At 34.1% G+C, this 57671-nt stretch carries 51 protein-coding genes, 1 tRNA gene and 3 pseudogenes (1 of these 55 running past the window's edge); 15 read left to right on the top strand and 40 right to left on the bottom strand.

Features of this window, described 5'->3' with window-relative positions; all coding sequences use genetic code 11:
• The 10 genes from MHH98_RS17640 to MHH98_RS17685 form a co-directional block, all read right to left on the bottom strand.
• Positions 1–1127 carry the 5' portion of a DUF7408 domain-containing protein gene (locus MHH98_RS17640; RefSeq protein WP_051448681.1) on the bottom strand. Its footprint begins 1258 nt before the window's first position, so 1127 of the gene's 2385 nt are visible here — the first part of the coding sequence; its start codon is at positions 1125–1127; the stop codon falls past the left edge of the window.
• A 172-nt stretch (positions 1128–1299) separates the two neighbouring features.
• The gene (locus tag MHH98_RS17645; protein ID WP_038183541.1) at positions 1300–2430 is read right to left on the bottom strand and encodes an N-acetyldiaminopimelate deacetylase; all 1131 of its coding nucleotides are present in this window, start codon (positions 2428–2430) and stop codon (positions 1300–1302) included.
• A gap of 13 nt (positions 2431–2443) precedes the next feature.
• Positions 2444–3157 (bottom strand): 2,3,4,5-tetrahydropyridine-2,6-dicarboxylate N-acetyltransferase, encoded by a 714-nt coding sequence (gene dapD / locus MHH98_RS17650; protein ID WP_038183538.1) that lies wholly within the window; start codon positions 3155–3157, stop codon positions 2444–2446.
• A gap of 63 nt (positions 3158–3220) precedes the next feature.
• The gene (locus MHH98_RS17655; protein ID WP_038183535.1) at positions 3221–4129 is read right to left on the bottom strand and encodes a LysR family transcriptional regulator; all 909 of its coding nucleotides are present in this window, start codon (positions 4127–4129) and stop codon (positions 3221–3223) included.
• A 96-nt stretch (positions 4130–4225) separates the two neighbouring features.
• Positions 4226–4669, bottom strand: a complete 444-nt coding sequence (gene cbpB, locus MHH98_RS17660) for a cyclic-di-AMP-binding protein CbpB (protein WP_038183532.1) — start codon at positions 4667–4669, stop codon at positions 4226–4228.
• A 199-nt stretch (positions 4670–4868) separates the two neighbouring features.
• Entirely contained in the window at positions 4869–5111 is a 243-nt protein-coding gene (locus tag MHH98_RS17665; protein ID WP_038183530.1) for a hypothetical protein, read from the bottom strand.
• A 60-nt stretch (positions 5112–5171) separates the two neighbouring features.
• Positions 5172–5939, bottom strand: a complete 768-nt coding sequence (fadH, locus tag MHH98_RS17670) for a 2,4-dienoyl-CoA reductase (protein ID WP_340713308.1) — start codon at positions 5937–5939, stop codon at positions 5172–5174.
• A 128-nt stretch (positions 5940–6067) separates the two neighbouring features.
• A complete protein-coding gene (locus tag MHH98_RS17675; protein ID WP_340713309.1) occupies positions 6068–8095 on the bottom strand; it encodes a sensor domain-containing protein in 2028 nt (675 codons plus the stop codon).
• 195 nt (positions 8096–8290) lie between these two features.
• On the bottom strand, positions 8291–10402 hold the full coding sequence (locus tag MHH98_RS17680) for an RNA degradosome polyphosphate kinase (RefSeq protein ID WP_340713311.1): 2112 nt from the start codon (positions 10400–10402) through the stop codon (positions 8291–8293).
• A gap of 3 nt (positions 10403–10405) precedes the next feature.
• Complete coding sequence (locus MHH98_RS17685; RefSeq protein WP_340713313.1) at positions 10406–11944, bottom strand: Ppx/GppA phosphatase family protein; 1539 nt, start codon at positions 11942–11944, stop codon at positions 10406–10408.
• Positions 11945–12093: 149 nt separating this feature from the next.
• Here MHH98_RS17685 and MHH98_RS17690 point away from each other — a divergent pair, with 149 nt between their 5' ends.
• Positions 12094–12549 carry a YkyB family protein gene (locus tag MHH98_RS17690; RefSeq protein ID WP_038183519.1) on the top strand — a complete coding sequence of 152 codons (456 nt, stop codon included), beginning with the start codon at positions 12094–12096 and terminating at the stop codon, positions 12547–12549.
• A 67-nt stretch (positions 12550–12616) separates the two neighbouring features.
• Here MHH98_RS17690 and MHH98_RS17695 read toward each other — a convergent pair whose 3' ends face one another.
• From MHH98_RS17695 to MHH98_RS17715, 5 genes are all read right to left on the bottom strand, one after another.
• Positions 12617–13519 (bottom strand): chemotaxis protein, encoded by a 903-nt coding sequence (locus tag MHH98_RS17695; protein WP_076034051.1) that lies wholly within the window; start codon positions 13517–13519, stop codon positions 12617–12619.
• A 64-nt stretch (positions 13520–13583) separates the two neighbouring features.
• Positions 13584–14903, bottom strand: coding sequence for an MFS transporter (locus MHH98_RS17700; RefSeq protein ID WP_246832429.1), 1320 nt, complete (start codon positions 14901–14903; stop codon positions 13584–13586).
• A gap of 226 nt (positions 14904–15129) precedes the next feature.
• Entirely contained in the window at positions 15130–15999 is an 870-nt protein-coding gene (locus MHH98_RS17705; RefSeq protein WP_076034053.1) for an NAD(P)-dependent oxidoreductase, read from the bottom strand.
• Between the two features lie 242 nt (positions 16000–16241).
• Positions 16242–16436 carry an aspartyl-phosphate phosphatase Spo0E family protein gene (locus tag MHH98_RS17710; RefSeq protein WP_038183512.1) on the bottom strand — a complete coding sequence of 65 codons (195 nt, stop codon included), beginning with the start codon at positions 16434–16436 and terminating at the stop codon, positions 16242–16244.
• Positions 16437–16527: 91 nt separating this feature from the next.
• Positions 16528–16716 (bottom strand): hypothetical protein, encoded by a 189-nt coding sequence (locus MHH98_RS17715; protein WP_038183509.1) that lies wholly within the window; start codon positions 16714–16716, stop codon positions 16528–16530.
• 123 nt (positions 16717–16839) lie between these two features.
• Between MHH98_RS17715 and MHH98_RS17720 the strand changes: the two genes are divergently transcribed.
• Both MHH98_RS17720 and MHH98_RS17725 read left to right on the top strand, forming a co-directional pair.
• Entirely contained in the window at positions 16840–17028 is a 189-nt protein-coding gene (locus MHH98_RS17720) for a YkvS family protein (RefSeq protein ID WP_038183507.1), read from the top strand.
• 241 nt (positions 17029–17269) lie between these two features.
• The gene (locus tag MHH98_RS17725) at positions 17270–17881 is read left to right on the top strand and encodes a CPBP family intramembrane glutamic endopeptidase (RefSeq protein WP_038183504.1); all 612 of its coding nucleotides are present in this window, start codon (positions 17270–17272) and stop codon (positions 17879–17881) included.
• Positions 17882–17940: 59 nt separating this feature from the next.
• On the opposite strand, the gene MHH98_RS17730 is transcribed toward MHH98_RS17725, so the two are convergent.
• Together MHH98_RS17730 and MHH98_RS17735 are read right to left on the bottom strand one after the other, a co-directional pair.
• On the bottom strand, positions 17941–18387 hold the full coding sequence (locus MHH98_RS17730; protein ID WP_038183501.1) for a MarR family winged helix-turn-helix transcriptional regulator: 447 nt from the start codon (positions 18385–18387) through the stop codon (positions 17941–17943).
• Positions 18388–18485: 98 nt separating this feature from the next.
• Positions 18486–19931, bottom strand: coding sequence for a PAS domain-containing sensor histidine kinase (locus MHH98_RS17735; protein ID WP_051448678.1), 1446 nt, complete (start codon positions 19929–19931; stop codon positions 18486–18488).
• Positions 19932–20209: 278 nt separating this feature from the next.
• Here MHH98_RS17735 and MHH98_RS17740 point away from each other — a divergent pair, with 278 nt between their 5' ends.
• Positions 20210–21958: a B12-binding domain-containing radical SAM protein gene (locus MHH98_RS17740; protein WP_038183498.1), complete on the top strand. Its 1749-nt coding sequence runs from the start codon at positions 20210–20212 to the stop codon at positions 21956–21958.
• 137 nt (positions 21959–22095) lie between these two features.
• Here the strand turns inward: MHH98_RS17740 and MHH98_RS17745 are convergent, their stop codons facing one another.
• The 8 genes and pseudogenes from MHH98_RS17745 to MHH98_RS17780 all read right to left on the bottom strand — a co-directional run bounded on the left by MHH98_RS17745 (position 22096) and on the right by MHH98_RS17780 (position 35602).
• A complete protein-coding gene (locus MHH98_RS17745; RefSeq protein WP_340713317.1) occupies positions 22096–23445 on the bottom strand; it encodes a TrkH family potassium uptake protein in 1350 nt (449 codons plus the stop codon).
• A gap of 179 nt (positions 23446–23624) precedes the next feature.
• On the bottom strand, positions 23625–24389 hold the full coding sequence (locus tag MHH98_RS17750) for a TerC family protein (protein ID WP_038183494.1): 765 nt from the start codon (positions 24387–24389) through the stop codon (positions 23625–23627).
• A gap of 277 nt (positions 24390–24666) precedes the next feature.
• Positions 24667–25752 (bottom strand): SDR family oxidoreductase, encoded by a 1086-nt coding sequence (locus MHH98_RS17755; RefSeq protein ID WP_076034054.1) that lies wholly within the window; start codon positions 25750–25752, stop codon positions 24667–24669.
• Positions 25753–25771: 19 nt separating this feature from the next.
• The gene (locus MHH98_RS17760; RefSeq protein ID WP_340713319.1) at positions 25772–28840 is read right to left on the bottom strand and encodes an efflux RND transporter permease subunit; all 3069 of its coding nucleotides are present in this window, start codon (positions 28838–28840) and stop codon (positions 25772–25774) included.
• A 271-nt stretch (positions 28841–29111) separates the two neighbouring features.
• Complete coding sequence (locus MHH98_RS17765; RefSeq protein ID WP_038183472.1) at positions 29112–30686, bottom strand: peptide chain release factor 3; 1575 nt, start codon at positions 30684–30686, stop codon at positions 29112–29114.
• A 1182-nt stretch (positions 30687–31868) separates the two neighbouring features.
• A pseudogene (locus MHH98_RS22160) lies at positions 31869–32810 on the bottom strand (glucosaminidase domain-containing protein); the annotation flags it as partial.
• Between the two features lie 246 nt (positions 32811–33056).
• Entirely contained in the window at positions 33057–34535 is a 1479-nt protein-coding gene (locus tag MHH98_RS17775; protein ID WP_038183469.1) for a UDP-N-acetylmuramoyl-L-alanyl-D-glutamate--2,6-diaminopimelate ligase, read from the bottom strand.
• A complete protein-coding gene (locus tag MHH98_RS17780) occupies positions 34535–35602 on the bottom strand; it encodes a M42 family metallopeptidase (protein ID WP_038183467.1) in 1068 nt (355 codons plus the stop codon). The genes MHH98_RS17775 and MHH98_RS17780 overlap by 1 nt, the downstream gene beginning before the upstream one ends.
• Before the next feature lie 102 nt (positions 35603–35704).
• Between MHH98_RS17780 and MHH98_RS17785 the strand changes: the two genes are divergently transcribed.
• Entirely contained in the window at positions 35705–37282 is a 1578-nt protein-coding gene (locus MHH98_RS17785; protein ID WP_076065458.1) for a two-component system sensor histidine kinase NtrB, read from the top strand.
• A 185-nt stretch (positions 37283–37467) separates the two neighbouring features.
• Here the strand turns inward: MHH98_RS17785 and MHH98_RS17790 are convergent, their stop codons facing one another.
• Positions 37468–38859, bottom strand: a complete 1392-nt coding sequence (locus tag MHH98_RS17790; RefSeq protein WP_340709271.1) for an aldehyde dehydrogenase — start codon at positions 38857–38859, stop codon at positions 37468–37470.
• 190 nt (positions 38860–39049) lie between these two features.
• On the opposite strand from MHH98_RS17790, the gene MHH98_RS17795 reads away from it, so the two are divergent.
• From MHH98_RS17795 to MHH98_RS17805, 3 genes are all read left to right on the top strand, one after another.
• The gene (locus MHH98_RS17795) at positions 39050–39202 is read left to right on the top strand and encodes a hypothetical protein (RefSeq protein WP_164491924.1); all 153 of its coding nucleotides are present in this window, start codon (positions 39050–39052) and stop codon (positions 39200–39202) included.
• Between the two features lie 535 nt (positions 39203–39737).
• Positions 39738–41906: a YhgE/Pip domain-containing protein gene (locus tag MHH98_RS17800; protein ID WP_210402664.1), complete on the top strand. Its 2169-nt coding sequence runs from the start codon at positions 39738–39740 to the stop codon at positions 41904–41906.
• A 136-nt stretch (positions 41907–42042) separates the two neighbouring features.
• A tRNA-Val gene (locus MHH98_RS17805) sits at positions 42043–42115 on the top strand.
• A 133-nt stretch (positions 42116–42248) separates the two neighbouring features.
• On the opposite strand, the gene MHH98_RS17810 is transcribed toward MHH98_RS17805, so the two are convergent.
• Complete coding sequence (locus MHH98_RS17810; protein WP_412104687.1) at positions 42249–42491, bottom strand: tyrosine-type recombinase/integrase; 243 nt, start codon at positions 42489–42491, stop codon at positions 42249–42251.
• A 429-nt stretch (positions 42492–42920) separates the two neighbouring features.
• Positions 42921–43111: pseudogene (locus MHH98_RS17815) on the bottom strand (RidA family protein); the annotation flags it as partial.
• Positions 43112–43191: 80 nt separating this feature from the next.
• On the opposite strand from MHH98_RS17815, the gene MHH98_RS17820 reads away from it, so the two are divergent.
• Positions 43192–43548 (top strand): hypothetical protein, encoded by a 357-nt coding sequence (locus MHH98_RS17820; RefSeq protein ID WP_038183458.1) that lies wholly within the window; start codon positions 43192–43194, stop codon positions 43546–43548.
• Between the two features lie 202 nt (positions 43549–43750).
• Here MHH98_RS17820 and MHH98_RS22165 read toward each other — a convergent pair.
• Positions 43751–43846 (bottom strand): annotated as a pseudogene (locus tag MHH98_RS22165) (hypothetical protein); the annotation flags it as partial.
• A 319-nt stretch (positions 43847–44165) separates the two neighbouring features.
• On the opposite strand from MHH98_RS22165, the gene MHH98_RS17830 reads away from it, so the two are divergent.
• The gene (locus MHH98_RS17830) at positions 44166–45482 is read left to right on the top strand and encodes a DUF2252 domain-containing protein (RefSeq protein ID WP_076034061.1); all 1317 of its coding nucleotides are present in this window, start codon (positions 44166–44168) and stop codon (positions 45480–45482) included.
• Between the two features lie 401 nt (positions 45483–45883).
• Here MHH98_RS17830 and MHH98_RS17835 read toward each other — a convergent pair whose 3' ends face one another.
• The 3 genes from MHH98_RS17835 to MHH98_RS17845 form a co-directional block, all read right to left on the bottom strand.
• Positions 45884–46432, bottom strand: coding sequence for a DinB family protein (locus MHH98_RS17835; protein ID WP_038183452.1), 549 nt, complete (start codon positions 46430–46432; stop codon positions 45884–45886).
• Between the two features lie 162 nt (positions 46433–46594).
• Entirely contained in the window at positions 46595–46765 is a 171-nt protein-coding gene (locus tag MHH98_RS17840) for a hypothetical protein (RefSeq protein ID WP_168171813.1), read from the bottom strand.
• Positions 46766–46974: 209 nt separating this feature from the next.
• A complete protein-coding gene (locus MHH98_RS17845; protein ID WP_143691276.1) occupies positions 46975–47232 on the bottom strand; it encodes a hypothetical protein in 258 nt (85 codons plus the stop codon).
• Between the two features lie 303 nt (positions 47233–47535).
• On the opposite strand from MHH98_RS17845, the gene MHH98_RS17850 reads away from it, so the two are divergent.
• The 4 genes from MHH98_RS17850 to MHH98_RS17865 are packed head-to-tail and all read left to right on the top strand — an operon-like array spanning position 47536 to position 49698.
• A complete protein-coding gene (locus tag MHH98_RS17850; protein ID WP_038183448.1) occupies positions 47536–47841 on the top strand; it encodes a YfzA family protein in 306 nt (101 codons plus the stop codon).
• Positions 47842–47856: 15 nt separating this feature from the next.
• Positions 47857–48228, top strand: a complete 372-nt coding sequence (locus MHH98_RS17855; RefSeq protein WP_038183445.1) for a GntR family transcriptional regulator — start codon at positions 47857–47859, stop codon at positions 48226–48228.
• 5 nt (positions 48229–48233) lie between these two features.
• Positions 48234–49100, top strand: coding sequence for an ABC transporter ATP-binding protein (locus MHH98_RS17860; RefSeq protein WP_076034062.1), 867 nt, complete (start codon positions 48234–48236; stop codon positions 49098–49100).
• Positions 49093–49698, top strand: coding sequence for an ABC-2 transporter permease (locus MHH98_RS17865; protein WP_076034063.1), 606 nt, complete (start codon positions 49093–49095; stop codon positions 49696–49698). The genes MHH98_RS17860 and MHH98_RS17865 overlap by 8 nt, the downstream gene beginning before the upstream one ends.
• Before the next feature lie 453 nt (positions 49699–50151).
• Here MHH98_RS17865 and MHH98_RS22170 read toward each other — a convergent pair whose 3' ends face one another.
• On the bottom strand, positions 50152–50451 hold the full coding sequence (locus tag MHH98_RS22170; RefSeq protein ID WP_076034064.1) for a TIGR04104 family putative zinc finger protein: 300 nt from the start codon (positions 50449–50451) through the stop codon (positions 50152–50154).
• 235 nt (positions 50452–50686) lie between these two features.
• Between MHH98_RS22170 and MHH98_RS17870 the strand changes: the two genes are divergently transcribed.
• A complete protein-coding gene (locus MHH98_RS17870) occupies positions 50687–51319 on the top strand; it encodes a hypothetical protein (RefSeq protein ID WP_076034065.1) in 633 nt (210 codons plus the stop codon).
• Between the two features lie 705 nt (positions 51320–52024).
• Here the strand turns inward: MHH98_RS17870 and MHH98_RS17875 are convergent.
• The 7 genes from MHH98_RS17875 to MHH98_RS17905 all read right to left on the bottom strand — a co-directional run bounded on the left by MHH98_RS17875 (position 52025) and on the right by MHH98_RS17905 (position 57645).
• A complete protein-coding gene (locus tag MHH98_RS17875; protein WP_038183432.1) occupies positions 52025–53086 on the bottom strand; it encodes a DUF4179 domain-containing protein in 1062 nt (353 codons plus the stop codon).
• Positions 53061–53609, bottom strand: coding sequence for a sigma-70 family RNA polymerase sigma factor (locus MHH98_RS17880; protein WP_038183429.1), 549 nt, complete (start codon positions 53607–53609; stop codon positions 53061–53063). Before MHH98_RS17880 ends, MHH98_RS17875 begins: the two co-directional genes overlap by 26 nt.
• A gap of 951 nt (positions 53610–54560) precedes the next feature.
• Positions 54561–54749, bottom strand: coding sequence for a hypothetical protein (locus MHH98_RS17885; protein ID WP_038183414.1), 189 nt, complete (start codon positions 54747–54749; stop codon positions 54561–54563).
• A 237-nt stretch (positions 54750–54986) separates the two neighbouring features.
• Complete coding sequence (locus MHH98_RS17890) at positions 54987–55220, bottom strand: hypothetical protein (protein ID WP_340713321.1); 234 nt, start codon at positions 55218–55220, stop codon at positions 54987–54989.
• 40 nt (positions 55221–55260) lie between these two features.
• Positions 55261–55779, bottom strand: a complete 519-nt coding sequence (locus MHH98_RS17895) for a GNAT family N-acetyltransferase (protein ID WP_038183409.1) — start codon at positions 55777–55779, stop codon at positions 55261–55263.
• Positions 55780–57302: 1523 nt separating this feature from the next.
• Positions 57303–57503 carry a hypothetical protein gene (locus MHH98_RS17900; RefSeq protein WP_143691501.1) on the bottom strand — a complete coding sequence of 67 codons (201 nt, stop codon included), beginning with the start codon at positions 57501–57503 and terminating at the stop codon, positions 57303–57305.
• 13 nt (positions 57504–57516) lie between these two features.
• Complete coding sequence (locus tag MHH98_RS17905; protein ID WP_340713323.1) at positions 57517–57645, bottom strand: hypothetical protein; 129 nt, start codon at positions 57643–57645, stop codon at positions 57517–57519.
• Positions 57646–57671: the final 26 nt, after the last annotated feature.

Genomic DNA, 57671 nt, shown 5'->3' on the forward strand with positions numbered 1-57671 from the left:
ATAACAACAATCACTAGTAATAAAATAGCAGAGACTTGGAATGATGGAAAAATCTCATTTTGACTGACTAATTCCCAATTCATTTGACTTATTGTTGATTGTAGCGACTGGTTATTAACTTTCAAAGGAACTATTTTTTCAAGAAGTTTTGTGTAATCATCTTCTTTTGCCAAAGGAGCATTTCCTAGAGAAAAGGCCGTTTGAATAACCTCCCCCTTACCAACAGCAAGTGTAGCAACAAGCGGAGATTGATTTGCTTCTAATACCATTTCTGCATTTTCATTTAATTTGGCTTCGTAAGCTGTTACGTTTTCTTTAAAATTACCGCCTTTTGTTAACTTTCTGAGTGTCTCTTTAGATACTGTTCGCTCTTCGCCTAAAGTCAACGGCAAATATTCTTTCAATAAACCAACTTCGGCATCTACGTTAATAGAAGCTCCGATAATTGCTTTACCACCATTTTTCACCCATTCAATAATGGCTTGTTGTTGTTCTTCTGATAAGTCAGCTAATTTATATTCGTCAATGACAAGTACATCCCCCGCTGACCAAGACGCTGCTTTTGATGGTATTGTGAAGTTAGTTAACTGTGCAACATCTATTACTTCCATTCTAGTTGCATTATTTTTGCCGAGTTTAGTGAAGCCTAATAACCGATCCGCATTACTTGTTAATGTGAAAACAATTGGAATATCGGCTTCAAGTAGTTGTGGATTGATATTTGCTTTACCAGTGTACTCAATAGATTTTCCCTTTTTCCAACCACCTTCATAAAAATGAATCATTTGTTGATTTGATCCATTCCCAATGTAAGCATCAGAAAACTGTTCGAATGCTACTTCTATCGACTTCGTTTCATTTTCTCCAATTTCTACAGGGATAGCGATACCACTACCAGTATTATAGTCCTGCATTGAGTCAATAACGATATCGCCAGAAAATGCTGTTCCTGTATTCTTGACTGTTATTGTAAGAGGTAATCCTCTGTTATATTTTCCTTTATTTGCAAATCCAACTGATGTCTTCACATCAAGCTTTGGTGCCGCAAATGCTTCCATTTGAATACCTGGTAAAAAACTAAATATTAATAAAAAACATGAGACCAATAGTAATAACCTACTTCGCAATGGAAATTCCCCCCTCTTTCTTCTTTTAAATTAATACGTTTTTTTAGTAATTTGGTTGCATAGATAACAAAAATATATATTTTTACAAAACAAGGAAAATATTTCTTATTATTTAAAATGATCTTTTAATACGCAAAAAACCTATAGTGCAAAATTACACTATAGGTTTTTATTATTTATAAACAGTAAATGAACGTAAAAATTGTTCTACAAATTGTATATTAACATTAACTAATTCTTCATCTGGTTGTATAGCAGAATGATGAAGACCATATGGCGTATTTGCTCCTGTCCAGAACATAGCACCTGGTAAGTCTTTTAAAAAGAATCCAAAATCTTCGCCAGTCATTGCTGGTGGGCATTCATAAGCTACAACCCCAGGAAACTGCTCGGCAAAGCGTAGTAAATCATACGCACAGTGCTCATCATTTTCCACTTGATAATAAGATGAACCATAATCAATACTTACTTTACATTCATATGCTATTTCAGTCGCTCTACAAAGTGCTTCTATACGCTTTTTAATCAACTTCATCGATTCTGCCGACATCGTTCGAATTGTACCCTCTAGCCGTGCATCTTCAGCAATTATATTCTGAACAGTACCCGAAGTCATCTTACCTATCGTTACTACAGCGCTATCTAAAGGATTTATATTCCGACTGACGATTGTTTGAAGTTGAATCATTAGATTAGCAGCTGCTACTGTCATATCTCTCGTATTATGAGGATATGCCGCATGTCCACCTACTCCCTTTAAATCGATAAAAAGCTCAGAGGTATTTGCAAATAGCATACCTGGTCTAGTTGCGATAGTCCCCACAGGATATTCAGGAGCGATATGTAAGGCGAAAATAGTATCAGGTACTAAATCAAGTCTTTCTCTTTGTAGCCATTCAAGCATAGGCTTTGCACCACCTGGACCTTCTTCAGCTGGTTGGAAGTATATAATTACAGTGTTTTCTGGTTGATTTTCTGAAAAGGCCTGTACTAACCCTAATGCGATAGTCATATGGAAGTCATGGCCACAAGCATGCATAAAACCTTGATGCTCTGAAGAATAAGCCAATCCTGTATTTTCTGAAACCGGTAGACCGTCAATATCCGTTCGCCAACCAATTTTCAACTGTGGATTTGAGCCATTAATCGTCACAATAATACCCGTTCGCCAAACGTCAATTTGAATATATGGTTTCCACAATTTTTCAATGATCGTGAGTAAATACTTTTGAGTTTTTTCTTCCTTAAAACCAACTTCCGGAATTTTATGTAGCTCTCGTCTAATTTCCAGTAAACTTTTCATCTTATACACCTGCTTATAATTTACGAAGATCTTGCATAATTTCAGTTTTTGATTTTGTTTTCTCATCAATTTCTTTAATGACTTTTGCTGGCATCCCTGCAACTACTGTATACGGTGGCACATCTTTAGTAACGACTGCTCCTGCTGCAACTACAGCACCTTCTCCTACCCTACAGCCTTCTAAAACAACTGCATTAGCACCAATCATTACTCTATCTTCAATAATAACTGGAGATGCGGAAGGTGGCTCGATTACACCCGCTAACACAGCTCCTGCTCCAATGTGACAATCTTTTCCTACCATTGCACGCCCGCCTAATACAACATTCATATCAATCATTGTACGATCGCCAATTTCAGCTCCAATATTAATGACACTCCCCATCATAATGACACAATTATCTCCTATAGTAACTAGATCACGGATAATAGCGCCAGGCTCAATACGAGAGTTGATACCTTTTAAGTCAAGAGTTGGTACCGCAGAATTTCTTCGATCATGTTCAACAACAAAATCGGCAATTTGTGCTTCGTTAGCTACTAAAGCTTTTTCAATTTCTGCCCATTCGCCAAATACAACAGCTGAATTACCTTCACCAAAAACTTTACTTCCCTCACCAAATGAAAGCTCTGCTACTTTTTCACCTTTTACATAAACTTTCACTGGTGTTGCTTTTTTTGCATTAGCTAAATAAGCAATAATTTCTTGCGCGTCTAATTTCTGCATTGGTTACGTCCTCCTACTATTCTGAAAATATGGACTAATTGTACACGAAAAATAATAGTGTTGTCATTTCTTTTCTTCTGCACTATTCGAATAATCATAAAGACATTCTGCGTGTTTTTTCACAAGGTCTACAAATGCTGCTACTTGGCGCAATTCAAAAGAAGATTCATAACCAATAAGCCATGTATCGCGTGTTAACTCAAACTCCTCTTCATTATTCGTCAGGGGGATCGTATTAACATCCTCATGCCCACTTAATGTAATAGAAGGTAAAATAGCGTATCCAATTCCGTTCAATGCCATTTGTTTGCAAGTCTCAATTTGATCTACCGTAATTTGCCGACGAGGATTAGACTTAAAATGACGTTGCCACCATTGTTGTATTTCCTGATAGTAATTAGAATCACTTTTAAATTGAATAAATGGACGATCTGTTTCGAAAACTTCATCAATCTCTTTAATTTCTTTATCAACTAAGTACAACGTATCACGGAACAAGTGAATCTTCGAGCCTTTCCAATCTGTATGTCCACGCACTATACCTACATGCGCCTCTCCTTCATAGAGAGATTTAACAATTTCTGAGCTCCAACCTGTGATCAGTGAAATTTTAGCCTCGGGATATTGTGTCATGAAATCTTTCAATACTTTCGGTAACCAAGTATGCCCTACAATCGATGCACATGCTATTTTCAATGTTCCGTGTACTTTCGAATTCAACGACTGAATCATTTCATAAATTTCTTCTTTTTTTGAAATTGTATCAATCGCATATTGTATGACTAACTCCCCTGCTGGTGTAGGTGTTAATCCTTTTTGAGAGCGTAAAAACAACTGTGCTCCCCAATCTTTTTCAATGGATTGTAAACGTTGAGAAAGTGCAGGTTGGGATAAAAATAAACGTTCAGCTGCTTTTCTCATATTGCCTTCCTCAGACAATACTTTTACAATTTGAGCTTCTGTTGTTGTCATCGAAAAGTAACCTCCTGTTCGTCCATATATGGCTTAAATCATTTATTATAAATAAAGAAGGCCCCATTAATGGCGACCTTCTTTCATTTTGTCATATTAAGAATTGAATTGATAGATGTGTTTTTTTAGCTGTTTTAAAATTACACGACGTGTCATAATCCCCATAAAGGTACCTTCATCATCAATTACGCATAAAAATGCATGATTAATTACAAGGTCTAACGCTCTTTGGAAATTATCCCCAATGTTTAATGTAGCCACTTTCTTATCCATTATTTCATCTACTTTAATATCTGTTAATCTCTCATACTCTATATGTTCCATTCCCAAAATTGGTTCTGTGATCATACGCATGCTTAGCATGCCATGCAGACGGTATTTTGCATCAAGCACAGGTATAGACGAATAGCCAGTTTTCGTTAGGACAAGCAAGGCGTGCTCTGCATTATTCCCCATTTGAACATGTGCAACTTTCTCAGAAGAAATGATAAAATCAGTAATTGGCATTTCAAGGAACTCTCTGCTATTTAAGGACATCATAGTATTCTACTCCTTTTTCTGTTCCTCGTTTTAGAACAGCAAAATACTTATTAATCATATCACAGTCCCTCATAAAATTTCCATTTCTACAAATAAATTTTTAATACATCATAATATAAATCCGCAAAATTGTATATTAATGCAACTACACTAATAAAAAGATGTGAAGAGGGAATACTAAATATCCCTCTTCACATCTTTATATCCATTGGTATTTCACGATATTGTAAAAAATTACAATGAAAACAAAAACAAAAGCTAGGCCATATACCCAAATAATTGGATTAAGCATCGTTGGATTATCTTTAACAGCTTGACTAATCGGTTGATCATTATTATGAACAGCTTGTTGCTCCATTTTCGCAATGCGTCTCGTATAAGCATACCCGATACCGCAAATAATTAATATTACTCCCATTAATGGCCAAGTCCACGTATCCATAGCGTCACTTCCTTCTTACTTGTTTCGCTAAGTATGTGCATTAATTTGCTATTTTAGTCCCTAGAATGGATACTGATTTAAGTGTTGTCCACCATCAAGGGTGACAACTTCCCCATTCATGTAAGATGCCTTATCTGACATCATAAACGTTGCTAAATCAGCAATTTCTTCCGGTTTTCCTAATCGACCAAGTGGCACTGACTGTAATGTACGCTTCGCTGCTTCTTCAGATTGCCATAACTTATCAGCTCCGCCAGTTCTTTCAATCGGCCCAGGAGCAATTGCATTAACTCTGATACCATACTGTCTTCCCCATTCAACCGCAAGTGTTCTAGTTAAAGATAATACGCCAGCTTTTGCTGCTGCTGAATGAGCAACTCCTGGACCAGCATCCCACGCATATGTTGCGACCATATTAAGAATGGAACCTTTTATTTTGTTATCCATCCAATACTTTCCTACTTCTTTTGAACAATAAAATGTGCCATTTAATACGATATCAATAACAGATTTCCATCCATTAGGTGATAAATCCTCAGCACGAACGATAAAGTTTCCTGCAGCATTATTTACCAGGCCGTCTACTTGCCCAAAGGTATCTACTGCAAACTTTAACATTCCTGTAACATGCTCAGGTTGCCTTACATCCATTTGGAAGATGGCAATATTGTTCCCGTCTCTTGAAATTTCATCCTTTGCGTTTTTTAGACGCTCTAAATCACGACCTGTAATGACAACGTTTGCACCTTCTTCTACAAACGTCTTTGCCATGTATTTCCCCATTCCATTTGAACCGCCTGTGATAATAATTGTTTTCCCCTTTAACAATTACGATTCCCCCTTTGAATGAATATTCATTCATAATTTTACCATACTTCGGAATTGCTGTCTTTATTTAGGAATAAAAATAAAAACCTTAATGGTTGTTAGCTCATTAAGGTTTGCATTTATTATGTCTAACAAAAATACATTTCGGTAATACTTTCAATCGGCACTGGTCTGCTAAAATAGTAACCTTGTGCCTTTTCACAATTTACTTCTTTTAAGATTTCTACATGATCTTTTTTCTCGACACCTTCAGCAATTACTTTCATACCTAAACTATGTGCAAGATGAATAATTGTTTTTGCTATTGCTTCATCTTTTTCATCTTGTTCAATTTCCTTAATGAAAGACTGATCGATTTTTATAATATCAATTGGGTATCTTTTCAAATAGCTAAGAGAAGAATATCCTGTCCCAAAATCATCAATAGAAATAATTACACCCATTTTCTTTAGTTCTTCTAAAATTGTAAGAGTTTCATGGATATTTGTCATTGAACTTTCGGTAATTTCAAGTTCTAAAGATTGCGGGTTTAATTCATATTTGTAAATATATTTTCTAATAGCATTAGCGAAAGCTTCTTGTTTAAATTGCTTGGATGAAATATTAACCGCAATTCGAACATCTATAAATCCTTTAATTTGCCATTCTTTTAACTGAATACATACTTGATTTAGAACCCAATCGCCTATCTCTAAAATGAGACCAGAGTCTTCTGCAATGGGAATGAATACACTTGGAGGCACTAAACCAAACTTTGGATTATTCCATCTTAGTAATGCTTCAAAACTATTTATTTTCCCAGTATCTAGATCCACTTGGGGTTGATAATGTATTGATAATTCGTTTTTTTCAATCGCACGTCTAAGATGAGATTCCATTACTGCCCCATTATTAGAAGTGTCAAGCATTTTGCTATGATAAAAACGAAATGTTGAGGGTCCTCTCTCTTTTACGTACCTTAGTGCTTGATCTGCCTTCTTTAGTAACACATCAAATTCCACTCCATCTGATGGGTACATAACACCACCGATAGAACCTGAAATATTCAATTCTAGCTCATCTATACAAAAAGGCTTTTTGAATAGTGCTAATACCTTTTCAGCAAAGTTTTCCGTATTATTGACATCTGATTGTTGTAAAAGAAAGATAAAATCATCACCATTTTGTCTATAGATTTGGCTATTAGCATCTGACAGAGTAGAGAGTCTTTGCACAACTTTCTTTAACAACTCATCTCCTTTATTGAAGCCGATAGAGTCGTTGATCTTTTTAAACCGATCCAAATCTAAAAGAATTATCGCCATCTGATTACCCCGACACTTTGCAATTCTTTCTTCTTCTTTAAAATGCTCCTGTAATGCGTGTTTATTCCAAATGCCTGTTAATTGATCGTGATATGACAAGTAAAAAACAGTCTTACCTGATTCACTATGCCTTGATATATCGCGCAATATAAGTTGTATTTCTTTTACTTCATTATTATCAATAATTGGGATACTTTTTACGTATACCACTATTGTTCTACCCTCGACATTTTTAATACTACATTCGTTTAATTCTATAGATTGCTTTTGCTCGAGTGTTTGCTCTATCAATTTCAACAGTTTTAACTTATCTCGCTTGGATACAAGTTCTAAATAAGGCAGTTTTATTAAAGCATCTTGTTTATATCCAAATATAGAAGTTGCAGCTCTATTACTATTTATAATTTGCCCACTTTGATTAATCGTAATGACAGGATCTAAATTGTGATCCATTAGCGAACAATACATTTCATTACTAATCACTTTAGTAAATGACAAATAAATTACTTTGTGTTGTGTCGTTGTATCTGCAATCACACCAACATTAAAGGTATGTAGTATCGTTTTCTTCCTTATTGTGATCTGCTTATTATATGGTTCTATCACTTCACCTTTTTGTAATAGGAAATCTTCTAGATTAGTTCCCATTTGAAGTGTAAAAAATGATGATGCAAGCACTTTATGTTCAAATGTATGTTCAAAAAAAGTTTTGAACGATTCATTTACGTATGTAATCCAATATTGATTGTTTGAATCTTGCTCTATTAACATTGTCATGGATTCAGGATACAACCTTGAAAACTTTTGTATAAAATCTAGAAATTGTTGAGGACTCAATGATGAATTATACATATAATGCCTCCATTAACAGAAGTAGTCTACTATGTATTATCATAATTGATTTTTATTCGATTGAATACAATTTTATTTATTCTTTTATATCTATTGGCATATTATCTATATTGGATTTTAAAAAAGGATATTTCAACTAAGGGAAGAAGACTATCGTCATATTAACAAAAGTCTTCGTTTATAGAATATAATGCATTATTCTTCATCTATTAGGACACGGTATGCTTCTTTTAAGAAGATTTCCTGACTGTTTATACATTTATCTCCATCTTTTTTCTCATTATAATAGTAAACACCCTTCTCATCTTGAATGCGTGCCTTAACATTATCACGGAACTGAGTCTTAATAGATTTCATAATACGTTTTTTTATTTCAGTATCAAAAATTGGGAATAGTATTTCTACACGTTTAATCATATTTCTTGTCATCATATCTGCTGAAGATAAGTATAATTTATTTTCTCCATTATGATGGAACCAATATATACGTGCGTGTTCAAGAAAACGCCCAACAATACTTATCACTGTAATATTTTCACTAATCCCTTTGATACCCGGGCGTAAACAACATATCCCACGGATAATTAAATCTACTTTTACTCCCGCAATTGAAGCTTCATACATTTTCATAATCAGTTCTTTATCGGTTAATGAATTCATTTTCGCTCGGATATGTCCTTTACCATACTTCAAATGATAATTGATTTCGTCATCAATTAATTTGATAAATTCAACTCTAATATCATTAGGTGACACCACAATGTGATGGAAGTTTGGCTTCTCCGTATATCCACTTAGAAAATTAAAGAAGTTCGTCGCATCAATTCCAAATTTCTTTTTCGTCGTTATAATACCCATATCCGTATAAATTTTCGCTGTTGCATCGTTGTAATTTCCTGTTCCTAAATGGACAAAACGCTCAATCTTGCTTTGTTTTCTTCTCACAACTAGCGTGATTTTTGAATGTGTTTTTAAATTATGCATACCATAAATAACTAGACAACCTGATTGTTCTAATTCCTTTGCCCAGTGTACATTGTTTTCTTCATCAAATCGTGCTTTTAACTCCACTAGAACTGTTACTTGCTTTCCATTTTCAGCAGCGAGCTTTAATGCTTGAATTACTGGTGAATTGCCACTGACACGGTATAATGTTTGCTTAATGGCTAAAACACTGGGATCATTCGCAGCTTCTGTAACAAATTCCACGATAGGAGTAAAAGATTCATATGGATGATTAAAGAAGATATCCTGAGTTAACGCTTTCTCAAAGATATTTTCATCCGACCTTAAATCTTGAGGTGGCTGAGGAATGAAACTTTCATATTCTAAATGCTCTCTGCCTTCACCTACAAGTTTTACAAATGAAAACAGAAATGTTAAATCTAAAGGGCAATCTACACTATACACTTCCGCTTCCCAATCTTCTAATTCGTTCAGCAGAAATTGAAGTACTCCTTTATCCATTTCTCCTGTACGAACTTCTAGTCGAGTAAGGGCACCCCATTTACGCTTTTTCAATTCTTTTTCAATTTCTAAAAGTAAATCACGTGCACCTTCTTCATGAATAGTTAAATCTGCATTACGTGTTAGTCGGAAAGATTGTACAGATTTAACATGATAACCATAAAACAATTTATTAATATTAGCACTAATTATATCTTCAAGAAGTACCACTGAGATTTCATTCCCTTTAGATGGTACTTGAATGAAACGTTCTAAAACAGATGGTACTTGGACAACTGCTACTTTTTCACAAAACTCTGGCTCTACATTGTCTTGTTCTAAAAGTATTATCATATTTAAAGTTTTACTGATTAATGTTGGAAAAGGGCGATACGCATCAACTGCTACAGGTGTTAACACTGGAAATATTGTCTCTTCGAAATATTCATTGATAAAATTAGTCTGTTCTTCATTTAGCTCTACTATTTTACGCGTATGAACATTCTCTTTTGGTAATAGTTTTTTCATTAATTCTTTATAAATTGCTGTTTGTCTTGAAACAAGTGCTTGAGTTTTCTCAGAAATCCGAGCTAATTGTTCCTTTGGTGTTAAACCTGATTTATTCTCCGGTTTATGAAATCCAGCTTTCACCTGATCTTGTAACCCTGCTACACGTACCATGAAAAACTCATCCAAATTTGAACTGAATATCGCCAAAAATTTCAATCTCTCAAGTAATGGATTTTGTGCATCCTCTGCTTCCTGTAACACGCGTTCATTGAATGCTAGCCAACTTAACTCACGATTGTTGTAGTATTCTGGTTTTGTAATTTCTGTATGCTTAACTTGGACTAATTCCATTGTTTACCCTTCCTTTTCTATAAAGTGTAGTGTTACTTCCCCTTTAAAAATTCGATTTAAATGCTTCTTTTGGCGGTTGGCTTGATACATTTCTGCCATAGCATTACCTTTTGTGAAAATCTTTAGTTTTACATTATCGCCCGATTGTTCCATAGCAATCGATTCGACAATATTTCGTTTCGAGGCATCTAATGCATAGACAAATTTAAGTAACGCTCCGATATCACGCATTTTTTTAAACTCATCCTTCGAAAACCACTCCATAAATGGTTCCGAATAACGGCTGAAATCATCCTTGTTCTTGTAAGAAGCAATTAACGCTAAACGAACACGCTGACCATGGTTTATCCCATCAATTGAGCGATTGGACAGCAAGTAGAATGTATGTTGACTAGCTGCATCAACTTCAATGTACTCGCCTATATGAAACAATCTAGCGGCTTGCTTCAACATATGTAAATCTTCTGCATTATACAAAAATGCCCCTATTTTACAAACTTCAAAATAAGCAATTCCCGTCAGTTGTACAAAATGAGCCGTCTTTTCTAAAGGTTTATCAAATTCTGCAGCTAAAAATTTTGTACTCCTCTCAAAAACATTGTATTTGTTAAAAGCTGTAGGATTGTCCTTTAGTATGCGATCAATTACCAGACCTTCACGTAATCCTTTTCTACTAAATTGAAATGTTTCACTACCCACAATATCCATCAACGCTTGAAATACTATAATCACAGGTGTAATAATATCTGCACGATCACTTGAAAGTCCATCAAGTTGTTTTAATTCTTCGTATGTCAAAGATGTTACTTCGCGGCTAATATTTGTGAAGTCCTCTTTCGTCATCTCATATTGGTGGATACCTGAAATAGGATAATCCTTTTTACGTTGATCTAGCTTTGCCATGTTACGAGCACTTCCTCCAATACCGATAACAGGCAACTGAGCATCTTTTAGCCATAGCAATGTCTCAAAGTTACTTTTTGCAAATTCATAAATCTTTTCGCCATCCTCATTTGTCATTGTGTCACCTTGGATAAATTGTTGCTTTAAGGACACGGATCCAAACGGAAAACTATGAGAACATTGCAGTTCTTTATCTTTAAAATAGGTTAACTCAGTACTACCACCCCCAATATCGATTGTTATAGCTGATGGTGTTTCTAATGTATGGGTAACAGCAAAATAGCCAAAATACGCCTCCTGCTCACCTGATAATAACTCTATCTTTATCCCTGTATTGTTCCACATACGCTCAATAATTTCGGAACTATTTTGTGCTTGACGAATTGCAGCAGTTGCAATGGCTCTTAGATCTACTATGTGATAATCCTTTAAAATGTCTTTAAAGAAAAGCAATACTTGTTCAAGTTCCTGTACACCTTCTTCAGACATTACATTATCTACTTGTAAATAATTTCTCAGACGGGCTACCGATTTAATATTTTCTACTTCCTTTAAGCCTCTTAGCGGATCATACGTATAAAGTACAAGTCGGATTGTATTTGAGCCGATATCTATAATAGCTGTTTTAAAATAAGTCATTTGGGGCACATCCTTAGAATTTTTCTTGTCTCTCTATACAACGGAGAGTAATATTGGTATTATAATGTATATTATAAATTGAATGCTCTGAATTTTCTTCTAAACACAATCAATTACAGACATTAACTTAAGTAGAAAGGCGGTATTTTATGCAAAGAGAATATTGTGATGAACAACTAGCTACTGCTATTTATACTGTAAATAGACACGCAAAAACTGCACCAGACAACAAACCTCTTTACGAGCTGAAACGCCTTGCACTTGAGAAAATGATTCTTGACAGTAGAGCGAAAAAAATTGGTTTACATTTTGTAAAAAATCCTCGTTTTAGTAAGCAACAATCATCAGTACTCATTCAATGCGCAGATTACTATTTCCATACTCTACCGAAAAAAGATGACTTTGCTTCATTACCCCATCTAGGACATCTTGATGACAGCTATCGTAACCCCCAACGTAAAATGAGCTTAAACACAGCTAGAAATGTATTAAAAGACTATTTAGGAATAAAAACCCAACAAATAGTAAAAAAAGGAACGGGTAGTAGTTCAAATCCCAAAAAGAAGCCTATAATTAATAATACAAGTTATTTCTACGGACATTAGATGCTCTAATAATGATAAAACCGGATTCCTCATTTATTAAGGTATCCGGTTTTTTGCATTCATATACTTATAAGATATACTGATCTATTTTTAAGATGAGCTCGGCAATCTCTGGTTTACTGATTTGATCTTCAGCCCCGACTTGATCTCCTTTATGTCTTAAATCATCTGTTATTAAACTAGAGAAGATAATAACAGGTAATTTTGACAATACGGGATGGGTTTTAATTTGTTTTGTTAAATGATGACCATCCATTTGTGGCATCTCAATGTCTGTTACGACTAATTGCACAACCTTCGAAACATCATTTTCTTTGTCTGCTAAAGTCAATAAATAATCTAAGGCGTCTTTCCCATTCTCGAAGAATTCTATATTCATATAACCTGCTTCATGCATAGTATCGTGCAATAATTTGCGTAGTAAAGGTGAATCCTCCGCTATAACAATTTTCTTCTCTGAACGATTACGATCACCTAGTTTTTTTACAGACTCTACACTAATACCCGAATCAGGGTTAATATCTACCATAATTTTCTCAAAGTCCAATAGTAGCAGCATTAAATCATCTTGTTTAATCACTCCGATGACTTGCGAACCACCACCCTGGTACATATCAGTAGGCTTTTCTATTTGATTCCATGAAATACGATGAATCATAGTTACATTATCAACATGGAAGACAACGCGTTGTCGATTAAATTCTGCAACAATATATTTTTGTTGCTCATTAAAAACACCAGATAATCCTAAAACTTTTTTCATATCTACAACTGGTAATACTTCTCCACGTAATTGAATTATTCCTTCAACATGTGGATGAGCATGAGGTATAAATGTAACTGGAATTGGTTGTATAATTTCTTTTACTTTAATAACATTAATACCAAATTTATTGGAACCTACTTCAAACTCAACAATTTCAAGTTCATTTGTTCCACTTTCTAGTAAAATACCCTGACTTTCTGCCATTAGGTAAGCCTCCTTGAGTCACACTTTTCTTTATTTCAATTGTAACATACAAGGGCCATTACTCCTATACGGATTTAGTGACATTCGGGCGAACTCTTATATGAATGATCAGGCCAATTATAGTTAACACAATCAAAGTTGACAAAGCTATACGGCTAGCAAGAGTTCCATAGTCCTTTAGTAACAACGTCACCGTTCCATAAATAGCAGGACCTATAATTGATGATACCTTCCCAGAAAAAGCGAATAATCCAAAGAACTGCCCTTGTTTTTCTTTTGGGCTAAGTTCGATAATATATGATCGAGATGTTACCCACATGGACCCTAGAGAAACGCCAAACATACTTCCCGCAATCCAGAACATCCATTGCTTTAATGCAAATACCGCGATCACAAGGGATACAATCATTAACAATGCTACATAAGTTATCGCTCTCTTAGCACCAACATTTTTAGTAATGTATCCAAATACTAGTGAACCAACAATAGTGGATACAGTAGATACTAAGTAGAGAATGATAAATTGCCCGGAGGAAAAACCTACAATTGCAGTTGCATAGACAGCCATCATCGCAATGGTGGTTGCAATTGCATCATTTAAAAAGAAATAAGCAATCATAAAAGTGAAAATAGCTTTATAAGCACGCATCTCTTTAAATGTTTTTATTATTTCTTTATAGCCAGATAAGAAAGAATTAACTTTCCGTTGTTCCTTAGGAATTGGTTTATCTTTGTTAATAAAAAATAATGGTAATGAAAAAATCAAATATAATACCGCTGTAGGAATGAATGCACGATGGAAATCTCCATCACTTACAAATGGATAAACTAGCAAGCCAACAATCGTACCAAAATAACCAACCGCTACTCCATACCCAGATATAAGAGGCATCTCTTCTTTCGTTCCTAAATCTGGCATCATTGCATCATAAAATACTAAGCTAGAATTAAAGAAGAACTTTGCTATAACAAAACTTACAACAACTAAAAATAGACTCATAGGTACTCCACCAAATGTAATTTCTGTCTGCCAGTAACTAAATATCCCCATCATAAAAGTGAAGATTATGGAAATCGATGAAAACCATACGATAAACCTTTTTTTGAGCCCAGTATTATCAATCCATACTCCAAAAAGCGGTGAGAATATTACTAAGAAAAGGCTCGCTATAGCATTTGCATAGGAGATAAAAGTACTGGCAACTTGTTGCTTTACTTCATTTGTTCCAAGTATTTCATCCATATAAAACGGGAAAAATACCGTATTAATATTGGATGAAAAAATAGTATTCGCAAAATCATAAAATGCCCAAGACAATATAGGTAACGATAAATATATTCCCCATGGACCTCTTAATATGGATTTCTGAGACCCTACATTCATCATATCAACCCCCATCTTTATAACTATTCCATATTGAAAGAAGAATGTCCTGTATTTCAAAATAAATTTACAAAAACCTTACATTCAATTGTCGAGTTTCCTACCCAAATAATCGAACAATGTCATATTTTAATCATTTCTTCATATATATGTTGATAGAATTATTGATATTAATAATTAAAAACCGCTACTGTGAAAAATTCACAGAGCGGTTTTTGGACCAGTGTTATTTATAATAGTGAATCAATGCTTGTGTACCATTATCCTCATAACCTTTACTAGCTATTTCATCATACATTTTCTTTGCAAGTGAGAGACCAGGTAAATCTAATTGCATTAGCTCTGCCTCTTGTAAAGCAATCTTCATATCTTTTATAAAATGCTTTACATAAAATCCAGGAGCTAAATCCTCCTTCACTATACGAGGTGCTAAATTACTTAATGACCACGAACCAGCTGCTCCTGAAGAAATAGAAACCAAGACATCTTCAATATCAAGACCTGCCTTTTTACCATAAGTAATTGCTTCACATACACCAATCATATTTGTTGCAATCGCTATTTGATTGCACATTTTTGTATGTTGACCTGCACCGGCCTTTCCTTGATAAATAATATTCGTTCCAATCAGATTAAATAGCGGTGTAATTTTATTAAATACTTCGCGTTCTCCACCCACCATAATCGAAAGCGTTCCATTTTGTGCACCGATATCACCGCCTGAAACAGGAGCGTCTAAAGCCTCCATATGTAGTGATTTCGCATGATCAGCAATTTTTTTCGCTAAAGTTGGCTGGGAAGTCGTCATATCAACGACGATTAAACCTGCTTGTCCATTTCTAAATATTCCACTTTCATCGAAATATACTTCTTCAACATCTTGCGGGTAACCAACCATCGTGAAAACAATATTTGATTGACTAGCTACTTCCCCAGCCGTCTGAAACCAATTTGCTCCTAATTCAACAAGTGGTAAAGCTTTTTCCTTTGTTCTTGTATAAACATTTACAATATGTCCTGCATGCAAAAAGCGCTTAATAATGCTAGAACCCATTACCCCTGTACCTACAAATCCAATATTCCATTGTTCAGCCATCAAAATTTCCTCCATTATTTATATATATACTTTTTATTGTATCAGATAATTTTCCGAATTGTATGTCTTCTATTATATACTCACAAAAAAAAGACAGATGCATTAGCACCTGCCAAAGAAAGGGGGAAATGAGATTGTTGCTGTGTTCATAATTATTATTTCCTTTTAACATAATTTTAAACCTATTCTTTTAAATAATTAGAAAATTCACTAAAAACAAAAAAGAGCACTAGGAATTTTCCCTAATGCTTAACATTTTCCATTGTAAAATTATAATCATTCATCTTGTCGACATTCTGAAGTTGATAAATATTTAATAAATGATCTAGCTTTTTACTCAAGCGGATGGTTTCGATATTTGAAAAACCATGTTCAATTCCAGAACGGATCATCATTTCTCTTGTAGATTCTAATTTTTTTAAGATGGAATCAGACATTTACCATCCTCCTCTCAAGCTAAATTCTGTTCATTATTATACTATTATTCCCACTTTTTCGGAGAAGAAACTTTCGACATTTTTCGACAAGCTAGCTCCTCGCGACTTCCATGTATTGATAAATAACTTGACCGCCTTGTTTTGCCACACCACGGAAATGTTTGAAGTCTTCTCTCTTCACTAGAACTTCTCTAAAGGCATAAAATTCATTTTTATCAACCGTGATATCTTTTCTAGTACCATTTTTTAATTCGTCCAACATATCATTATATGAATTCACTACATAATCTTCCTTTTTCTTTGAAATTTTCTTTTTTTTAAAAATAATAATAGAAAATACTTTACCTCAGACGTATTTTCGTGCAAACTGTAAAGTATTAGTAGGTGAAGGAGCTGAATTTCTATGAAAATCGCTGAAATCGGAAATATCATTGAATTTAACGACGGTCTACAAGGCATTGTTGAGAAAGTAAATGAAAACTCTGTTATCGTCAACCTTACTTATATGGAAAATTTCAACAGCCTAGAAGTTGAAGAAAAAACAGTGGTCAATCACAAACGTTATAAAATATTATACAGTAACGAAGTTTAAAAAATTGTTCAATGCCCCCTATGAATACATATGTAACATATACGACATACTTATAGCAATTACTATTCGTTAACAGTATACTTTACTAGACATTGGGCATCTAAAACAATACAATGGTTGTATTTGAGTCTGCGCCGTCCCTCAGAATCTGAAGGACGGCGTCTCTTTTGTACAAATGCTAAAAATATGTTAAAAAAGAGTAAAGACCTTCTTATATATCAAGTTGGAGGTGATTATTAATATGAAGAAGCACACGAATATTTTAGTGCTTATTCTTTCATTGGTATTCATATACGTTCTGCTATACTTTAGTTTCGATCAAAAAGCTGTATTTTGGTATCTATATACTTTTACAATGCTAATTGGTATGGCTTTTGCATTTGCATTTGGAAAAATTGAAGACAAAATCAAAACGTGGGAATACTTACTATTTGGAATAGGTTTTGGAACGATTATATATGGCCTATTTGCATTAGGTTACCGTTTACTACCTTTCCTATCAGAAGAACTTCTGACAACTGTACATCAATTTATCAAAACATTCGGTCCTAGTACTTTATGGCACTATATACTACTCATTTTGATTATTGCTACCGCGGAAGAATTATTCTGGCGTGGTTATGTACAACAACAACTAAAACAGTATATGAAGATGCCTTATGCTGTTATTCTAGCAGCAAGTTTATTTGCGATGTCGCTTGCAGTAAGTGGCTTCTGGTTAGGTGTATTAGCTGCTTTCATAACTGGCATTATTTTTGGTTTCTTATATGAATGGAAAAAAAGCATGCCGATTATCATTGTCGCTCACCTTGTCATGATAACACTATTATTCCTATTATTTCCACTATATTGATTTTTAAACTATCAAAAAACCAATCGATCCAAAATCGATTGGTTTTTTTCTAATTTCTTTTAATAAGATAAATCTTTTATAGATAGACCCATTTTTTTTAATAATGCAATTGCTTGATCTTTTTCTTCAGGCGAAAGGGCATTTGTAAGCTCGTATAATTGTTCCTCATGTCTTGGGAACAATTCATCCATAAAAGCTTCTCCTTCAGGCGTAATTTCAGCATAGGTGATACGACGATCTGATGGACAAGATATACGATTTAAGAAACCTCTTTTTTCCAATTTATCAATTACATACGTAATTGAACCACTTGCTAAAAGAATTTTATTTCCTATTTTCTGTAATGGTTGTCGTCCCTTGTGGAAAAGTAGCTCCAAAACCGCAAATTCTGTTGGGTTAAGTCCATTATCTTGAAAAAATTGATTTGTGCATTCATTTATTGCTTTATTTGCTCTCGATAAAACAATAAATAGTTTTAACGATTGTTTTATTTCCTCTGATGTCATTTCAATTCATCCTTCATATCCATTATCTTGATTTAAAGCTATTATATCGATAATGTTGAAGCTTTGTCAAAATAGACTAATGAAAAACCCATACACCTTTAGCTTGTGTATAGGCTTTCTACTTTTGGTTCATACTGAGGAATTGAAGGGTCTACTCCTAAAGGTAATGTAATTTCAAAGCTTGTCCCTTTTCGTAATTCACTAAACACTTCAATATTACCACCGTGCTCTTCAATTGTTTTCAACACAAATGGCAGGCCTAGACCTGTCCCACTTCTTTTCGTAGAATAAAATGGCATGAAAATCTTTTGCATTTCCAAGTCGCTCATACCTGAACCACAGTCTTTAATCGTCAGCTTCATTTGTCCCATAAAGTCAAAAGTTTGAGTAATCGTTATATCGCCACCATCTGGCATTACTTCTATAGCATTTTTAATAAGATTTATAAGTACTTGTTTGATTTTAAAATCATCCGCATATATATATCCCGGCTCAAAATCTGGTTTATTATATACAATATTAACGTTTTTCATTAAAGCATTTGGTAACATTAACTCAAGAACTTTAGTTACAATTCCACTTAAAGATAGCATACTCTTTGTCCATTCTTTCGGTTTAGACAATACTAAAAACTCATTGAGAATCGCTTCCATTCTCTCAAGTTCACTATCAATAACTGATAAATAGCGTCGATTTTCTTCAGTCGCGCTTATTTTCAATAATTCAGTAAAACCTTTTAAAGATGTCATCGGATTCCGTATTTCATGTGCGATACTTGCAGCAAGCTCCCCTAGAATGTTTAGGGAATCTTGATGTTCTACTTGTTGTTTTAAATGCATCATTTCTGTATCATCACGAATAATGGTCATGTGAAGTTCTGATGTAGTATCGTAGGTGCTTACAATATTAAGATACCTAGTATATTCATTTGCAAACTGAATATTAAAAGTATGTTCTGCTTTACCTGTCGTCAATAACTTCTTAAAGAAATGTTGAATTTCATTTGTTTTCCCATGGAATATCTCCATTAAAGCAGTTGTTTTATTGCCTAGAAGTGCCTTCCTTGACACTTGTAATAATTCTTCAGCCTGATTGTTAACTTCAACAATAGTACCATTTTTATCAGTTAATATAATGCCATTTGTAGAATAATTAAACACATGATTAAATTTCTTCTCACTATCATTTAATAGACTAAAAGTCGGCAATTCTACAGTAGATCGCTCAAATCGCACCATCATGACATTAAATTTAATATAATGGAAGCCTGTAATTTTAACTCCTTCAATTATATTTTGATTTATATTTAAATTAAGTACGCATGCTGCATGCTTTTCATTGATTAAATCATGAATAAAATGTTGCCAATCTGCTTTAAAAGACTCTTCTACAATAGTTTCTAAATCTACGCTCAGGTCAATTGCTAACATTTCCTTTGCAGGATTATTAATTCTAATCAATTTGCAATTAGTATCTAAAATTGTAAGCGGGTCTTTTATTTCCTTAAATAAATAGTCAAACGTTGGATTAGTACTACTCGTCATACGCTGTTTCACCGTACCTTTCGTTTACTTCTATAACCCTATGCATCCTATTAGAATAGTATGCAGATATAATCGAAAATAAAAAGGTCACAATAGAGACACAAACGTTTTTATATAATATTCAGATTATTCCACAAAAAATAATATATAGGAATAGGTATTTATACTTATATTGCGGAAATTTCACAATATTGTTACAATCAATAACAGTTACACATATGTTACTTTCTCATTAATAACAGCCTACAATAAGCCGTTTTCCAAAGGAGTTCACTAATATGAACATAGTACTAGCAACATTAAATGCAAAATATATCCATACAAATATTGCATTGCGCTATTTAAAATCATTTGCTACACCCGAATTCGACCCAATTATCTCTGAATACACTATTAAAGACCCTTCTTTTAATATTGTTTCTGATATTTATCAAAAAAAACCTGATATCGTGGGTTTTAGTTGCTACATATGGAATATCGAAGAAACTATTCGCGTCATTAGAATGTTAAAAAAAGTAAGTCCTAATACAAAAATCATTCTTGGTGGTCCTGAAGTATCTTATGATGTGCATGATTGGCTACGTCGACTTAATGACGTGGATTATATCATTATGGGTGAGGGCGAATATTCTTTTAAACAGCTCCTTTTCCACTTAAATGGAGAGCTACCGCTTGAAGAAGTCCCAGGAATTTGTTATTTAAAAGATAGTAAAGTTATCATTCACCCTCAGCCTAAAAAAGTCGATTTACGCGAAATGCCAAGTCCTTATCGCTTAGAAGAGGACATTCCTGATATCCCAAAACGAATTTCATATATTGAAACAAGCCGTGGATGTCCATTTAGCTGTCAATTCTGCCTATCATCCATTGAAGTTGGAGTCCGATACTTTAACCGTGAAAAGATAAAAGAAGATATTCGTTATTTAATGGAACATGGTGCTAAAACGGTTAAATTCGTCGACCGAACATTCAATATTAGCCGTAGCTATGCAATGGAAATGTTCCAATTTTTAATCGATGAGCATAAACCAGGTGTAGTTTTTCAATTTGAAATTACAGCTGACATTATGCGACCTGAAGTCATTCAATTTTTGAATGATAACGCACCTAAGGGGTTATTCCGCTTTGAGATAGGTGTCCAATCAACAAATGACTTAACGAATGAACTTGTTAAACGAAGACAAAATTTCGAAAAACTATCTCGTACAGTTACTATGGTTAAAGATGGTGGAAAGATTGATCAGCATTTGGACTTAATAGCTGGGTTACCTGAAGAAGATTATGCTAGTTTCCGTCAAACTTTTAATGATGTATTTGCAATGCGTCCCGAAGAGTTACAACTAGGTTTCTTAAAACTACTACGAGGTACAGGTTTACGATTGCAAGCGAAGGAATATGGTTATGAATATGTCGATATGGCACCTTATGAAATTTTCGCTAACAACTTATTAACATTTGATGATATTTTGCGTATTAAACAAGCAGAAGATGTATTAGAAAAATATTGGAATGATCATCGCATGGATCGTACCGTAGAATATCTAGTAACAGAAGTATTTGAATCGCCATTTGACTTCTTCCAAGAATTCGGTACATATTGGGAAGAACGTGCATGGTCTAGAATAGGTCATCAGCTTGAGGATTTATTTAACCGTTTACTTCAATTTTTACATGACCGTGGTGGCGTAAATTTAGAATTAGTAACAAACTTAATGCAACTTGATTACTTAACAGTCCAACAGTTCCAACCTCGTAAAATTTGGTGGGATAAACGCGTTTCAAGTGAAGAATCCAAAAAGCTTCTCCAACAGTTGCGTGAAAACCCTACAATCGCTGGCGAAGAATTTGCTTCATTCCAATTAAATGAAAAGGAATTATATAAACATACTTTACTCGTTCCTTTCTCGCTTGATTATGAAGCATTAGAAAAAGGGCAGCTTGCAGCACAAAGTGGATATTTATTAACCTATTTCAGAAAAGATAATAAACCTTACTTCACAACTATTTCAGATACTTTCATTTCTTAATAACAAAGCAGAGCAAATACCATTTAAATTGGCTTTGCTCTGCTTTGTTTGTCTTTCGATAAAAATGTTAACTTTATCAATCAGAAAAATCGTCTGCGTTTTAACTTAATGTTAGAGCGTAGACGACTTTCAGCTAATTATCCAATAATTACTCGTTCTTTTGGATAATGGTATTTAGTTTTCTTCGCCTTTCCTCCAAGAGAATATAAGAAGGATATAAGGCCAACTCGACCAATGAACATGAGTAACATCATGATTACTTTTCCAATTGATGATAAATGTTCTGTCAATCCAAGTGACATGCCACAAGTTCCGAATGCGGACGTAATTTCGAATACAATTTGAGTTAAGGTAGCTTCTGGCTCCGTGATTAATAAGATCATCGTTGCAACAAGTACCATTGCTACAGCTAAAATGATAACAACATATGAGCGGTACACATCAACAATATGGATTTCACGATTAAAAATCTGGATATCTTCCTTACCTCTTGCAAAATTAATTAAAAATAAAATTGCTATCGCAAATGTAGTTGTCCGTATCCCACCACCAACTGAACTTGGTGAAGCTCCAATGAACATTAAGAAGCTTAAAAAAACATCTGTCGCTTCACTGAATTTCGTGACGTCTATTGTCGTTAATCCACCTGAACGGGCTGAAATAGAATGGAACATCGCTGAGAAAAATGCTTCATGCCAGCTCATCCCTTTAAACGCATGAAACGACTCAATAACAAGTATTACGAAAGTACCGAATATAAATAAGATTGCATAAGTAACTGTCGTTATTTTAGTAAATAATGAGAAACGGAAATTTCTATTTTTATTTTCTAAAAACGCTTTAAGTTCAATCAATACAGGGAAACCAATTGCCCCTAAAGTAATTAATAACATATTAATTACTTGTACAAAATAATCACCGTGGAAAGGTACTAATGACATACCAGTTAAATCAAAACCACCATTTGTCGTTGCAGAAATAGCCCCGAAAACACCATGTAATAATGCTTCTTTGAAATTGTCGAAATATTGCACGAAATAAAGCGTTAATATGATAGCACCTATCAGTTCAATCGTTATTAATATTTTCACGATTTCTTTTATTAAATACACGACACCTGATATTTTCGTTTGGTTATGATCGACCATTATTAGTTGACGTTCACGCATCCCAATCTTCTTCCCGACAAGTAACCAAATAAAGGTACCTAAAGACATAATCCCAATTGCACCTAATTGTAAAATAAGCAGTAACATAACAATACCAAAAACTGAATACGTTTCAGATATATTCGTTACTGTCAAACCGGTTACACTAACTGCACTAACTGCAGTAAATAACGAATCAAGTAACGAAACTTCTACACCTGGTTTATGTACACCCGGTAACCTTAAAAGTACAAAAGAAATAGCAATGGCTATAAAATAATATGAAACAATCGCTTGGAATGGTGTTGCACGCCGATTGATATCTTTAGTAAACCCCATATAAATCGAATCCTTTCAATCTTGAAAACAAGATACTCCCTATTGTATGAAAAAGTAAGAGAAAAGGAAAGTACCTAAAAATATTCTCTCTATAACTTTTCTATCTTCTCTATTCTGCCCTTTTTATCCAAAGAAAAAACCCTATTACCATAATATTGGCGAATAGGGTTACGGCTAAATTATTCTGTTGCATCTGCCTTTTTCTTATTGCGGACACCTACAAGGTAGCCACCTAATGCTAGTACAAGAAGTACAATCCAGAATGTCATTTTCCAAGGAGTTGAATGAGGGAAATGCTCATCTAAAATCGCTACTTTTGGATGTGCTAATGTTAATACTAATAATTTCACTCCGACCCATCCAACGATTAAAAACGCCGCTGTTTCTAAAGATGGATAAGATTGGAGTATCTTAACAAACCATTGTGCTGCAAAACGCATAATAACTAAGCCAATAATACCACCTAAGAACATTACAGCGAACTGACCACCATTAATACCACCAACGTGTAATTCACCTAGTTCAGGTAGTGTTACAGCTAAAGCTACTGCGGCAAGCATTGAATCAATAGCAAAAGCTAAATCTGCTAACTCTACTTTAAATACTGTCATCCAGAAGCCAGAACCTGGTTTTTCTTCGACCTCTTCATCCTGACTCTTTTTCTTCCAATGATCATATAAATGTTTGAAACAGATAAATAGTAAATACGCTGCTCCCAACGCCTGAATTTGCCAAAAGTTCACTAGGAATGTAATCATAAATAGCGCAGCAAATCGTAATACAAACGCACCAAGTAAGCCGTAAAATAACGCTTTTTTCTGTTGAACAGGTGGTAAGTGTTTGACCATAACAGCCATAACAACCGCATTATCTGCCGCTAATAAACCTTCTAATACTATTAGGACTAATAGTACCCATGCATATTCCAATAATATAGCATCCATCCAATTTCCTCCTTTTTCAAACAAAAATAAAAGACCCATGCCTAATAAAAGGCAAAGGTCTCGCTTAGCAATTTTAAAAATTCATTTGCTCTCATAACCGATGGCGGTTAAACCATGTAATGACGACTATGAGGTAGGTTTCCCTATAGCTACTCCCCTTTGACAAAATGTCAAAAGTAATTAAGTTTGTTTGTGACTCTATTATAACTGATTGAATTAAAGAAGTAAACTTTTTTTCGGCAAAAACTACTTTTTTACATTGAGATAGTTATTAGCTTTACTTAATTTGAATCTGAAAGACTTTGTTATTTTTATGTTCATTATAGAACTCTACCATCACAGGCATCGATTGAATGAAATCCTTACATTGAACAGCAGTACCCGCTAAAAGTTGCTCAGCTATCCTCGTATCAAATGATGCATTCCACGTTAAATAGTCTAGAGTCTCATACTCAACCCCCAGCGCCTTACGCACGGCTAGTATACTCATTGATTTTCTAGCGAGACTTAATGGAATACGACCTTTTGGCTTCTGACCAGTCATAGTAAGTACCATAGCACGATATATTTCTTGGACAGGATGCGGGTTTGGATCAGTCATATGCACCGTCTGTCCGATAGCTTCGTAAAGAGTACTCAAATAAACAACACCATTCGTTATATAATCTATAGGAACCACATTTAATCTGGCATTCGATTGACCAATATATGGAATAATCGGGAAACACTTTAATCGATCAATCATATTCAGAAAGAAATATGGACCGTCAAATTTAACTGTTTCTCCAGTTTGTGAATGTCCTCTCACGATACCAGGTCGAATAATTGTTACTGGTACAGTTGCCTTTAATTCTTCTACTAAAGTTTCTGCTTCGAATTTCGTTTCTTCATAGTAATTTTTAAAGCTAGTTGGGCGAATTAATTCTGTTTCTCTTAAAATTCCTTCACGGGTCCCCGCAACATATGCCGTACTAAAATACATATAACGTTGTATATTTTTAATTCGACTAACAAATTCATTTACCATTGAAGTGCCTTGAACATTTACTTTCCAAGCAACTTCTTTTGGTACCGCTAAATCATAAATAGCAGCTAAATGCCAAACGACATCCACCTTATTCGTTAATTCTTCCAGTTGATCATTGTTAATATCTAAATTTGGTAATGTAATGTCACCTATTATAATAGTTATTTGTTTATCCGGATACTCTTTTAATATGCACTCCGCTTCAGCTTCAGCACGGTGCTTCTCCGTTATTAATACCACCGCATACACTTTATCGTACAATTCTTGTTTAAAGGCTGTACGAACAATTTGACTAGCAATAAAACCAGGGAATCCTGTAAAAAAAACTGTAGCCATCCCATCCACCCCTTAATTACTATGCTTTTCTCTTTTTATGCAAAAAACGTGTTTCACGATCAAATAAACTGTAAACAATCGGGACAATATAAAGAGTTAAAAATGTAGAACTTACTAATCCACCGATTACGGCAATCCCCATTGGTTGATTCATTTCAGTTCCTTCACCTAAACCGATGGCTAAAGGTATTAATCCTAGAACAGTCGTTGAAGCAGTCATTAATATTGGTCTTAAACGATCTCTAGTAGAAGTAATAATGGCTTCATAAGATGGTACTCCAGCAGCTTTTCGCTGATTAATATAATCCACAAGTACAATACCATTATTCACTACAATTCCTACTAAAATAAGAATACCAATAATGGCAGTTACCCCGATCGGTGTATTCGTTAACACTAATGCAAGTGCCACACCAATAATCATTAATGGTACGGTGAACATAATGACAAAAGGATACTTAAACGATTCAAACTGAGCCGCCATTACGATGTAGACAAGTATCACTGCTAATACAATTGCTAACAGCATATCGTTAATTGATTCATCAAACAATTCACGATCTCCACTAAATTTAATCGATGTACTACCTGGAAGATTGAGCTCTTCAATTACTTTATCAATTTTTTCTCCTGCTCCAGTTAATGTTTGTGTTGACTTATACTTTAAAATAAATGCAACGGATGGCAGTTGGTCCGTACGTCTGATGGATACTGGCCCTTTTTTTACTTTCACTTCTGCTACATCCTGTAATTCAACAAAGTCGCCTGTAGCACTTCGCAATTGCAACTTTTTTAATTGCTCTATACTTTTTTTATATGCATCACCGTAGTTCACAACAACCGATTGTACATTATCTTCTTTTGTCAAAATCTGAGTTGCTGTGACGCCTTTTGTCATTTGTTGTACGGTTTGTGCAATTTGGGCGGGCACAAAACCTAATTGTGCGGCCTTCTGTTGTTTCACATTTACTTGTATTTCTTCAACTGTATTATTAAGATCATTTTCAACTTCGGTAATATCTGATATTCCCTCTATTTTCTTCTGAATATCCACCACTGCCTGATTAAGGCGCTTATGATTTGTGTCAGATACTCTAAATGTTAATGTATTAGGAGCAGAGCCAGCTGCCGATTGCATATTAAAACTAACATCTGCCCTATTTCCTACTTCCTGTTGCACATCTTTTTGTAGATCATCTACAAATTCAAATACAGAGCGCTTCCGTTTATCAAGTGTTACTAATTTAACAGAAAGTTCCGCTTCATTCGATTTAGAATTCCCCCTCGATTGTGTTTGTTGATTCCCTCCGATGAGGCTAACGTAAACTGCAACGTCTTTTTCTTTTTTCAATCGCTCCTCTATTAATTGAACTACTTCTTCAGTTTTCGAAAGCGCGGAGCCATTTTGAAGTTTCACAGAAATTGAAAAGAACCCTTCATCAGTCGATGGCAAAAACTCCATGCCAGTACGGGTTAATCCAAAAATCGAAAGTACAAGTAAAAATAGAGTTACAGCAAGCACTAAGAATCTATGTCTTATCGCCCACTCAACAGAATTTTTAAATGCAGTATATCGTTTGGAATTGCTGCGCTTTTCTTCCGTATCTCCTGGCTTTATCTTCAACATATGGCCAGCGATCATCGGCACAACTGTGAGTGCAACGACTAAAGACGCAAATAAACTGAAAGAAATAGTCAAAGCAAATTCAGTGAAAATCTGACCAATTAATCCTGTTATAAAAATAACTGGTACAAACACGGCTACTGTCGTTAGGGTAGATGCAATAATTGCTATAGCTACTTCTTTCGTTCCTTCAGAAGCTGCTTGCTTTGATGATTTCCCCATCCCTAGATGGCGCTCAATATTCTCAATTACGACAATCGCGTTATCAACAAGCATGCCTATCCCTAAAGCAAGTGCTCCAAGTGTTAATATATTTAACGAAAAGTTGGCGAAATACATAAGAACGAATGTCACAATGACAGAATACGGAATTGCAACAGCTATGATAATAGGGCTACGAATGCCTCTTAAAAAGACAAATAGAACTAACATAGCAAAAATCCCACCATAAATGAGCGATGAACCAATATTATCAATTGCTAACTTTACATAATCCCCCTGATCAAATAAAATATCAGCCTTAACTCCTTCATACTGCTTTTGGGTTAATAAAGTATTTAATGAAGTTTGGAAATTCTGTGAAACTTCCGCTGTATTAGCTCCCGATTCTTGTAAGACAGACATTAAGACAGCTGGATGCTCATTTGCCCTAGTAATCGTTGCAGTTGGTTGCTCAGCCACTTTTACACTTGCAATGTCTTGTAATTTTATTTCATCACCATTTAAAGGGTCCGTTTTTACAATAAGTGTTTTTATATCGTTTACTGAACTTAAAGTACTTAATACCCTCACTGTCAGTTGCTGTCCTTGACCCGTTTCAATCGGATCTCCAGGTAGTGAAACATTGTTACCTTGAATTATTTGTACAATATCTGCCTGGGTTAAACCATTGTTTGCAAGCCTGTCCTTATCTAATGTTATACGCATTTCTTCAATAAGAGTCCCTGAAATATTCACACTTGCAACGCCTTCAGTTCGTAGTATTTCTTTCTCTAGTTTTTCTGCTAAAATGCGGATATCTTGATTGTCACCAGTTGCTTGCAATGTCAGTTGAATAACTGGAAATTGAGCTGGATCAAACTTTAAAAATTGCGGACGATTAGCTTCAGACGGGATAGGCGTTTGATCTATACGCTGTAACACATCCGTTTGTATTTTATTAATATCTGTCGACCAATTGAATTCAAGCATCATAAAACTTGCACCCTCTTGAGAAGTCGATTGGATCGATTTAATTCCAGGCAGGGTTGATAATGTACTTTCTAAAGGTTTTGTTACCTTTTCATTTACTTCAGCTGGACTAGCTCCTGAATAATTTGTAACGACAACACCAATTGGCGGATTTAACTCAGGAATTAGAGTAACTGGGATTTTGAAAAAAGACACTGCGCCTAGAATAATCACGAGCAACATCGTAACTATCGTAAAAACTGGCCTCTTGATGGAAAAATCACTAATCTTCATTACGCTCCCTCCTTTTTACTCATTCTTTTAATCATATTGAATTATTACTTTAACTACAATTCTTTTCTGAAAATAATGATTTTTCTAAACTTTCATTAGCCTTGTATCATACATACTATTGACATGTTTAGTGTGAGTTAAATCTAATTGTGAAACTTTTAAAATTTATAGCGAAATAGACTATGAAGAAAAATCTATTTCATCTTTACTATTTCTCAAACAAAACATAAAAAAAGCCGTCCTATCTAAGTAGGACGACTGCATGTAAAAATTATAATAAGCTATAAAGATCAATATTTTCGTTTTTATCTTGGAACCAGCGCATTGCGAATTCATTTTCGAATAGGAAGACAAGATTTTCATAACGATCGTGTACGAGCATGCTACGAGGTCCTGTCATAGATTCTTTAACGTCAGCTTCATTTTGAATCCAGCGTGCTATTTTCGAGCCCATTGGTTCCATTCGAACATCTACGTTATATTCTGCTTTCATACGGTGTTCGAATACTTCAAATTGGAGTTGACCAACTGCTCCAAGTATTACTTCTTCTGTATGCAAAGTTTTGTAGTATTGGATAGCACCTTCTTGTACTAGTTGCAAGATACCCTTATGGAAGTGTTTTGATTTCATAACATTTTTCGCCGTTACTTTCATAAACAATTCAGGTGTAAATTGTGGTAGTCTTTCGAATTGGAATGTTTTTTTACCGCCAACAACGGTATCACCAATTTGATAGTTACCTGTATCATAAAGACCAATAATATCTCCAGCCACAGCTTTATCAACTGTTTCACGATCATCAGCTAAGAACTGAGTCGATTGTGTTACTTTAAATGATTTATTTGTACGTGATAAAGTCATGTTCATCCCACGTTCAAATTCTCCCGATACAATACGTACAAAGGCGATACGGTCACGGTGAGCAGGGTTCATATTTGCTTGAATTTTAAATACAAAACCTGAGAAATCTTTGTCTAAAGGATCGATGATTTGCTCATCTTCTGTTAGACGAGGTTGTGGTGTTGGAGCAAAATTCAAATATGTTTCTAAGAATGTTTGTACACCGAAGTTTGTTAAAGCTGAACCAAAGAATACAGGTGTTAACTCTCCTCTTGTTACACGTTCTGCTGAGAAGTCATTACCAGCTTCATTTAGAAGCATTATGTCTTCCATTGCCTGTGTGTAGTAAGATGTTTTCTTCATTTCATGTTCAACAGCTAACTCACCATCTTCATCAATTGGTAAGAATCGCTCATCTTCTTCTGTGCGGAATTGCTCAATTCGTTTGTTGTAGCGATCATAAATTCCTAAAAACTCTTTACCCATACCAATTGGCCAGTTCATAGCATAAGACTCAATACCAAGAACTTCTTCAAGTTCTTCCATCAATTCAAGTGGTTCTTTACCTTGGCGATCTAATTTATTGATAAATGTGAAGATAGGAATACCGCGCATACGACAAACTTTGAATAGTTTTAACGTTTGTGCCTCAATACCTTTTGCTGCATCCACAACCATTACAGCGCTATCTACTGCCATTAACGTACGGTACGTATCTTCCGAGAAATCCGAGTGCCCTGGTGTATCCAATATGTTGACACGGCGACCATCATAATCAAATTGCATAACTGAAGATGTTACTGAAATTCCACGTTGCTTTTCAATTTCCATCCAGTCAGAAGTTGCAAATTTACCTGTTTTTTTCGCTTTAACTGTACCTGCATCGCGAATTGCACCACCGAAGTACAAAAGCTTTTCTGTTATCGTTGTTTTACCAGCATCCGGGTGAGAGATGATGGCAAACGTACGACGAGATAATATATCTTGTTCAAGATTAGAACTCATTTTCCAGTCTCCTTCTATCCATTATGTTTCATCTTAAAACTAAAAATGTTAAGCCATACTGAACCGAATACAGTTGTCAATATAAGTTTTTCATTGACAAACTCTATTCGGTGAGCGTGACGTACAATTTATTTTTTTCTATTATTGTAGTCCATTCTCCATGCGCTTATCCTGTTATACATTCTTAACCCTACTATTATAACAAAAAAGAGCATACATAGTTAGCATGCTCTTATCTAGATTGTGTTATTTTTTGACGATTAGTGATTGTCCTACATAAATCAAATCCGATTTTAAATAGTTCCAGTTTTTTAAACTTGCTACTGATACACCGTATACTTTTCCAATTACAGATAATGAATCACCATATTGAACTATATATTTAGAGACTTTATTAGTAGACTGTGTATTTTCTTTTTCCTTTGTTACTTTTTGTTTAATAATTAGTTTTTGCCCGATTAATATTGTGTCAGATTTTAAATTATTCCAATTTTTTATATCCGAGATAGATACATTGTATACTTTGCTAATGGCAGATAAAGTATTACCCTTTTGCACTGTATAATACATGTTGGTGGAGGGCGCTTTGTTATTTGTTGACGTATTGTCACTATTAGTTGATTTGTCATTAGTAGCATTCGCCTTTTTGCTAACGATTATTTTCTGTCCTATATAAATCGTGTCGGATTTTAAATTATTCCAACTTTTCAACTTTGCTACTGTTGTATTGCATTTGATCGCGATGGCAGATAAAGTATTGCCTTTTTGTATTGTATAATATTTTGTTGTAGCTAGTTGATTACTTGAGTTTGTATTTCCCCCTTGAATTACATTTTCAACTTTTCCACTTTTGTTTACTATTAACTTTTGTCCTATATAAATTGTATCGGATTTTAAATTATTCCAACTTTTCAATTTCGCTACTGTTGTATTGTATTTGATCGCGATGGCAGATAAGGTATTACCTTTTTGTACTGTGTAATATTTATTTGTTGTTGTAGATTGATTATTTGAGTTTGTATTCTCTCCTAAACCTGCATTTTCTAATGTTTCACCTTTGCCAATTTTTAATTTTTGTCCTACATAAATCATATCGGATTTTAAATTATTCCACTTTTTTAGGTTTGCTACTGTTGTACTATATTTTTTTGCTATAGCAGATAGCGTGTTGCCTTTTTGTACTGTATAAAAGACCTCGTTTCCTAGTGAGCTATTAGAATCATTGTTATCTATTGGTTCATCTTTTGAAGAATCTTCTACAGATGTCGTAGTATCATAAGCTGTTAAATTATATGTTGAAATTAAGTTATTTAGTTTACTAGCATAAAGCGTGTCAGTAGCATATGTACCTGTTAAAGCACGAGTCGCATCTTGATAAGAATTCGTATTACTTTTCCATACTTTCATGTAACGAAAAGCATCCCAGGATACGCCGTTTCTAATTAAATTAACATAATCTTGCAACGACTGGGTGTGAGATGGATATTTTTTAAAGTTAGCCGAAATTTGATAGTAATTTCCTTTTCCATCATCTTCTAACGTTAGCATCTCTACAAAAGCTCCCTGATAATTACCTTTCATGCCAAATAAATTATAATTTGGCGCTGCACCTAAAGCACTTGTCCCATATGAGCTCTCAAGAACAGCTTGTGCAAGCATAACTGAAGCATATAAGTCATTTGTCTTTGCTAAAGTCCGAGCTATCGGTGCAATCGTTTGTATAAATGTTGATATATTACCACTACTATATGGTACATCTGTTTTTACAACAGTTTGTGGTGGTAAGATTCCTTCTACTTCATTTGTAACAGCATTTTGTTTTGTATTATTTGGTTCAGCATGTACTTTGTCAATTGTTTTATCTAAGGTATTTGATGTATCCACATCTTGTTCAGTTATGCCTATATCTTCTGAACTTTCAATTACAGGCGCTTCAGGTTCTTCAATAACAGGAGCTAATGGCTGATCATTTTTTGTAATTTTTTCGACTTTGGTATTTGTTTGCACTATTAGTCCTTTATCAGCATTTAAATCTGCCTTTGCAACTCCAGGCAAGGCTGATGTTCCAATCACTGCAGTCATTCCGACTACTAATAAACTTTTTGTTTTAATTTTTGTATCCATAATCAACGGTGCTATAAGATATTATCTTTTATACACCTTTCTCTCCCCCATCCCATCAATAATCATTTATACCCAAAATAAAATAAAAACATAAACCTTTTATATCCAACACCTACTATATTAATCATTATAAAAAACTAGTTAACAACATATCATTATACCTACTTTTTGTTACGAGAAGATTAAAAAAACACTACAAATGTAATAAATAAATACATTTGTAGTGTTTTTATATTATAGTAAGCATTATTTAGTTGATGACTGGAATTTTTCACGCGCTGCTTCAAGCGCAATCTCTGCGTCACTATGGGGATATTTTGTATTCTCAATAATCTGATAATCTTCGTGACCTTTACCAGCGAAAATAATTATATCCCCTGCTTCAGCCACTTCTACAGCTTTTCTCACCGCTTCTGCACGATCACCGATACAAGCGTAGTGATTGTGTGCCATACCTTTTTCAAGGTCCGCTAAAATACTGTCATATTCTTCATATCGTGGATCATCTGTCGTTAAAATCACATAATCCGAAAGTGAAGCCATTTTCGCCATATCAGGTCGTTTAGATTTATCACGATTACCACCTGTACCAATGACAAAAATCATTTTATTTTTTTTATAAGGCATTGCTGCACTAATTGCTTTTTCAATAGCATCTGGAGTATGTGCGTAATCGACGAAAATTGAGATAGGTAAATCACCTGTTGGGATTCCTTGCATACGACCTTTTACAGATTCGATTGCTTCAACTTGTTCAATTATATCTTCAAGGACATAACCTCTAGCATATAAAGCGGCAGTAGCTGCTAGCACATTATAAATATTGAATTCTCCAAGTAAATGCATTTTAATAGGGAAAGTTCCTTCTGGGGTTTCCATATCAAAATAAGTCATGTGATTATGATATTGACAGTTAGCAGCTTTAAAAATGGCGTCATTTTTTATACCGTAAGTCCATATTGGATATGGTGTTAATTCTTGATATCTTTCTGACCATGGATCATCAGCATTTAAGACAGCATCCTTATCTTTTTCAAGGTCTTGTCCAAGTTGGGAGAAAAGCATACCTTTCGCATTTCCGTAGTTCTCCATCGTACCGTGGAAATCTAGGTGATCATGCGTTAGATTTGTGAAAATAGCGACATCAAAATCGACACCTGCTAAACGTCCCTCTACTAGTCCGTGTGAAGAAACTTCCATAATCATGCCTCGACAACCTTCAGCTGCTGCACGGAAAATCATTTGCTGTGTACTAAGGGCGTCACTTGTAGTGTTTGCAGATTCATACATGACACCATTCAGATTAAATCCGATTGTACCAGATAAAGCTGTTTTAATACCTAACCCATGAAGAATATCTCGAATTATAGATGTAACACTCGTTTTGCCATTTGTTCCCGTTACCCCAAACATTGTCATGTCTTTAGATGGGTAATCGAAGAACTTCGCTGCAAGTAAACCCAGTGCACGACTAGTATTATTTACGATTACTTGTGCTACATCACCTTCAAGCTCTAACTTGTGGTCTGCCACAATAATAATAGCACCATTTTCAACAGCTTTTTGTGCATAGTCATGACCATCTACTGTGTAACCTTTAATGCAGACGAACACACTTTTCGGTTGTACACCACGAGAATCAATCGCAATATCTTTAATATTCTCTGGTAGTTGACCTATTACTTTTTTTATTGGTAAACATTGTAGTAATTCGGTGGCTTGCATTATTCTGCCTCCTGTTCATCAATCATTGGAGATTTGATGTATGCTAATAATAAATTTGTTGTATGTCTAAGTGAATCGATATGTGTACGTTCATAAGCATGAGACGCTTCAATTCCAGGTCCAAATAATGCATGTCGCACATCAGCACCTGCTCTAATCGCAGCTGAAGCATCTGAACCGTAGTATGGATAAATATCTAATTTATAATCTATGTGATTGTCTTTAGCAAGTGCTACAAGCTGTCTAGTTAATGCGTAATGATATGGACCACTTGAATCTTTTGCACAGATAGAAACAGTATATTCATCAGATGCTTGTCCATCACCGATAGCTCCCATATCTACAGCAATATATTCAACCGTTTGAAGAGGAATGTTAGAGTTTCCTCCATAACCTATTTCTTCATTATTAGAAATATAGAAATGCGTTGTATATGGTAATTCAATTTTTTCTGTAGTTATTTTTTCTAGTAATTTTAATAATAAAGTTGTGCTCGCTTTGTCATCTAAATGACGTGATTTTATAAACCCACTCTCAGTAAATTCAAAACGTGGATCAAAAGATACGAAATCCCCTACTTCAATGCCTTTAGTGCGAATCTCGCTAGAACTAAATACTTTTTCATCGAGGCGAACTTCGATGTGCTCTTCATTACGAGGTAGTTTCCCTGCTTCACGATAAACATGTACTGTCGTTTCATGCATTAGAATCGTACCTCTTATTTTATCACCTTTAGCTGTATGAATTGTACAATATTCACCTTCTACAGCATTCCAGTTGAATCCTCCTACCATAGACAATTTCAAACGTCCATTTTCTTTCACTTCTTTTACCATAGCACCTAAAGTATCTGTGTGAGCTGTTAAGAGGCGATGTCTAGAATCATCTTTACCTAATATAGTTGCAATTATTGCACCTTTATTTGTTTTTTTATAAGATATACCCAGCTTTTCTAGTAGGCTAGACATATATTTCATAATGTCCTCTGTAAAGCCAGATGGACTAGCAATATTCACTAATTCCTTCAGTAATTCAACCGTTTCTCGTTCTTTAAAATCGCTTGTCAAATTGAAAGCCTCCCTTATTCTTTTCATCATATCAAAATATGACATTTTACGACAACGTTAAATCATGTATGATGGTATTATAACCAAATTCGAGGTGTCTTTATGAAGCACTCTACTATTTTACGTAAAAGAAATCAATTTGTACTGTTTTTATTTACAACTGGGATCATTATTCATGCCATTATTAGTAGCATCCATTTGATAAATTATGATGTACCTTTCCCCCTTACGGCAAGCATTTATTGTGCCATTTTACTTATTTGTTCGGCACTGCAGATAAATGAATATGTAATGAAGATATTATTAATTATCGGATTGAATGGTTCCATCATATTATTAATAATGCAAACTAATTATATTTATTTCTTAGTATTTCTTATTCTACTACTTTTTCTACTAGCTATATATCAATCACTTTGGATTAATTTATCGATGTTTATCGTTACTATCATTCAGCTTGTTTTTCTAATAGAATATCGCTACACAATTTTCCGTAATTCTATAACTGATACAGATATTGCTCTTTTTACTATAATCTTATTTACTGTCGCTATTATCGGTTTTATGCAAACAGTTTATATCAATAATTCTTGGAAAAATATGGAGAATCATTCAGACTCCTTAGAGAAGGCATTCTTATCAAAGGAAGCTTATTTAAATTTATTTTTTGAAAATGCAAAAGACAGTATAGCTGTTTTTGATTTAGAGAATAAAATCATTACGGTTAATCCCGCATTCGAGAAACTCTATGGATGGAAAAAGAGAGAATGTATTGGAAAAGCTGTTCCTTTAGTAGCTCCAGAGTATATAAACTTAGCAAAAGAACGATGCAATCACTTATTGAGTGGTGGGAGCTTCGATATGCTTGAATCAAAAGATATGAGAAAAGACGGCACTTATTTCGATGCACAAATGACGTTATCTCCTATTTATGATTATAATGGCAAAATTATAGCTACATCAGTTATTACGCGTGATATTTCATATAAAAAAGAAGCTGAAAAACTAATCATTCAATCGGAAAAGTTAAAGGCGATAGGAGAAATAGCTGCAGGTGTCGCACACGAAGTACGAAATCCACTAACTGTTATTTCTGGTTTTGTCCAAATGATGAAAAACGATAAAAATTCACCATATGCATTTTATATAAATTTAATTGATGAAGAAATTGATCGCATTAACTTAATTATAAGTGAGTTTTTAGTTCTTTCAAAACCTCATGCTATGCAACCAAAAGTATTCCAAATCGATAAAATCATCTCAGATATTCTGACTTTATATTTGCCTGAATTACAATTAAAAAACATTGAACTCATTCAGAATTGGAACACCAATAATATGATGATCAAAGGTGACGCCAACCAAATTAAACAAGTTTTTATTAATATTATAAAAAATGCAGTAGAAGCGATTGAAAAAGAAGGTAACATTAGCGTTACTATTGAAAAAACAGCCAAACAATTTTGTAGTATCTGTTTTACTGACGATGGGGGTGGCATGGAAAAAGAAGTTGTTGAACATATTTTCAAACCCTTTTATACGACAAAAGCAGAGGGTACTGGTCTTGGAATGATGATTACAGAGAAAATTATTCAAGAACACGAAGGTCAAATTACAATTGATAGTGAATACGGTAAAGGTACTAGTATTACGATTAAGCTACCTTGCGTTGACGTTTAATTTACATAAAACAGCATTTCTATTGGTTATAAGCCTTTAGAAATGCTTTTTCTTTTATCAATTAATTCCACTAATAGAACAAACAGAATACAGTCACGCTGAGTTTTAATAATCTCAATCTTTACAGAAAAGATAAGAACACCTATCAGTCAGTAAAATCGACTAATAGACGCTCTTTGCCACTCTTATCTTAAAATGGTTTTTACTAATTTCACCTTCTGTTTATACGGTGGGAATAATAAATTATTTGCCAGCTTCGTTGACTTTTTCAAAATAGATTTTGGATGTGTAAAGCATTCAAAGCTTGCCTTACCATGATAAGCATTAACGCCTGAATTGCCTACTCCACCAAATGGTAAATAAACACTTGCTACATGAGTTACTGTATCATTCACACAACCACCACCAAACGGTAATTCATCGAGGAAATATTGAATCGCTTTCTCTGTTTCCGAGAAAAAGTATGCCGCTAATGGTTTTGGATATTGTCTAATTTGATGAATAGCTACTCGCAAATCATCGTAAACGATAATCGGTAAAATCGGCCCAAATAATTCATCTTCCATAGAAGAGCTATTCCACGTAATATTTTGTAGAACAGTCGGCTCAATATATAAATCATCACGATCATAGTTACCACCAAATAATACTTGGCTCTGCTCACGCTCTATTATACTCTGCAAGCGATCAAATTGACGCTCATTAATAATACGGCCATAATCTGGACTGTCTTGCGCATCTTTGCCGTAAAATTTTTGAAGAGTCTTTTTCAGTATACGAATAAAAGGTACTTTTACTGACTCATGCACTAATACATAGTCCGGTGCGACACATGTTTGACCAGCATTTGTAAATTTCCCCCATGCAATACGCTTCACAGCCACTTCTAAATTCGCTGTTTGATCAACAATTGCAGGACTTTTCCCACCTAGTTCAAGCGTATGTGGCGTTAAGCGTTCTGCTGCTGCTTTCGCAATGATTTTCCCAACAGCTACACTTCCAGTAAAGAAAATATAATCAAACGAAGCATGTATCAAAGCAGTTGTTTCTTCCTTTTCTCCTTCCACAATACGCACATAATTTTCTTGGAACGTTTCTTGTATTATTTTTTTTATAATTTCAGCAGTATGTACAGATGCTTCAGAAGGTTTTACAATTGCTGTATTACCACCAATAATTGCCCCGATTAAAGGTTCCATTACTAACTGGAATGGATAATTAAATGGTCCAATAATAAGTACAGTCCCATATGGTTCTCGAACGATAAAACTTTTCCCTGGTTGGAAATGCAGTGGCGTTGGCACAGATACTGGCTGTAACCATTCTTCTAAATACTTTTGCATATAGCTTATACTATCTAGTACAATCCCTACTTCAGTGGAGTAAGCTTCGAATTCACTTTTTCTTAAATCTTTGTGCAGTGCTTGTAAAATTTCTTTTTCATGACTGACAATTGCAACTTTTAACTTTTTTAATTGTTCTTTACGGAATGCCAAGCTTTTTGTAGCACCTGAAAAGAAAAATTTCCGTTGTGCTGAAATCATCGTTTCTACATCTTGGGTATTAAAATTAGCCATTAATAAACCTCCAATTTATCGAAATATTTATCTAATTTTGTTCATAAGCTTGCATAAATACATTGTGATTTATCCATAATAAAAGTGTTACATAATTTCATAAGAAAAAGAGCCTTATCTGACTCAAATTGTACCATTTTCAAGAAGGTTGCTGTCAAATGTTGAAGACTTCTAAAAGGGGGAATGTTACATGTTGAAAACAGAAACATGGTGGGAATCAATTTTCACAGGGCCATTAGCACATGGCATACATCCGCAAAAACAAGAGGAATTAGAGGACGAATCTTTTTTATTTTTCCAGTATAATGATACAGCCTCGGAAGAAAATGATCAGCCATCTTGAATGAAGTGTAGCAAAGTGAGCTGTCTGAATTAAAAGGACAGCTCCTACTTTATAGATATATTTCTTAAACAACTATTTAAATAAAGGTCTTAATAACAATCTAGCTACTACAACAACGTATGTATAATAATAGCCTACCCAAACTGTAATTGGTATAGACATCTATTTGTCAAATTTTAATTCTTTTCATTAGATTCAATTAATATCCGTTTACTACCTCGCCATGTCCTTCACATAGTAGAAAATTATTTGCCACTACTTCACTAATTTCATCTCATATTCAACTATCCACCACCTACAATTACCATGAATCTCGCCTTAAAATATCGTTCTTTTACACTTCTCCTACTCTACTTATAAAATCACATGTCATTTTAATCTTATTACACTAAACTCCCAGCTCCTTATTTCCCTATTTTAAACCAAAAACCTATAGACATTTTCAAATTTATCGCTAGAACCTTTTCAAAAGGGGTATGCAATTATAAAGAGATATTATTCTCACTCTTTTTCTTTTTAACATAGGAGGACGGACATGAAAAATATATGGGAAATTTATAAGCGGGATATTAAAAGTATTTTCTCTAACTGGGTAGCCGCAGTAATATTAGGCGGGCTTATTATTTTGCCTTCATTATATGCATGGTTGAACATTGCAGCTTCATGGGATCCTTATGCGAAAACTTCTCAAATTCCCGTCGGCATTGTAAATGAAGATGGTGGTGCAAAGATACAAAGTCAACATATTGATGCTGGAGAAGAGCTCGTTGCTACGTTACATAAAAATAATGATATGGACTGGCAATTTACAAATCGTAAAACAGCAATGGAAAAAGTTCGAAACGGTGATTTTTTTGCGGTAATCATCATTCCAGAGAATTTCTCTAAAGAGCTCGCTACAGTTGTATCAGATAAGCCACGAAAAGCGGAAATAGAATATTATGTAAATGAAAAAATCAACTCAATTGCTCCAAAGATTACAAGTAAAGGTGCAAGTGTACTTGCTGAAGAAATGAGTAGTAAATTTATTGGCACAGTAAACGGTACAATCTTTGAGATGTTCAATCGAATTGGAATAGAAATGCAAAACAATTTGCCAGATATCGAAAAATTTAAAAATTATGTTTTTACATTAGAAAAAGATTTGCCGGGCATTCATACAGAATTGAAGAAAGCACAAAAAGATGCTAATTCTGCAAGTACTATGATTGGCGATGCTCAAAATGAATTTCCACAAGTAAAAAAACTAACAGAAGATGGACTAAATACAATTGAGAACACATTAACCTTCTTGACACAAGCTGAAGGTCGCCTTAATGATATGAGTCCAAAAATTAAAGAAGATTTACAAACTGTCCAAAAAATTTCTACTGATGCAAATACATTGTTAAAACAACTACAAAATACTAAGATTGATTTTACTGAGGTAAATAATGCAAAAGAAACGTTAGACAATCAGGTTACGTCTGCCATTGATAAAGTATCTAAAGTTGAACAAGCATTGGCAGATCTAAAGCAATTCAACGATGAAAATAACATTCAAGACCAATCACAACTACTCACGTCGGCAATTGAACGTACAAAAAATTTAAAGGCTTTATTAGTAGAAGCACAAACAAATGCCCGCAATATTAACGACGTACTTGCTGGTAAAGAACAAGATGTTGCTGATGCAGTCAACTCAATACAAACTATTGCACAAAACACTTCTGTCGAGCTCGACAGCTTCATCAAAGAATATACTCAATCTATTGAACCAACTGTTTTTAAAGCTATTAATGATGCCCAAAACACGTTATCTACTGCAAAGAATAAGCTAACTATAATCCAAACTCAATTACCCGAAGTTGTGCGTATCATTAATAATACCGATGGCTATATCTCAGAGGCGAAATCTGGCCTCAATACAGCTCTCGGACAATATCCTTATGTGAATACCAAGGTTAAAGAACTTGCTAATAAAATCCGGGACTTCGAAAAAGAAACGGATTTAAATAGCGTCATTCAATTACTTATCAACGATCCAAATGCGGAGAAATCATTTTTTGAGCAGCCTATTAAGCTAAACGAAAATGCCCTCTTCCCAATCAAAAATTACGGAACAGGTATGACACCTTTCTACACTGTTTTATCCATTTGGGTTGGTTGCCTACTTTTAATTTCACTACTTTCAGTAGGAGCGAAAAATGAAGAAGATTTTACCACCCGCCAAATATACTTCGGAAAACTACTCACATTTTGGACCATTGGCATACTCCAAACACTTATCATTACTATGGGTGACCTTTTCATTCTTAAAGTGTCTGCACATAACCCTGTATGGTTCGTCCTATTTTGCCTATTCATCAGTCTCGTATTTATGAGCATTGTCTACACTTTAGTATCGGTTTTCGGAGATGTTGGAAAAGCACTCGCAATCGTTCTTCTTGTACTTCAGCTAGCAGGCTCAGGCGGTACTTATCCCGTTGTTTTACTACCGAAGTTCTTCCAGGTGATTAACCCATACTTACCTTTCACATACGCTATAGGAATGGCTCGAGAAGCTATAGGCGGAATCATTTGGAATAAAATATTAGTGGATGTCATAGTACTTGGCATAGTTCTCATAATAGTTCTGTTATTCGGCGCCATTCTCAAAAAACGTTTAAATGTCATTACATCGCGTATGCTACTTAAATCCAGAAAATCTGGGTTATTTCACTAAAAAGAGGCTAGTTAGGTTATGTTGACCAAACTAGCCTCTTCTATTTTATTGATGAAAACAATGATTGACTTTTACTGTTTGGCATCTTATGATATTAAGTAATTATTACATAAATTTACGAATTAGAATTTCTCCCGATTCCTTAGCTCAGCTGGGAGAGCGCCACCTTGACAGGGTGGAGGTCGCTGGTTCGAACCCAGTAGGAATCATCTTCTGAATAAGCCCTCAAACGTTGATATATCAATGTTTGAGGGCTTATTCTTTTCACAATAATTCCACAACACACCTCAACATTTCTAATTTGTCCGCAATTTGTCCGCAGTTTGTCCACAGGATTATTCCTCACCATTTATCGTTACTATCAATGGCATTGTGTAAAATATCTGCAATACCGTCATCGGAATTTGGTAATAAATGTGCATAAAAATCTAATGTAATTTTAGGATTTCCATGACCCAATCGACTAGAGATTATTACAATATCTACACCTTCAGAAATAAGAATAGATGCTTGTGTGTGCCTAATATCATGGAATCGAATATCTGATACGCCTGCTCTTTTTATAATTTGCTTCATTACACGAATAACATTTCGCGAATCTTAAAGGTTTCAGTATTTGTACAAATCATCAAGTCATAATCTTTGTACATTTCCCCCACTAGTTCTTTCCAGTCATCTTAAATTTTCTCTTGAATACTTAATTCATTTAGAACAAAGTCTGGAATAGGAATTTGCCGTATGGCATTCTTCGTTTTAGGAGCTGTATACATATAACCTTCTTCAGGAATAGAAACTAACGACCGATTAACGTGGATAGTTTTTTTATTGAAATCAATGTCGCTCCATGTTAAACCTAAAATTTCTCCTCGCCTCAAATCACTACAACATAAATGCTAAAAATACCATCTTGTTCAACTAACCTACCCCTTTAGTTGAATAAGAAAAAAGAGCGGTCTGAACAGCTCAACAATCTTCTACTAAAGCACCTGTTAGTTCATTAAGGGGTATATAGTATTATTCAACCTCTTTACACGCCCAAGCATCAATTTCAACTTTAAAAGCAGGTTCAGCTAAAGGAAATACATAAACCATTGTTGTACACGGAAGGTGTTCACCAAGAAAATCACTTATAATTTTCTTCTTTGAATAGCTTCTAAGTCACCAACTAAATAAAATACTAACTTCGTTAAATCATTAACTTTCATTTCATTACCTCACTGTCCATACAACTTTTTTAAAGCGACATATCATAAGTAATAGGTAAAATGAAAGGAGGTTGATAGATATGACATGTAAAAACTTCAATCACAGCTGCCCTGATAGACCACAAGAGGAAACATTAACTTTCTCAAATTGTACTCCAGTTTCAGGTTCAAATCCCCCTACTAGTCTGAACACAATTTTACACGTAGATGATGAGATTACAGCTGTAGTTGCTTTTTCCCTTGAAAATACTGGGGATAATGACATCCATTTAACAGTAACATTCAGTGATGGCGACCCTGCTTTCACTAATACAGTTGAAGTTGGTTCTTCGTTAGCAGGCGTTTTTGCTAATGTTAGAGAAATCACAATTCATAGTGATGGATCACCGATAACTGGCATTTTCAAATACCAAATCACTTATACTTTCGACGTATAAGTAAAGAAAAATGCCCGACTGTGGACTACCGTCCTTCAGCCGGGTTTTCTTAATTAAAAGTCAACTTTTTTGCCGCTACTATATCTTTATATCTTTTTCATCGAAAAAAATGAACGTATCTTTTCAATATTAATTATTCTATACTTTCTTCGCCTAACTAGCCCCGTTAGTTGAAGAAGAAAAAAAGAGCGGTCTGAACAGCTCAACAATCTTCCACTGATAATTTAAAATCAGCTAGAATGCTGTCTAATTCTATTTTACAAATTTCACACTCGACAAGGTGTTCTTCTACCATTCTTTTGCTATCATCACTGCATACGTTGTCATAATACTATGGAAGCAAATCTTTAACTATTTCACATGATACTTTACTCCATTCTATTCCTCCTTCAGCAAGTCTTGAATTTTACGTTTTGCTCGGTGAAATGTGACTCTCGCCCAACTTTCTATTCTCTCGAAAAGTTCACTAATTTGTTTAAAGGAAAGTTCTCCAAATACTCTAAACGTGCTTCCATATAAAAAAACACATCTACTCAATGGATAGATCAATAGCGTGGAAGTTATAAATAAAGTAAACTATTTATAAAGTAAAATTTATACAATTAGGGAGAGAGAAAATGATGGTGAACCTTGGAGAACGTGTCGAGCAAACGAAACGTGATTTACGAATGGAGACTCTAAAGAAAATATTAGTAGAATTTGATCAAAAAATTATGGGGCATACAGAAGAAAATCGCCAGTCAAAGTATGAGAAAATGAAACAAAGTCCGTTTGTTTTTTTCCGTGGAAGTGCATATTTATTTTATTATGATGTAACAAATCATTGGTTTCCATATCATACGTTAGAGAGCAGGCCTACATGGATTCAAGGGGATTTGCATTTTGAGAATTTTGGTGCATTTCACAATGAAGAAGGGAAGCTAGTATTTGATATTAATGATTTTGATGAAGGTTACTTAGGTTCTTATTTATATGATTTATTGCGCATGTCTGTTAGTGTCGTGCTTGTTTGTCGTCAATTAGGTTATGAAGTAAACAAGCAGATTGACGTGGTAGAAGCATACCTGCAAACGTATCATAAACAAATGTCGCGATTTCAGACTCGCAAAGATTTACCAAATACTTTTTTTGTGACAAAGAAGAAAGCAAACGGAGCGATTCACAAGTTATTAAAAAAGCTAGAAAAAAGAAGTGAGGCACATTTATTAGGTAAGGTTACTTCCAATTTTCAATCAGAGCGACAGTTTGTGGAATCAGATGAGATTCAACGATTAAGCGATGAGGCGAGAGCAGAGATTGAAAAAGTTTGGCCTCAATATTTAGAAACCGTTGAAAAGATGAATGATGAAACGAAGTACCGTATTAAAGATATTGCGATTAAGCATGGATCAGGAACAGCCTCCATCGGATTAGATCGTTTTTATATTTTAATAGAAGGTGGACAACAAAAAGAGGATTTAGATGATGTAATCTTAGAGATGAAAGAGGTTAGGGTACCAATTCCTGCTTATTTTATGCCGTATAATAAAGAGTTTTGGGAAACTTTTTCATATCAAGGGCAACGCGTGATTATGACACAACGAGCAATGCATCATCAAGCGGATCCTCATTTAGGAAATGTGACGATAGATAACCGTGATTTTTACATACGCGAACGTTCTCCGTACAAAAAGAAATTAAAACTAGAAATGATGAAAAGTCATGAGGACATGATAGAGACCGTTGAACAAATGGGACGAATAACAGCAAAAGTCCATGCTCGGGCAGATGCGGATATTAATGAAGGTATCCTACCTTATCATAGTGAAGACGAGATATTAAAAGCAATTGGTGATGATGTTGACGGATTTGTTCATTACCTTTCACACTGGGCCATTTCATACGCGAACCAAGTAGAGCAGGATTATAAATTCTTTATGGAGTATAAGAAATAATTGGGTTAATCACCAAAAGTAGTGGTGACAAAATTAAAAAGCTAATGGTTAAAAAATACCATAGCAATTAAAGATTTAATTTCTTCTTCAACTAACCTGCCCCTTTAGTTGAAGAAGAAAAAAGAGCTGTCTGAACAGCTCAACGATCTTCTACCAAAGCACCCGTTAGTTCAATAAGACTCTTATTATAGTTTCGGAACTAATACCCTATGGAAGAAAAAATATGCTAACTCGCTCCTGTTGAAGTCTAATGCTATAGGTAACTGTAGGATACAGTAGAACAAAAGGAATTGCAGATATGAAAATCAATCATAAACACAAGCCCTATTCTTATTAAACTAAAGCACCCCGTTCGCATTTTAAGGAATTTTCAAATGAAATATCTGTTTTATAGGTCAATATCAATGTAAGTTATAATATTTTTTGCATAATAAAAAATGATGTTTTTCATGTATTCCTAGTATATCAATACATTGTATTAAATTTGGATAATGAGCTATTGGATCGGGGTAACGTATATGTCCAGCAATGTTATCACTAATATTAGAAAGTATTTTTTCTAAATGCCTAGTTTCGCTATCTAACTCGTTTACTATCCAATCAAATGGAATTTTCTCTTTAATACCTTTTGGTGGCACTAAAACAAAAGGTGCTTTCATAGGTTTATTGTGTTTTTCTTTATATTCAGTGAATATATCTTCACTATGAAATTTGTATGACTTTCCTCTACTTATTGTAGCAATGGGCTTTGAAATCGGTAAATACGGTTTGTTTAACTGTCTAAATAGTCTAACCATTAAGTATAAATGATAATATGTTTCTCCAAAAGACCACTTGTCTTCTTGAGGACGTTCCCATTCTTTATTTTTAAAATTTTTTAGCTCATTAGCAAATTCTTCTCGTTGCTCATAAATGACGGTGAAATAATTTTTCATGTACCTACTTTCCATAACGTCTCCTCTAAATATAATCTAAAGTTTATTTATCATACCTCATTTAGAGTATAGCACAATGAAATCCCATTATTTAACTATCTATCATACACATTATTAGCTAGTTAGTTGAATAAGTAAATTCCTCTTTTGGTTACAGAGTAGGTTCGTACTTTTAAGTTAGTCCTCGTCTATCATGTAGGCGTTATTCCAAAGCCAATCTCGGAAAAATTCCTCTACTGCTTTTTTCATTGCTTTATCGTTCATATTCTTATCAATACTTAATTCTTGTAAAGTGACCTCCTCTTTATCATATTTTATAGTAACTGAAGAAGTAACTGTTTTACTCATTTATTAATCATCATGTTCCCAACAAATTTTAGTTCTAATATTACTAAAAACCTCCTGGATTGCACCTCGTATTGAACTATACTGCTGTGTTAGATCAATAAAGAAAAAAGAGCTGCATATGCAACTCAATAATCTTTAATTAACGCACCCCGTAAGTTGAAGATGAAACTATTTTTCATTTATTAATCCCCCTTTTGACTGATAAATTTTCATGACTTTCCTTGTTCAGTTCCTGGATAATACTCCACTTCACAGTAGTAGTTACCTTCTGCTACTCCTTGATAATCCTTAAGAAACATAATGCTATTTTTTCCAAAGTTAGCTTCCGTATGTCCTCCTCTTGTAATATCGAATATGACGATTTTACAATCCCCTTTATATTGTTTTGCCTTTTCAGCTAAAACGTAAGGCAGATCGAACAAAAAATAAACAAGGACCCTGATAGGAACTCTGATTTTCTTTTTCAATTTATAAAAATACCAAAAATCACACACTTAAACAAAAGAAGCACATCATTTTTGATTACTCTTTTTCAAAATAGAGGTTTCTTTTGTTGAATTCAAGTGGACTTTGTTTTTAAAATCGTTTTAATTTTCTTTCTTTTCAAATGATAATAGTTGCGTGACGTTTCACGTATGTATATAATGTGAATATAGTATATATACATTATACAGGGATGAGGGTAATTATGTGCAAATCGTTCTTAAATGACCTTTAAAGAAGGAGTAACAACCGACACACTAACACTCTAAGAGAGGAGACGTGTTCAAATGATAGGCATAGAAAAAACTCATAATATTAATCTGGCAAAACGCTGGATGATCACCATTGGTATATTTTTAATTGTTCAATTGATCTTTATCGCCGTTGATGGTACTTTCCTGGAGCCAAACATAAACGATAGTGGTACCTTATTTGCCAGGTTAGCAAGATGGATTTTGGACTTGAAGCTCTTTACTAAATGGATTGCCCCTTATTCCTTTCCATTTTTTAATATGTTCATGACAATTCACGTTATTGCTATACTGATTCAAGCAGTATATGACATTATTTCAAGTATGTTTTCAAAAAAATAAAAAAGAGGGATTAACATGCAAATTATTATTTCCAACAGTTCAAAGGAGCCGATTTATGAACAAATTACGAATCAAATTAAGTCGTCTATTTTAGCAGGTGAACTACAGGAGGGTTCAGCAATACCTTCCATGCGTAACCTCGCAAAGGATTTACAAATTAGTGTTATAACGACGAAACGTGCCTATGAGGAATTGGAGAAGGCGGGCTTTATCTATTCCATTGTCGGGAAAGGTTCTTTTGTCGCAGAGCAAAATTTAGAGGTTATAAGAGAGAAGAAGCTAAAGGTCATTGAGGAGCAGCTGAGTGCGGTCATAACAAATAGTAGAGAAATTGGCCTGTCACTTGATGAGTTAAAGCAATTATTGAAGATTTTATACGAGGAGTGAAGTGAATGGAAAATGTGGTTGAATTAAAAAATGTAACGAAGCAATTTAAAGAATTTTCCGTTAATAATATTAATTTACAAGTGAAGCAAGGCTTTGTAACTGGATTCATTGGAGCAAATGGAGCTGGTAAGTCGACAACGATAAAGATGATGATGAATCTATTAAAGCCGGATACCGGAGAAATTAAGCTTTTCGGGTTGGACTACAAGACGCATGAGAAGGCTATCAAAGAAAGAATTGGATTTGTCTACGATGGCAATATTTTTTTTGAAGGGCTGAACATAAAAGATATAAAACGTATAGTTGCACCAGCTTACAAACAATGGGATGATACTTTATTTTATCAATATGTTGAACAATTCAAATTACCGCTTAATAAAGCGATCAAAACTTTCTCAAAAGGGATGCAAATGAAAGCTTCATTGGCAATAGCACTATCACATCATGCAGAGCTGATTATCATGGACGAACCAACAGCAGGCTTAGACCCCATTTTTAGACGAGAGCTATTGGATCTTTTACAGGAATTAATGATTGAAGGTAATCGTACCATTTTCTTCTCTACGCATATTACAACAGATTTAGATCGTATCGCAGATTATATAGCTTTTATGCATAATGGGGAATTAGTATTTAATCAGTCCATTCACGACGTAGCTGAAAACTATGCACTCGTTAAAGGGGGAACGGATCTTCTGGATAGAGACACGGAAAAGGACTTTGTTCATATTCATCGTTCATCAACAGGATTTGAAGCATTAACGAATAATATTAAAGAAGTGAAAAATACTTTCGGAGACACAGTTGTCATTGAACGCCCCTCTCTGGAAGATATCATGTATTACTTGAAAGGCGGTATACACCATGTTTAATTTAATCAGACGTGATGTCATACTACAGAAAAGGCAACTATTATTATTTATTCCTTTTATCTTATTCTTTATCATTATGGACGCACATCCAGCTTTGACTTTTCTGATTGCCAGTATTTTTATTCCCTTTAATACTTATGCTTACGATGAAAAAGTAGAGACAAACATATTATTAAACTCCTTACCTTATACACGTACGGAAATAATCGCATCACGTTATCTTGGTGCTATTGTTTATATGGTTTTAGCAATTGGGGTGACAAGTCTAGCATTATTTACTTTCAATAAACCGTTTACGATGATTGATATTGCGATTGGTAGTAGCTTATTTTTATTATTTGCCGCGATTACCTTTCCATTATTTTATATATTAAAACCAGGCTATATTTCAACGGTTGTAATGATTAGCTTTCTCCTTTTAGCAGCTATAGGACCGGCTATTGTATTGTTTTTAGCTGAACATTTAACAGCAATAACTGATTTTATTGTTAATTTATCCGTCCCGGTTTTATATACAGGAGCGACACTTGTTATTATATTAGTCTATTTTATTTCTTGGGGGACTACCACTGTTATATATCAACGAAAGGCGTTCTAAGTAGGTTCATTTGATTTAACTTTAAAATATAGCCTTGTAAGATATATTTTTTATCAATTTTTATAATTAAGCTACAAATTGTTGAATGACAAAATAAGTCGGGAACTGACGATATTCTGTCATTTGATAAAACAATTATTTCCCTTAAGGCTTGGTCCGTTTGATTGGATCGAGCTTTTTTGTTCTAGAATCAATGGCAACAAGGTCATGTAGTAGCCAATTGTAATCTTAACTAAATTTCCCTTCCCTTTCTTTTATCATTATCTTATTGAACTAACCTGCCCCTTTAGTTGAACAAGAAAAAAAGAGCTATATGAACAGCTCAATAATCTTTTGCTAATGCCCCCGCTAGTTCAAGAAAGGAAAAAAGAGCTGCCTATGCAACTTAATAATCTTTAACCACAGCACCCCTTGGCTTAATAAGAGAAAAATCTTATTTCACCATAAATATATTCAGTATTCCGAATTGTACTTCGCAAAATAAGGAAGTAACAAAAACAAAAAAACACCATATATAATCATTATCGAAAAAGTATAAGAAATGGATAACGATAATTGAGTTGATATTATAAAGCCAAATATCCACAATGGTATAACTGACAAGAAAGACAATATAACCCTTGAAAAGAATATTATCCTATGCTCCGTGCCACATTGATTGCATTGAATAGGTCTGTGTGCTAAAAAAAGAGATTTAAAGATTATACTCCATTTAAATTGAGTATTACATTTATCACATTTCTGTAATCTCATATATTCATCGCCTCCTATGTAAGAATCATTACAACAATCTTACCAGTTTTACCGTTTAAATTGGGTTTAATATACAATTCATTTTTTAACTAATCTGCCCCGCTAGTTTTATAAAGAAAAAAAGAGCTGCATTTGCAACTCAATGATCTTCAACTAAAGTTCCCCGTTAGTTGAACAATTATGTCCAATCCTCCTTATTCCTTTTTCATATATTAAGAAAAAAGTAGGTGAGAAAATGAGTCATGATGGACATAACACTTCACGCAGAGAAAGAGATAAAGAAAAAATAGATTCAGCACATCAAGCGTGCATTGACCGCGCTTATCGTATTCCCATATTTTTAAGTACGACAACGCATTTAAATGACAACCAACAACGGTTTCTAAACCGTCTAATTTTGGAGATTGAGAACGCTTTGCTTTTTCCGCGTACATTGCCTCTAAGCGAAAGTTATCCCGAATCGATTTTAACGGATATTCGTCGGTTAGTTTCATCAAGTTATGGAATGTTGGCAGTCAACCTTCGTCGGTTTAAAGTTGAAACAGTCGAGGTCAATACCGGACCCCTCCCACCACCCACTCCGGTCTGGGAAGGTTCCGTTTATTCGCAAGTAGAACCCTCAATGGCATTTCAATTTGGACTTCCCTTATTATTAGTCAGGGAAGAGGATACAGACGCAAATAACGGAATTTGGGCAGGAGGAATTGCCCCGCTCAACCTATTTATCGTGTGGCATTCTGAAACACAAACTGTTGAACAATTCTTTAAAACGCCCGAATGGAGATCCGCCTTTGCAAATTGGTGTGCGCAAGTAAGAAATGCCTTTTACATTCAGACAGAACCTAAATTTAAATATAGATGTGATTGATCCTTTAGCTTGGCCAGCACTGTTAGTTTTCGCCTTCTGAAGAAACGTTAACTTTATACATCTTTTGAATCGGTATAGCCTCATGTTTCATGAGGCTACTTTTTATTTAAACTTGTTCACTTTCCAGATTCCTCTCTAGATAGAGGGTAAATGAGGAATATACAGATGACTACTTACTTAACTGACTACGCCTATTTCACAAACAAAGACTACATGGAAGACGCGGTGAAGCTTCACATTTCAGCACACTGTAACAACATGAACAACTTAATGGAAAAAAAACCTCATTTACTTATGATTCGGTTCACTGAAATTAATGTTAATTTGTATTGATTATTTTCCCTCGTACGTCTATCTCTATAGGTAAATGATTAAACAAGGCTGTTTTCATATAGATTGTTGCTCTAAAAAAATAAAGTTAAAGTTGATCCTACACATTTTGTAGATTAACTTGGTCTTTATTTTTTGATCTTTAGTAAATCCTTATTAAACTAAAGCACCCGTTAGTTGAAGAAGAAAAGTGAAGCTTATTCAACAATCGCGCCCAATTGTTGAAGATATCTATTAGCTCACCAAACATATAGCTATTCACTTCAGTAAACCCTTAAACTTCAAGGGCTTCTCCTATAACTAAAATGGAAATAAGCGCTGACCCTTGCTAGGATCAACGCATCTCGTTAGTAATAATCGAAAAATATTTACCTTCTAAGGTAGAGTTACTGTAAAGCTTTTAAATTCAATGTCCGTTTCATTAAAAGGTTGAATATTTGTTTTTGTTTCATTGCCTTTAAGGTCAACTTCCACACTAGTTCCTCCTTGGTGGAAATTAATATATGGTATAACTGTCAATGTTTTTGCATTATCTGTGATTGGGTCTATTAGTAGGCTACCTGTTAATTCTTCCTTTCCATCGACATTTTGAATTTGACTACCACCCGAATGTGATATAAGTTCGTTTCCTTTATCATCAATCACTTTGAAATCTAGGTACCCATTAGTTAAATAATTTATTTTTTCTGTGTCTGCATTAAAGTTAAAACGTAAGCCGGCTGCGCTTATTTCTAAATCAGAAACTGTTAAATTAATGTCTTCTACAGTTTGACTATGGTTAATAGTTAGATATTCTACTTCTGTTTTCATGCTAACAGGAGTAGAAAAATCCCACTGCTTACCGTCAACACTTGTAAAGTTTACACCTAGAGTAAACGCTTCAGGCAAATCATCTAAAGAATCTATGTTAATTATTCCTGTTCTGTGTGTAGGTGATATTTTGGTTTCACTATAAGTACTGGCATTTGAAAAAGCTTGTCCATTTATTTTAATTTCAGGCCCGGATGATAAATAGGATTTTTCAATAATGTTCTCTGATATGATTGAAAATCCAATTGTAAAACGTGTCCCATCATAGAAAACTTCATCAAGTGTAATTGATGTTCCTCCAGTATTTTTCGTATCCCCTATTAAATTTGTTAATCCTTGCTCATGAACTTTCTCTAGACCAGGATCTCCAGACTCACTAAACACAGCACCTATTATTGGTATTTTCGAAACGATATTAGCCATAGCAGGAGAGACAGTTGCGGAACTAACAAACAGAATAGATGCTACTGCAACTGAACTTAAGCCATATACCATCTTCATTCTCAAAGACTTTTTTCCCCTTTGATGGTTCTCATGAATCGTTTTTGAAATAATTGCGTCCAATTTATCAAATGGAACGTGAATGTTATCAATTTCTTCTTTAAACGATGGAATTTTGTCTGTCATCGCAATAAACCCCCTTTAATTTTGTTCTTAATAGATCTAATCCACGACGAATATTTGTCTTCACAGTACCTTCGGGGCAATCAAGAAACGCTGCAATTTGCTTAACTGTATAATCTTGATAAAAACGCAGTAGCAAGACCGTTTTATACTTTTCCTCAATTTCTTCCATTGCTTGAAGAAGGTCAAGATGTTCCTCAGTTCGAAGATGCTCTGTATTCTCAATCTGATCAAAGATTTCATTATTAATTGAAACAAGCTTTTGTTTCTTCTTTAAAGTTGCAATAGCTGTGTTAATTAAAATTCTCATTAACCACGTTGAAAAATAATCGTTATTTTTCAATGTATTAATTGAATTTAAAGCTTTATATAGGCTTTCTTGAAACACTTCAAGCGCATCATCTTCATTTCGCATATACATATAAGCCATTCTGTACATTTTTTCTTTTTCTTCGTGTATTAGCATTTGAAATGCCTCGGAATCGCCTTTTTTAGCACGCTTTACTAACTTTGATTTTATCTCCAATTAACAAACCTCCTTTCCTCTTATACTTATTAGAGAAATTGGAGCACCAAAACGATTCAAATTTATTTGAAATATATACAAAAAAATCGGCCTCCATCTATTCTGGAAGCCGTAATCCGATTAAAAACTAATTATATATAAAATAAGTACATAATCATACAATACCTTTAAATTAAGGTAAAGACTGAATTTACTCAAAGGTATCTATTCCACAATCTGGCCCGATTGTTGAACACAAGTTAAACAACGCTATTGAACTAACCTGCCCCGTTAGTTCAAGTACATTTTTTCACAATCTTTATCGTGATTTACTTACATATCTAATTTTGCCAAGAGCAACACCCGAAAGTGTGATTGTAGTTTTGTTAATAACACGTTCAGTGTCATTACAAAAAAACAAAAAGCGTCTAAACCCTTGATATACATGAGTTTAGGCGCATTATCTTCAATTAAAAATATCAAGTTAATATCCTGCTTCGTGACCAACTTGGTCATAATGATATTAAAACGACTTCTCTTTACACAAATATGGCGAATACAGATAGTCAAAAAATATTGACTAATATGGAACAACGTCATAAAAACATTAATCATTAGTTATATTGCTAAAAAAAAGAACCATTTTGATGGCCTATCAAAATGGTTTAGTTTAAATCTCCTTATTACAAAGCACCCGTTAGTTTAAGAAGAACTGCGACGCTTATTAAACAATCGCACCCGATTGTTTAATATCGTTATTTAACTAATGGCCTTTGAAGTATTCTTATTGAAGCTATGTTTATATACCTTTGCATATAAAGCTGTATAAACAATATTAAAACGATGGTTTCACAGCAGTTCTTGACTTTTTGTGTATTTCCAAACTTTCATTTGGGAACGTTATTTAGGTTTGTTTTGTATGCTCTATAAATGCTTATTGAACATTCGTAGATTCATTTATTGCAATCTTAACTAACATTTTTCACAAAGAACACTGTTAGCTGTTCTTGCAATTGCATTATCTAATCTTGATACCAGCATATTTCTTTCAGAAGGCATCGTTATATTAGCTGTAAAACGTTCACCTTCTTCAATTTTTCTTCCGCAATTAGAACAAGCTAATTGCTTAGATGTAAATGAATCCTTTATCTTATCTAGCATATTCACCAACTCCTAACTCATATTTAAATAACCTCTTTAAATTCCATTATATACCTTGAATGTGTTTTTAACACTAGATTGAAAAAACACTCCCAAAGCGTCGTTTGGTCATATTTCTTAACTTAGCGTTGTAAATCCCCATAATTTTGAAGGTACTCCTTGTTGCACTAAACTGCCCCGTTAGTTGAAGAGTGAAACTTTGACAAATAATACAGATGGTATTATTCTTGTACCTTTTTAACCAATCCGATTGTATGTACTATTTTTTAAATCAAAAATTGCAAAAGAACCACATATGAAGACCCCTAAAATCATTATTGCTGTAAAAAACCAACCTTCTCCCCAAGTAACTATCAAAGAATATAAACATCCCAAAGCAACAGCTAATGAACCATATTTCGTTCTCCATTTTTCTAGTTTCGATTGTTTTTTTCTTCCAAAGTTTTCTTCCCCAATCCTGGTTGTTAGCACAATAGCGGTTGCTCTTACTGAACAAACGCACCCCATTAGTTCAATAAGACGAAATATTCAAAGCATAATAAACGAAACTTAACCTCTGACCATTCATTTCGAATTCTTCACTACTAGTACCTATTCTCTCAAATCCATTTTTCTCTAAAATTCTTTGGGATGCTATGTTATTAGTTGTTGTTTTGGCTTTGATCTGTTTTACGTCTTCGTTAGTTACTGTTTCTACTAATATTTTCAATGCTTTATTAGCAATTCCTTTACCAGTATGTGCTTTCCCCACCCTATAACCGAGGTAACCGATTTTATCAGATTCATCAATATCCACTAAATTTATTCTTCCTAGAATTGAGCTATCTTTATCTTTAATTAAATAGAAATATGAACCTCCTTTAACTTGTTCTTCAAGTAAAGTTTCATGTCTTTTTTTAAAAGTCTCAGGGTTATAGTATTCATCTCCACGCGTCGGAACCATTTCCTCGAAATAAATTCTGTTTTCAAGTTCAAAATTAAACAAATCTTCTGCGTCTGTCATATGTAATTTTTCAATAAATATATTCATTTATACAAACCACCATTCAATTTTAATAGATTTCTTCTTCAACTAAACTGCCCCGTTAGTTGAAGAAACTGACTTGTTATTTTCCTCTACTTAGCTGTTTAGAGACTTTTTAGTAAACAAACCAATAATGATAATAATAATACCGTTAACAGCAAATAAGAAACTATATGATACCATTAAAATTCCAGTTCCAAATCCACCAGGGTCAAAGGGACTCACACTTATACCTGTAATAAAAAAGACTAAGGGCGTCAAAAGCAAGATAATTATTCCAGCCCAAATTCTTTTCTTTTTATTTTTTCCAGAAATTTTGAAAGCAATGAAGTTTGATAGACATAGTGCAATCACGATTATTAAAAGAAATATAACCTCTATTTAAACCACTCCTTTTCTGAATTTTAACAAAAGTAACCTGCCCCGTTAGTTTAAGTAAATTTCTACACAATCTTTATAGAGATTTTAATCGAACTTTACAAATTATCAATCTATATAATAAATAATCAATCTTTTTTACAAAGCTACAGCTATTTACCTTTCCTTTTTATTATTTTTAATACAGAGTTTCCTATTAAAATCGCTAATATAAAGCTCCATACATAAAAGCTTAATTTATCAGGTAAAAATTTTAATACCCATATAGACATCATAATCGTTGAAATCGTAAGGTAATTGATTCTTTCCTCATACTCAAATTTCTTTAAATTACTAACGAGAATTATATAACCGATTGGAGGAGTTATTACACAGAAAAAATATAACGATCCTTTTTTTAAATACCATGGTAATTTATTTCGCAAAATCTTCCTTCCTTCCAAACCGACTTTTTTTGGGGCCCTATTAATTCGATTTCTCTTTTATATTAACTGTAACACTATTCTATATAATTAATATTAAACTGTATTACTTCTTTTTCTTCGTCCATGTATCTCTATTGTTAAATGATAAAACAAACACCTTATTGAACTAACCTGCCCCGTTAGTTTAAGTACATTCTTTCACAATCTCAATATTGATAGTAACAAAAATCCCCAATATAAAAACAAGCTTTTTTACAAATCTACACTTTATTCAAACTCGGCCATAATGATATTAAAACGACTTCTCTATACACCAATATGGCTAATACAGATAGCCAAAAAGTTTTGGATAAGATGGAACTAAAACGTACAAATATTTAATGTGAATAGTAGGGGTTTCCACCACTAATTGTCCATGATGGTCCTGTCCCTCTTGCAGCTTTTTTTATAGTCCATTATTTAAAGTATATAAGAGACATGGGGAAAAATATGCAATTAGATTTGCTTAACTCAAACGTAACATAAATTATTGATTCTTGATTTAATCCTGGTATCCATCTATTTTCGAACAATTAGTTTCTCAAAACTATAATATGATTAGTATTAATAAAGACAAAAATAGTCCTGGTTCTTATAATTTACATAAGACCAGGACTTATTTTGTTAGAACATAAAACTACATGTTATATTTTTAAATTACTCATGAAAACTTGTTATTCTATTTATTTAGAATGAAAAAAGCGGTTCATAAGGGAAAAAGAAGACATATATGATGAATGTAGCAACACCACCGATAATTGTAGCTATTAATAATAGTACAAAAACAAATCTACTACTCTTCTTCGTCCCACCGTATATTAAAAGTACATTATATAACCCTATTAGTGATAGTGTTCCTAAAACAAGAAAAAGTAATCGTATTATCATTTTTTATTTATCCTCACCATAGTTTCATATATTCGTAGGATACTTTAGGTCCCCACCAACCGTATGCTTTAGCTTTCTTATCATATGTTTTAAAATACCTTCTCATAATACGTACTACCATGCCACCTACTACATATTTCATTGGATTATTATTCCCATACGTATATC

This window comes from Viridibacillus sp. FSL H8-0110 (assembly GCF_038003565.1).
Taxonomy (GTDB): Bacteria; Bacillota; Bacilli; order Bacillales_A; family Planococcaceae; genus Viridibacillus; species Viridibacillus arenosi.

Bases quoted from the DNA above. Each gene is read 5' to 3' on its own strand.
- MHH98_RS17760 (WP_340713319.1), bottom strand. From the start codon at position 28,840: ATGAAGATTAGTGATTTTTCCATCAAGAGGCCAGTTTTTACGATAGTT.
- MHH98_RS17850 (WP_038183448.1), top strand. From the start codon at position 47,536: ATGATAGGCATAGAAAAAACTCATAATATTAATCTGGCAAAACGCTGG.
- MHH98_RS17680 (WP_340713311.1), bottom strand. From the start codon at position 10,402: ATGGAATTAGTCCAAGTTAAGCATACAGAAATTACAAAACCAGAATAC.
- MHH98_RS17870 (WP_076034065.1), top strand. From the start codon at position 50,687: ATGAGTCATGATGGACATAACACTTCACGCAGAGAAAGAGATAAAGAA.
- MHH98_RS17655 (WP_038183535.1), bottom strand. From the start codon at position 4,129: ATGACAACAACAGAAGCTCAAATTGTAAAAGTATTGTCTGAGGAAGGC.
- MHH98_RS17665 (WP_038183530.1), bottom strand. From the start codon at position 5,111: ATGGATACGTGGACTTGGCCATTAATGGGAGTAATATTAATTATTTGC.
- MHH98_RS17695 (WP_076034051.1), bottom strand. From the start codon at position 13,519: ATGGCAGAAAGTCAGGGTATTTTACTAGAAAGTGGAACAAATGAACTT.
- MHH98_RS17865 (WP_076034063.1), top strand. From the start codon at position 49,093: ATGTTTAATTTAATCAGACGTGATGTCATACTACAGAAAAGGCAACTA.
- cbpB (WP_038183532.1), bottom strand. From the start codon at position 4,669: ATGATGTCCTTAAATAGCAGAGAGTTCCTTGAAATGCCAATTACTGAT.
- MHH98_RS17690 (WP_038183519.1), top strand. From the start codon at position 12,094: ATGCAAAGAGAATATTGTGATGAACAACTAGCTACTGCTATTTATACT.
- MHH98_RS17790 (WP_340709271.1), bottom strand. From the start codon at position 38,859: ATGGCTAATTTTAATACCCAAGATGTAGAAACGATGATTTCAGCACAA.
- MHH98_RS17900 (WP_143691501.1), bottom strand. From the start codon at position 57,503: ATGATAATACGATTACTTTTTCTTGTTTTAGGAACACTATCACTAATA.
- MHH98_RS17840 (WP_168171813.1), bottom strand. From the start codon at position 46,765: ATGAGTAAAACAGTTACTTCTTCAGTTACTATAAAATATGATAAAGAG.
- MHH98_RS17835 (WP_038183452.1), bottom strand. From the start codon at position 46,432: ATGGAAAGTAGGTACATGAAAAATTATTTCACCGTCATTTATGAGCAA.
- MHH98_RS17795 (WP_164491924.1), top strand. From the start codon at position 39,050: ATGTTGAAAACAGAAACATGGTGGGAATCAATTTTCACAGGGCCATTA.
- MHH98_RS17725 (WP_038183504.1), top strand. From the start codon at position 17,270: ATGAAGAAGCACACGAATATTTTAGTGCTTATTCTTTCATTGGTATTC.
- MHH98_RS17730 (WP_038183501.1), bottom strand. From the start codon at position 18,387: ATGACATCAGAGGAAATAAAACAATCGTTAAAACTATTTATTGTTTTA.
- MHH98_RS17800 (WP_210402664.1), top strand. From the start codon at position 39,738: ATGAAAAATATATGGGAAATTTATAAGCGGGATATTAAAAGTATTTTC.
- MHH98_RS17885 (WP_038183414.1), bottom strand. From the start codon at position 54,749: ATGCTAGATAAGATAAAGGATTCATTTACATCTAAGCAATTAGCTTGT.
- MHH98_RS17755 (WP_076034054.1), bottom strand. From the start codon at position 25,752: ATGGCTACAGTTTTTTTTACAGGATTCCCTGGTTTTATTGCTAGTCAA.
- MHH98_RS17905 (WP_340713323.1), bottom strand. From the start codon at position 57,645: ATGAAATATGTAGTAGGTGGCATGGTAGTACGTATTATGAGAAGGTAT.
- MHH98_RS17740 (WP_038183498.1), top strand. From the start codon at position 20,210: ATGAACATAGTACTAGCAACATTAAATGCAAAATATATCCATACAAAT.
- MHH98_RS17645 (WP_038183541.1), bottom strand. From the start codon at position 2,430: ATGAAAAGTTTACTGGAAATTAGACGAGAGCTACATAAAATTCCGGAA.
- MHH98_RS17860 (WP_076034062.1), top strand. From the start codon at position 48,234: ATGGAAAATGTGGTTGAATTAAAAAATGTAACGAAGCAATTTAAAGAA.
- MHH98_RS17785 (WP_076065458.1), top strand. From the start codon at position 35,705: ATGAAGCACTCTACTATTTTACGTAAAAGAAATCAATTTGTACTGTTT.
- MHH98_RS17855 (WP_038183445.1), top strand. From the start codon at position 47,857: ATGCAAATTATTATTTCCAACAGTTCAAAGGAGCCGATTTATGAACAA.
- MHH98_RS17830 (WP_076034061.1), top strand. From the start codon at position 44,166: ATGATGGTGAACCTTGGAGAACGTGTCGAGCAAACGAAACGTGATTTA.
- MHH98_RS17775 (WP_038183469.1), bottom strand. From the start codon at position 34,535: ATGCAAGCCACCGAATTACTACAATGTTTACCAATAAAAAAAGTAATA.
- MHH98_RS17875 (WP_038183432.1), bottom strand. From the start codon at position 53,086: ATGACAGACAAAATTCCATCGTTTAAAGAAGAAATTGATAACATTCAC.
- MHH98_RS17720 (WP_038183507.1), top strand. From the start codon at position 16,840: ATGAAAATCGCTGAAATCGGAAATATCATTGAATTTAACGACGGTCTA.
- MHH98_RS22170 (WP_076034064.1), bottom strand. From the start codon at position 50,451: ATGAGATTACAGAAATGTGATAAATGTAATACTCAATTTAAATGGAGT.
- MHH98_RS17735 (WP_051448678.1), bottom strand. From the start codon at position 19,931: ATGACGAGTAGTACTAATCCAACGTTTGACTATTTATTTAAGGAAATA.
- MHH98_RS17745 (WP_340713317.1), bottom strand. From the start codon at position 23,445: ATGGGGTTTACTAAAGATATCAATCGGCGTGCAACACCATTCCAAGCG.
- MHH98_RS17675 (WP_340713309.1), bottom strand. From the start codon at position 8,095: ATGTATAATTCATCATTGAGTCCTCAACAATTTCTAGATTTTATACAA.
- MHH98_RS17765 (WP_038183472.1), bottom strand. From the start codon at position 30,686: ATGAGTTCTAATCTTGAACAAGATATATTATCTCGTCGTACGTTTGCC.
- MHH98_RS17750 (WP_038183494.1), bottom strand. From the start codon at position 24,389: ATGGATGCTATATTATTGGAATATGCATGGGTACTATTAGTCCTAATA.
- MHH98_RS17700 (WP_246832429.1), bottom strand. From the start codon at position 14,903: ATGAATGTAGGGTCTCAGAAATCCATATTAAGAGGTCCATGGGGAATA.
- MHH98_RS17895 (WP_038183409.1), bottom strand. From the start codon at position 55,779: ATGAATATATTTATTGAAAAATTACATATGACAGACGCAGAAGATTTG.
- MHH98_RS17705 (WP_076034053.1), bottom strand. From the start codon at position 15,999: ATGGCTGAACAATGGAATATTGGATTTGTAGGTACAGGGGTAATGGGT.
- MHH98_RS17710 (WP_038183512.1), bottom strand. From the start codon at position 16,436: ATGTCTGATTCCATCTTAAAAAAATTAGAATCTACAAGAGAAATGATG.
- MHH98_RS17685 (WP_340713313.1), bottom strand. From the start codon at position 11,944: ATGACTTATTTTAAAACAGCTATTATAGATATCGGCTCAAATACAATC.
- dapD (WP_038183538.1), bottom strand. From the start codon at position 3,157: ATGCAGAAATTAGACGCGCAAGAAATTATTGCTTATTTAGCTAATGCA.
- MHH98_RS17820 (WP_038183458.1), top strand. From the start codon at position 43,192: ATGACATGTAAAAACTTCAATCACAGCTGCCCTGATAGACCACAAGAG.